Raw genomic sequence first — 57,671 nt, 5'->3', positions numbered from 1 at the left:
TGAATGTAATTTTCAAGCGATTCGGAACGTGCACCCGGTCTTGCTGAGGAAATGGCATCCGCAGCCCCAACCAAGACGGCAATGATCGATGTTGGTTCAACATCACCATGGTGGGAAGCAATTGTGTTAATAACAACTGGGTTTTCATGGTACTTAGTTGCCAATTCAACCCCTAATTCAACGTGAGATCCTTCAACTTCATGATCCACGGCCTTACCAATATCGTGTAATAATCCTGCGCGCTTAGCTAACGCAACATCCTCACCAAGTTCAGCCGCCATCACAGCGGTCAACTTAGCAACTTCAATAGAGTGGTTCAAAACATTTTGACCATAACTGGTTCTGTAGTTCATTCGGCCAATTGTCTTGATCAAATCAGGATTCATGGCTCGAATGCCTAAATCAAAGACGGTTTGCTCACCAATTTCACGGATTTTATCATCCATTTCCTTGCGTGCTTTTTCAACCATTTCTTCAATTCTAGCCGGATGAATCCGACCATCAGCAATCAATTTCTCCAACGCCAACTTAGCAATTTCACGACGAACGGGATCAAACCCACTCAGCACAACTGCTTCCGGCGTATCGTCAATAATGAGGTCAATTCCAGTTAACGTTTCAAGTGTCCGAATGTTACGGCCCTCACGACCAATGATTCGGCCTTTCATGTCATCATTCGGCAATGTAACGACCGTCACCGTATTATCAGAGACGGTGTCTGCAACACTCCGCTGAATGGCAGCAACAATCAGATTCTTAGCTTCCTTATCAGCAGAGATCTTGGCCTCTTCTTCACTTTCTTTAATCAGTACAGCTCGTTCATGAGCCAACTGATCCTTTGTTTCCTGAATAACTAAATCTCGTGCTTCGTCTTGAGACAAAGCCGCCACTCGTTCAACTTCTTGTTGTCGCTTATCGATGAGGTCTGCTGCTTCTTGCTGTTGCTGTTTCAGTGCATCCCGATCACTAGTTAACTTGTCCTCTTTGCGTGTCAATTGCGCTTCACGCTTTTCAAACGTATTATCTTTGCGATCCAGAGCTTCTTCACGTTGCAATAACCGATCTTCTTGCTTTTGAACCTCCGCACGTCGATCCTTTAATTCATTTTCAACGTCCGTTCGGTACTTGTGGTTCTCTTCGCGAGCCTCAAGTAAAGCCTCTTTTTTAGCGGTTTTTGCATCCTGGTGAGCTTTTTTAAGGATGGCTGCGGCAGAATTGTTGGCATTGTCAATATCGCGTTCGTGACGCTTCTTGGCAATGGCAAGTCCACCATACAGACCGGCAATAATAGCGATGAGCACGAGGATTATGGTTACAACGTAAACCATATTTAATTCCCGCCCTTCATCAAAAATGGCTGACCGTTAAGCCAGCCGCAAACTTGTAAGATGTTAAATTGATTATTTACACAGTTTCAGTTTACTGATAAACGAGCAAGCTGTCAATAAACGATGGCTAACGTTTGTCTCCATTAAACTCGTCTTAGGCGCAGCAAACGGTTAAAACTGTAACTAACAGCCAAACAGATTGCACTCAAAATAAAGTTTGTTACAACTAAATTTAACGGATGTTGATATCGAATATAGCCATCAAATCCATACATCACCCGGAATAAACTTCCCAACCAGGTTGATGTGAAGGAAATCGGTTGGCCACCATTTGTACCAGCGTACAAAATGAATGTCAGTAGGCCAAGACCAATAATCGGCGCAGCAATGAATGTAATAATCTTCCACCTAGTTGTCATTAACCCCAACACAGCGCCAACGAGCATACCGAGTGCCAGCGCTAACGTCAACGTACTCAGTGCACGAATCCAAAACCAAAAAATATCAATATTGCCATGCTGAATGAAGTGACCAAATTCTGCGCGACCTGCGCTTTCAAACGTTCGCATCCCTAGTGGCTGTGCTACCAGTAGCCGATATAAAACATTGATAACGGAAATACCGACAGCAATTGTCATCAGGCTCAGCAATTTCCCCGTCCAGTAGGTACGCCGTGAAATACCATTTTGGATGAATAATTCAAATCCCTGATAAACAAGTGCGCCAACTACAAAGAGAAACAAGACCATGATCGACTCTAAAGCATTAGTTGCGAGATACGGTTTGAGTGGTAGCGCTGCTTTAAAGCCACTGGTCATCCATCTGATCAAAAATGGAATAAACCACAAGCCAACGAACGAAGCTAAATAACCCCATCCCAATAATTTTGCATCACGCCGAAGACGAAATTGATAAACTGGTTTAATCTTCATGACTATCCTCCGTTAATGCCACAAACAGATCCTGCAAGCTCAAAGACTGTTTAGCAATTCCCTCTGGTAATGCCGGCGAGCCAATCATCGTTACAATTGCTCTCGTTTCATGCCCAAATGAGCTTTGCGACAGCACTTTAACACTAGGCAAGAACATTGCCATTGCATCGCTTGGCCCGGCTAAACGATACGATCGGGCCATTAGTGCCTCGACAGGCTCAGCCAATTTAATTCGCCCCTGATTAATCACAATCACGTTATTTAGGATCGTTTCAACTTCCTCAATCAAATGGGTCGCAATAATAAAGGTTCGTGGACGATCCGCGTATGTGGTTATCAACTCGCGGTAAAACAGTTCACGATGTCCGGCATCAAGACCAAGCACTGGCTCATCTAACATGATGTAATCTGCCGGTACGCAAAGTGCGATGATGTCCTTAAATATAGTTCGGTAGCCTGTTGATAAGCGACCAAAACTAGTTCGCGTATTTAACCCAAATGCTTTAGCTAAGTATTCAGCATAGTCAACATCGAATTCGCCATACAGTTGCTTCGTAGTCTTAAATAAGTTATTTACTCGTTCACGAGCAGGATAAAGGTTATCTTCGCTGGCCAAAAAAAATCGTTGTAAAACATGATCATTTTCGTGAACTGATTGACCATCAATCGTGATTTCACCACTTGACCGCGGAATTCGATCAGCAATCATATTTAATAAAGTACTTTTACCCGCCCCGTTACGACCCAGTAGGCCATAAATCGTTTCCGGTTCGAACGTTAAATTGGCACTGTGAAGGAGCATTTTACGCCCTGCGTGCTTAGTCAATTTTTTGATTATCAGTGCCATTATCTGCATACCCCCGTTTAATCATCTCTGCCAAAACAGCTTCCGAAAGACCGATTTGCCTAGCGGCGTTAATCAGTGGCTGAATGTTGTCGTCATAAAATTGGGTACGCCGTTTGTCCGTAATCCGCTCACGTGCACCTTCCAATACAAACATGCCAAGTCCGCGACGCTTCTCAATAATCTCGTCGTTAACCAAAATATTCATACCCTTTAACACGGTTGCAGGGTTAATGTGAAATTCCCTGGAAATCTCGGTCGTTGACGGCACTTGTTCCCCGGACTTAAAACCATTCGTTAAAATGGCTTCTTCAATTTGTTCTGCCACTTGTAAATAAAGTGGCGTATTGCCATCAAAGTCAAAGTGCATGTTTTTTCTCCAGCCTTAGCTTTCTTTAATGTGTTAGCAAGATAAGGATACGCGATTGTCCGTTGCTCCGTCAATCAAGCAGTTAACCTAAAATTGGTTTTTTAATCGATTAGCCGTTCATCTGTTCTTTAGGAATCACCAGCCGTTCATAGATTAATGTCGTGATTCCATAATAAACACCGTACAGAATACAGAAAATCAAAATCGACCACCCTGTCATTTCATAGGGATGATACATCAGCGGTTTAAACATCTGTAATCCAAATAGAACATCAACAATGCCCAAAACGCCTGGCAGTGCAAACAGTGTCAAAATTTCACCTCGCACTGCCTGCTTCATCAACGCCCGTCTAGTTCCGATCCGGTTAAGCATATTGTAGCGAACAACATCTTTGTTTGCACCAGACAAGATCTTAAACATCAGGCAACTAGCAAGCATCGCTAAAAAGGCAAAGCCGAGGAAAAATCCCATGAATTGTAAGCCACTAAAGAGAGCATTAAACATTTTATAGGTTTGAAAGCCACCCACTGTCGCCATAGCTGGTGCCGGAAAACGTTGCTGTTGCATTTTTTCTAAACGATCCAAAATTTTTCGTTGGGCTAGAACATTATTTAAGCGAATGATAGTAACCGTGTGAGTAGTTGCCGTGTTTAAATTTGCAAAATCTCTTTGAGTTGCAAACTCACTTTTCTGTTGACCAATCTTCGGGACCAGTCCGGTGAAATCCATATCATCCAAGGCCACCTTCTTAAATTGAGCAATAGATAGTGTCTTGAGTGAACCGTTGTTTAAGGCCTGACGACTTTTCAACATTGGCAAAGGATGATCAATAAATTCTTGTTCGTTATAGTAAACTGTGTTGCCAACAATCTTTTGAGAATAGGTCAATGTGTGCGTGTCGTTCAATTGAGTGACCAGATTGCGTTCCTTTTTGTCCATATCGTTAATTGCCATTGTATAGGCACTAGTCGATCTTGCCATCTGCGGTGCCTGCCGTTGAAAACCCGCGCCGACACTAATTGCCCCTAGCGCTAAAGCAAATAATAACGATACAATGGTCAGAATTCGCGTATAGCTACGAACTCTAAACATAATTTGAGCTAATGTAAAATTATGCAATTTTTTGTTAGCAAAATTTGTTTGCTTCAGCAATTCAACAGCACCGACAATAACTGCACTAAATAGCAAATAGCTACCAAGTGTGATCGTCACTAGTGCTAGTGGAACAGCCAACAGTTGCAACGTCATGATTTTGGCCATAGCAATGTATCCAATTGCCAGTAGCAAAAGTCCTGCCACAATTTCCGTTAATTGCACTAATGGTCGTCTTTTAGGTAGAGAAACCTCATCATCTATGTGTAACAATTTAAGCACTGGCGTTCTAACCAATTTAGCTAAATTGAAGAGGCCAGATACGAGAAACAAACCAACATACAGACAAATTGTGGTCACAATTGCTGGCCAATAAAGAGCATTGAAATGATGCACAGTCAGTCCCAATTGATTAAACAAAATTTGGGATAGTCCCATACTCATACCTATCCCTAAAACAATCCCAACGATGGTGGAAATCACACCAATCAGTAACGTCTCAATAAAAACCAGTTCGCCAATTCGATTCTTTTTAGCACCCAACATCATAAATAAACCATAATCATGTTGTCGCATGCTTAACAAAAAAGAATTTGCATAGGCAATGTACACGATTGTAATCAGAATCAGCAAAATCATTCCAAAGATAAAAACTTGTGAGGCCATGGAAATTTGAGTATTGGATTTAACGAATTCACGATTTGTCGCCAAATTGGCAAACATGTAAAAAACAGCTGCTGAGATAATAAGACCAGTAAGTAAAACTAAGTAATCTTTAAACCGATTTTTAATTCCTGCTAATGATAATTTAGTTAACATGTCATTCCCCCGCTTACTGTTCAAAAGTACCCAATTGGTTCAGAATTTCTTGATAAAAAGTTTGGCGATTATTGTCAGCTTTTTTTAATTCCTGACCAATTTGACCGTCTTGAATGAACAATATCCGGTCACAAAAACTGGCTGAAAATGGATCATGTGTGACCAATAGGACAGAAACATGTTGGTTTTTATTAATATCTGTCATTAAATCTAGTAAATCACGCGCAGACTTTGAATCTAAGGCCCCAGTTGGTTCATCCCCCATAATGATTGCGGGACGATGAACAATCGCTCTGGCTGCCGCTACGCGCTGTTTTTGACCCCCTGACAGTTCTGTAGGATATTTAGATAACAAGTTTTCAATCGACAATGTTGTGGCCACTTCTTTAACCGCTTTTGAAATTTCCACTTTCTTTACCCCTTGAAGTGATAAGGGCAAAGCAATGTTTTCTTTAGCCGTCAAACTCTCTAAAAGATTGAAGTCCTGAAAGATAAAACCGATTTCTTCTGAACGGAAGTCTGACAATGCTTTTCCCTTGAACCCGGTTATATCTTGCCCATTTACCTCCACACTGCCACTCGTCGGCGTGTCAAGTGTGGACAGTAAGTTAAGTAGCGTTGTTTTACCCGACCCTGAGGCTCCCATAATGCCAACAAATTCGCCTTCATCGATCGTAAAATTAATTCCCTTTAAAGCTTCATATTGTTGTTCATTCTTACGCCCATAGGTTTTGTGTAACCCACTAACTGAAACTACTGGTGTTTTTTGCATGATTTTCCTCCGCTACTTATGTGGTTAAGTACTTATGTAACTAACTGTATATGTAGTTAAGACAAAAGTCAACTTTTTTTCGCAAAAAAAGACGCTGATAATATCAGCGTCTTAAAAAAATGATTGATTTAATTAAATTTAAAGCATCTCATTTCTAAGTGCAAAGCCGTCCAACTAAACATCTAGCGTTGTTTCGCTACCCTTTGCTGAAGACTTAGTCGTCTTAGTGGATGATGTTTTTGCTGTCTTAGCGTCTTTCGTACCGTTTTCAGCAGATTCCGCATCCTCATCGTCGGCGTTTCCGTCCATGTTATATGCCTTACGCACTTTATCATAGATTTCTTGCCGCATTGCTTGATGCTCATCGGCCTCTAGATAAGCCTTAACATTTTCCCGGCCTTGACCGATCCGCTCACCATCATAAGAGTACCAAGCACCAGACTTGTCGACAATATCCTTGTCAACCGCCATGTCCAGCAACTCACCTGATTGAGAAATGCCGTGTCCGTACATAATGTCGACTTCCGCAACACGGAATGGTGAAGCTACCTTGTTCTTAACAACCTTAATTCTAGTACGGTTCCCCTTTACTTCAGTGCCATCTTTAATCTGCTCAGCTCGACGTACTTCTAGGCGAATTGTGGCATAAAACTTAAGTGCCCGTCCACCCGGTGTCGTTTCTGGATTACCAAACATCACACCAACTTTTTCACGAATCTGATTGATAAAGATTGCGATGGTCTTGGTTTTGTTAATGGTTCCAGAAAGTTTCCGCAAAGCCTGTGACATCAATCGTGCTTGAAGGCCGACATGAGCATCACCCATTTCACCTTCGATTTCAGCACGAGGAACTAAAGCAGCTACTGAATCAATGACAACAATGTCAATCGCACCGGAGGAAACTAACGCATCCGTAATTTCCAATCCCTGTTCACCAGTGTCTGGCTGAGACAATAATAAATCATCGACTTTGACACCTAAGGCTTCAGCATATTGGGCATCTAACGCGTTTTCAGCATCGATGTACGCTGCTGTACCACCCATCTTTTGAACTTCGGCCACAGCATGTAATGCAATTGTTGTCTTACCTGATGATTCAGGACCATAAACTTCAACGATCCGCCCGCGTGGGTAGCCACCTACGCCCAGTGCATCGTCCAGTTTCAGAGAGCCGGAAGGAATCGTTGAAATTTGAGTGTTTACATTTTCACCCAAACGCATAATGGATCCCTTACCAAAGTTTTTTTCAATTTTCTTTAATGCAGCATCTAAGGCTGCCTGACGTGCATCTGCCAAGGGCAAATCCTCCTTCAATCACATAACCTAATGTCATTATGATACCGAGTAATAGAACAAAAAGCAAGGAAAATCGAACAAAAGTTCGCATCAGTTTTGATCGTTGATGGCGCGACGAACCAGATCCAATCCGTTTAGTACAGATCGCCAACGATTTAATTGGCGGTCATCCGCAAAGTGATATTCATGTGCAACCACTGGTTCGTCACGATACGCTAAGCCAATCCAAACTGTACCAGCAGGATGACCCTCTAACTCATCTGGTCCTGCAACACCGGTGAATGAAATCGCGATATCAGTATGCAACAGTTTCTTAGATTGCTGTGCCATCCAAATAGCTGTCTGCTCGCTAACCACGCCAAACTGATCAATCACAGACTGCGGAACAGCAATCAGCTCATGCTTCGCAGAAGCCGCATACGTTACAAAACCGCCTGGAAAAACAGTTGAAACGCCAGGAACCGATCCAATCGTACTCTGAAATAACCCAGCAGTTAAACTTTCAGCTGCCGTGATACTTAAATGATGCGCAATGAGCTGATTAACAACCACAGTTGCCAAATCGTTATCGTCTCCGTAGCCGTAAAAGTACTGCCCAATGCGATCTTGAACGGTCTTCTCCATTTTATCTAACAGAGCATTAGCAACCTGGTCGTCTTTGGCGTTAGCGGTCAAACGCAACGTGACTTCACCGCTTTTAGCATAGGTGGCTAACGTCGGATTCGTCTGATTATCAATTAAATCATCTAATTGACGTGCCAAATCTGCTTCACCAATTCCAAAATACCTTAAGACTCGGGACTTTAGCCGCTGCTCAATTTGATACGTGTCCCTTAAGATCGGCACGACTGTTCGATCAAACATATCGATTAATTCACGTGGCGGTCCTGGCAGGACTAAAAAGTCTGTCCAGTTTGCCTGATGAATAAAGTCACCAACAGCCATACCATTTTCGTTAGGTAATGAACGACCACCGTCCACATACAACGCCTGCAATCGATCGTTATCACCTAGCGACCGGCCAGTCGTTTTATAATGCGTGACAATCTTATTGAGCGCCTGCTCATCAACCACTAATTTTCGGCCTAAATGCCTTGCAACAACTTGCTTGGTTAAATCATCTCGTGTGGGTCCGAGACCACCCATCACAACAACGAGATCACTTCGCTGCTCCGCCAATGCAATGGCATCATCCAAACGTTCCGGATTGTCACCAATTACCTGTTGATGAAATACATTAATGCCCAGTCCGGCTAGTCCACGGGCCACATAACTCGCATTCGTATTGTCGATCTGTCCTAGTAAAATTTCCGTACCAACGGCGATAATTTCTGCTTGCAAACGATGTTCACTCCTAACATACGCATTTTAGTCACAAATGTTCGTGCAGTTTCAATTATAAAACAGTTTGCACATAACCGTAGCCCTGAAGAATTGAAAAGAGTATTTAAAAAGACACCTTCACAGTTTGCAAAGGTGTCCTAAAAATCGTTATTTATTTAAACCCATCGCTGAAGACACTCCGGTTTTGAACGAAGTAATCAATTCCTGAATAGATAGTGAAGAATAAGCAGACATAAAGCAGAATGCCAGCCATCGGTACATGAATGTTGTTAAAGAACACATTGTTCAAGAACAACAAAATGATCGATAACATTTGTGTGGTTGTTTTGATTTTACCTGGATAAGCCGCAGCCATCACAGTGCCATCGTTTTCAACAATTAACAACCGCAAACCGGTGATTGCAAGTTCACGACACACGATAATCGCAACAACCCAAGCTGGTGCCTTGCCCATCTCAACTAAGATGACAAAAGCAGTCATTACCAGCATTTTATCAGCAAGTGGATCGGCAAACTTACCAAAGTTTGTAACCAAATGCTGTCCGCGAGCAATTCTACCGTCCAAGAAATCAGTTAACGACGCAACAATAAAGATGATCGTGCCAATCAAACTCGTGACCGGAATATTCGTGCCTGCCCACGTAACAACGCCCCAATTAAAGGGAACTGCCATAATAATCAAGAAAACTGGAATCAAAATGATTCGAAAAACCGTTAATTTATTAGGTAAATTCACAATGTGACCTCTGCTTGTACGTTATTTCGCTTTACTGGTAGCTGCCTGTAATTGAATTGTCAGGACACCTGTATTACCAGTACCTTTACTAATGTCAACGTCTTTACCGTTGATTTGGATCTTAGTTGCCGTTCGATTACCAAATGAAACCGCAACCGAAGTTGCGCCGTTAGGCAAGGTGACCGTTTGTGACTTACCGCTTTGCATGGTTCCGACATAAAGTGCAGAACTACCTGCAGGTGTAACCTGCATCCATGATGCGGCATTGTCGGCAGCAATAGTAATCTTGTTCGTCGCAGGGGCATTTTCCAGCCGGTAGGTGCTGTTACCACCCGTCGTAGAAACAGAGACTAACTTAGCCTTGCTGTTTTTCTTCGACTTGTCTGAACTAGAACTGCTACTTGAACTGCTAGAACTTGAACTGCTAGAACTTGAACTACTGGATGAACTGCTAGAACTACTTGAACTGCTCGATTCAGTATCTTTCGAAGAGCTTACCTTAACTGCACTGCTGGAAATCTGACTATTGTTACTGGACTTATTACCATTACGAACCGCAAACACCCAAATGGCACCAAGAATGACTACAACTAACAATGTTACCAATGCAATTGGCAAGATTGATCGTAACCGTTCTAATGTGCCGTTACTTTCGCGCACTTGAGGCGTCTTTTCCCGTGTTGCAGGGGCCTCATCAGCTGGCATAACATGTGTTGCTGCAGCCTGTGGCAACTGATCGTTGTAATCTTTTAATAACTCATCGCCGTTCAAATCAACCGCTTGAGCGTATTGTTTAATAAATGCTCGCACGTAAAAATCGCCTGGCAACTCGTCAAACTTGCCGTCTTCAATGGCAATGAGGTAGCGACGTTGAATTTTTGTACTTTGTTGAACGTCATCAATTGTTAAACCCTTCGCATTACGGGCTTCTTGCAACTTTTGACCAATAGTTGGTGTTTCCTCACTCATAAGATAAAGACTCCATCTTTATAGAATACGTTCATGACACGTTGAATTTAAGTATAGCATAACAGCCTGTTCCTGTTATTGAATTACAAAAACGGTGAATTTTTTTAAGAATTTTCAAGATCTTCCGTATCTTCAGTTGGCAAAACATCAAACACACTGATGCCTTCCGACCTGATTAATGCTTCTGCCAAAGATTGAACATCCGCTAAGGTCAGTGATTCTAACAGTTGTGTCTCATCAAGTAAATTAGCATTATCAAACAGCTTGCCTTCATATGCGTTGGCAATTGCTTCCACTGAATTCAACATCATAATGTGATGGCCGATTGCTTCACGCTTAACCAATTCAAAGTTTTCAATAGCCGGCTGACCGGATAGGTAATCACTAACATGCTCTAACACATTAATAATCGCCTCTGAAAAACCGTTTGGATCATCGGTATCACTGCTGACGGTCAAGAAGTGGAATCCACGTTCCAAGGACAAATCATAGTCAAAACTGTCATCAATAATGCCAGCATCGTAAAGCTTCAGATACGTCTCACTGGTGTCCGCAAACAACATATCTAGCAACAAGGATGCAGCTAAACTATATTTTAATCCATTGCGCCCACTGGGTACGTCATCTAAACCACGAAGCCCCACAATTGACTTCGGCATGGTAACGTTTAGGTGGCGGCTTCGATAAGGAAGAATCTCCGTTTGATCATGATTTTCAATGATCGTTCGGTCAATTGCAGCCGGTTGTTCAAATGTCTTGCTTGTCTGATTTTCCTTAATCCAAGTCATCACCGAATCAGGTTCAAAAGCCCCCACGATAAATAGATTCATATTGCTTGGATGGTAAAACGTTTGATACGTGGACATTAATTGTTCTGCCGTAATCTGACCAATTGAATCGACTGTTCCGGCGATATCAATATGAACGGGTTCCGTCGGATATAAATTACCCACAATGCCCATAAATAGTTGCCAGCTTGGGTCATCATCATACATTTGGATTTCTTGCCCAATAATCCCTTTTTCCTTAGCTACAGTAGCCTCGGTAAAATAAGGATCTTGAACAAAATCCAACAGAATATTTAAATTCTCTTTGAGATGACGACTTGCAGCAAACAAATAACTGGTTCGTGTAAAACTCGTATAGGCATTTGCATCCGCACCATATTGTCCAAACAAATCGAATGCATCGTGATCTGCCTTTTCAAACATCTTGTGTTCCAAAAAATGAGCAACCCCATCTGGAATGGTTACTGCTTCATCAGCCCCACGTGGTGTAAACGTTCGATCCGTCGAACCGAAGTCAGTTGTCATTAAGGCATACGTTTTATGAAAACCTGCCTTTGGCAGCAACTGCACCAATAAACCATTGGGCAAAGTTTCTTCATAAATAGTTTCACCTAACTGCTGATAATCGTGTTTTTCCACAGTTGTCTCCTTATCAATCAGATACTTTTTAAATTGGCAATTTGAGTTTAGGCTGGTTACTTGGTAAGTAAATAACTCGTTGCCAAACTCGTTTGCTGCGCAATCGCGGCAACATCCTGAGCTGTGACAGCATTGATGCCATCAATCCAATCACTTACAGCCATTGGACTAGCCGTTAAGTCGCCCAATAATTCAGAGCCAACTACCAATCGTGGTGCATCCTGAGCCGCCTCACGCTGATTAATCAACGTTTCCTTAACCTGACTCATGCGATCCACGCTAAACTTTCCAGACGCCAGATCAGCCAATTGCTCGCCAATGATCTGTTGCACAGTCACCGCCTGCTCCCCATCGATACCTGCCTGTACCAATAACGTTTGATTAAAGAAATTAATGCCTGAATTAGCATAATAGGCCAAGCTCTTCTTTTCTCGAACATTTGTAAACAGCAATGATAGTGGCGTGCCACCAAACAGTCCGTTAAACACCTGTGCCGCAAAATACTGATTGTCACCATAATGAACCGGCAAATTATAAGCCAGGTCAAGTTTGGCTTGGGTTATCGACTGATGTTCCACTTTTCTAGTGACATTCGAAGGGGTTTCCTGCGGTATTGTAATTTGTCGTGACATCGATGGACGATCCGTTAAATCAAATGAATCAAGCAACGTTGCCACTTCATCAGCATCCACATCGCCCATGACATAAATAAACACTTCATCGTCAGTCAAAATACGCCGATATTCATTATAAACTGACTGTGCTGTTAGGCTCTCGACGTCAACTAACCGGCCTGCACTGGGATAAGCAGCCGCAGTGTCACCAAAATGCAAACGTTGAGCCTGTAAACGCGCGTATAACATCTTATCATCACTGACGGCACGTAACGCGATGGCCAAATTTTCTTTTTGTCGATCAAACGTCTGTTGGTCAAAGCCGGTAATACCGTTTTGCGTGCTAACCAATGGATTTAACATCACTTCGTTGAGAAAATGAAATCCGTCAGCTAATAAATTAGGTTGTCCTTCTAAATAGCGGCCATTGGCCAAAGTCAGTGCGAATTGAAACTGAGCTAAGTTGCCCATTTTAGTAACGTTCGTATTGAAATTTGCACCATACATATTACTCAGTACTGCAGCTAACGCCGTTTGTGTCGGGTACATTGCCGAACTGGTCTCTAATAGATCAGCCAATAATGAACGCGTCGTTAACGTGGCTAATTGAACTGGCGAGCAAAAAGATACCAGCACGCTAACTGTTTTAAATTGTGTGGTTGGGAGAACGGTTAAATGAACACCGTTTGCTAAATCTTGTTTCAATTCCAGCCGCCTCCGTTAAAATAAATTTGTGTAGTCATCATTGCTTTATACTAGCTGAAATGCCCCGTAAAAACAATCCTCTGGACTAGAACCACTATCGAAAAAAATCGTAAAATAAAGTCGTAGGACACAAATTCACAGTCTCCAAATTTGTGTCCTACGACTTTTTAATATTTATTATGACTAAAAAAATAACTGAACGTTGAAAGCCGCGAATAACTTTTAAATACTACTTCGAAATTAACGAATCTGAATCCTGACCGAACCATTTATGGTTAATCTGACTGAGTTGTCCATTCTTAGCCAGTTTAACAAACGCCTGGTTGATTTTTTTCCTTAAGGTGACATCCCCCTTACGTAAGCCAACCGCGTAATCTTCCCCGGCAAAATCGCCGACAATCGTTCGATAGGCAGACGGATTAGGTTCGTGCTTAACGTAATAGCCTGCGTACACTTGATCAATCAGTAACCCCTGAATTCGGTTAACGTTCAGATCAATAAAAGCGTCATTAAATGTGTCATATGTTATCGGCGATCCTTTGATGTATTGTTTCAATAGCTTAGGCTTTTGATTAACTAACGTTTGGGCCGATGATCCGGTTTGCAAACCTAAGATTTTGCCTTTCATATCTGAAAATCGCCGAATATTTTGTTTTCTCTTGGTTACCAAGACCTGACGATTTCTGAGATATGGTCGGGAAAAGGCCACTTTGGCTGCCCGTTGAGGCGTTATGGTATAGCCATTCCAGATTGCATCAATCGTCCCATTACGCAATTCTGTTTCCTTCATGGACCAGTCAATCGTTTGAAAATCTACTTTGAGACCATACTGAGCAAACGTTGCCTTCGCTAGATCCACATCGTAGCCAACCAATTTTCCATTCTTTTCGCGAAAACCCATCGGAACAAAACTATCATCAACACCGATAACGACCGTTCCACGGCGTTTTATATGTTGCCAGGTATCTTGATGATCCGCACGGGTAGCAACGCTCTCACAACCGCTCAAAACTAAAATGCCCATTAGCATGACAACAACTAATGCCGCTAATCGTCGATACCTGCTTATTGTTCGTTTTCGAATCATTATCTTCATCCTCCCCACTATCCCCGGTCAAACTAACATTGGCCTTAGGCATTCAGTGGTTTAACTGTCACAACCTGATCGGCAATTTTTTCCGCAAACTGCTGATCATGGGTGACAACAATCTGGGTAATCCCTCGTTTTTTGAGGTCTAAAATGAGTTGACCGACCGTATCACGAAGCGTTGGGTCCAATGCTGACGTTGGCTCGTCATAACATAAAATAGCTGGTTCCATAGCCAAAGCTCTCGCAATTGCAACACGCTGTTTTTGACCACCAGATAGCTGAAATGGATACTGTTTGATCACTTGAGCTAACCCAAGCGACTCAACCAATGATTCAACTTGTTCATGAGCCTGTTTTGTTGACAGACCAGTTACCATTTTAGGTGCTAACATGATGTTGTCGAGCACACTCAAGTTAGGAAATAAATTAAAGTCTTGAAAAACCACACCAATCTTACGTTCACTTCCACGATCTTCAACTGGGTCAAACGGTTGACCGTCTAAAAGAAAGCTGCCCGAGTCTGGACGTTCTAATCCTGCGATGCACCGTAACAAGGTCGTCTTGCCGGCACCAGAGGGACCGACGATACTAACAATTTGTTGGTCAGGCACAACCATTGAAAAGTCGTTTAAAATTCTGCGCTGTGCAAATGATTTGTTGATATTTTTTAATTCCAGCATAGTTGATCCCTCCTATCGGTAGTAACTGTAGTGTTTCTCTAATCCGCGTAAGGCGTAGGTACAAACCAACGTCAACAAAAGATAAATAATCCCCACTAGGATCAGCGGAACCAATGTAACATCTCTAGCTGAGGCCACATTACCGGCACGCAGTAGATCACCTAATCCAATAACATAAACCAGCGATGAATCTTTGACCAAGTTGATTACTTCATTACCAACAGCAGGGATAACGCTTTTGACAACTTGTGGCAGTACAATCTTTCGTAAGGTTTGGGTATAAGTCAGACCGAGCACTTGGGCACCCTCGTATTGACCATGGTTAATACCGGCAAAACCGCCACGGAAGATTTCAGCAAAATAAGCGGCGTAGTTTAAGATAAAGGCGAACAGTGCTGCGGGATAACGGGCAAACACAATATTAACGTCTGGTAGTCCGTAAAAAACAAACATCAGTTGAAGCAATAGCGGCGTCCCACGCATGAGCCAAACGTAAAAGTTCAGCACCCAACGAATCGGTGAAAACCGTGAACGTAGTCCCATACTAACTAATACACCTAGTGGTAAAGCACCAACCAACGTCCAAAAGAAAATACGAATGGTCATCCATGCCCCACTAAATAATGATGGCAAAATCTGATTGACGTATGTTAACGACATGTTAACCCCTCCTATGATGAACAACTTTTCAAACTAATGACAACACATTGCGTTTGACACAAAAAAATCCCCTAACTAGCCTAATTGCTAGTTAGAGGACGTTGGTTAACGTGGTGCCACCTCATTTTTCTACCGCCTCACGACGATAAACTCACGGAGTTTATAAACAAAAACACGCCCTCTTTAGTCATCTTAGTGACTAAAGAGGGCGTGTTTGCGCGGTTCCACCTCAAGCTTTCAATTACTTCACAGTAACTGACTCAACGAGTTTGTTTATAAACTCCTTGGGGTAACGGACCGACCGGTTTAACCTACTTCATAAATTCAGCCAAACGACTCACAGATGTGTTTCAACAACAGTCAGGGTAACCATCACAGCAGCGATTACTTTCTGGACAAGCCTGTCATTTACTCTTCCGTTCATTGTCATTTCATTCATATTCTTAAGTTAGCAACACTATAGTGTTCTTTATACGCTCTGTCAACCCTATTAAATATGCCACGCATTAAAAAAATTACTGAACACGTGCGCCACGCAAATAAAGTTGTCGTAACGGCACATACAAAATCAATAGAATCACTTCATTTAGGGCCAACGTTGGTGCCAGATCGATTACCATAAAATCAGCAAACGATGTACCAGTGCCACCAATCATTTGTAAAGCCGACCAGCTCAGTAATGGTTGAATGGTAAACCCTAGAAAACCGACCAGCAGTGTCGCAAATAAATTGACAGGCAGCACTTGTCGTAAAGTACGAGCTAACCACACGATCACTGGGAAAATAAATAAGTACACGCCCCAGTAACCGCTGTAAAAGAGGTCAAAAACCACGCCAGCGAAAACTGCAAACCAATATGTTGGCATGTGATATTGATCCTCAAAGAAAGATGCACAAAACAACCACAACGTAGTAATCTCTGGTACAGCCGTCGCCGAACTGCGGAATAAATGACCGGCGAACTGCTGGCTGATCGTTCCATCTAAAAACACGCTTAACAGAAGGCCAATAATAAACGTCCAGCGTAAGCTCGATTCACGCATGTCATCACCCCCATTTATTGTTTTGCGGCAACTGTAACAACGTTAACCGTGCCAAGATTGCCCGCTGGTTTGATGTAAACCTTATTTGCCAAACCATAGTCATCAGAACTGGTCGAAACAATCGTGCCAACAAACAATCCTTTAGGGGTTATCCCACCAAGTCCACTAGTTGTCACTTTATCGCCCTTTTTAATGGCGACTTTGGTCGTAATCTGACCCATTTCTAGCAGATTCTTGTCTTTGTCATAGCCAGTCACGATACCATTAACCGTTTCACCCCCGGCATTAGTGACTTGAATAGCAAACCGATTAGCAGTATCGGTATCATCGGAAATTAGCTCAACCTTACTGTTGGTTTGATTGACTTCAATCACACGGCCAATTAATCCCTTACCGGCAAGCACAGGCATATTTTTCTTAATGCCACTGGTTTTACCTTTGCCAATAACCAATTGGTTCTGCCATGCCGATGGCGTTCTTGCGATAACGCCGGCCGTAATCGGCTGGTAATCAATCAAGCTATTATTTAGCTTAGCTTCGCTACGTAATTCTTTGTTTTCATTTTCAGTTGTTTGCAAACGAACCTTGTCTTGTGCCATTTGATCAACTTGTTGTTTCAACTTCTGATTTTCATCATACGTGCTTAACAACTGAGAAATCGAATTGACTCCGGCACCGACCCCACCAACGGGTACACTTACCACGCGGTCAGCAAAACCGGCCACATCATTCCCGAATTGTTGAATGATTGGTGGTGTATTCCGACGATTACGAACCGTCACCGATAACGTCAATAGTCCCAGGCATGTAATGATTCCCACGGCGATGATGACAAGTCGTCGGTTTGAAAAGAATCTATGCATTGTTACCTCCAAGTCTAAAAACATCACAATCAAAAAATGTGGCACAAACGCGCTGGCGTCGCGGTTATCTAACCACTTTCAACGTCCGTTGACGCGGTCTGGACAAAAACAATGTCATTTTCACACACTGTTTCTGTCGACCAAGACCAATGCTTTTGTGCCACACATTTTCGAATTATTAACGGTTGTTGCGCCGTTTCATGACGTCAATACTCTTCAACGATTCACCAGTACCAATAGCCACACAATCGAGTGGTTCGTTGGCAATGAAGACTGGCACCTTAGTTGCTTCAGAAATAACATCCTGAAGATTCTTCAGTAACGCACCACCACCGGTCAAGACAATTCCATGATCGATAACGTCTGCAGCAATTTCAGGAGAAGTTTCTTCCAATGTTTCCTTAATGGCTGCAATCACTTCAACAATGGTGTCGTGAATTGCCTTAGCAACATCTTCAGCGGTCACATCAATGGTCTTTGGCAGACCGGAAATCAAATCACGGCCTCGAATAGATGCACCATCCATGGTCTCAGAAGCTTCAACCGAAGCAGAACCAATTTGAATCTTCAAATTTTCCGCTGTCGTCTCACCAATCAATAAATTGTACTTTTGACGAACGAAAGCAACAATTGACTCATCGAGTTTGTCGCCAGCCATGCGAATGGACCGACTGGATACAATCCCACCAAGTGAGATTGTGGCAACATCGGTGGTCCCACCACCAATGTCAACAACCATGCTACCAGTTGGATCCATGACAGGAAGACCAGCACCGATTGCGGCTGCAAAAGGTTCCTCAATGACATATGCATCACGGGCACCAGCCACACGAGTAGCATCGATCACTGCCCGCTTTTCAACTTCAGTAATCCCGCTTGGCACACACACCATGATGTATGGCTTTTCAGAAGACCGACCGAGGGCCTTTTGAATGTAATACTTCATCATGGCTACCGTCGTGTCATAATCGGCAATAACCCCGTTTTTCATTGGTCGAATAGCTGAAATGCTACCGGGGGTACGACCCAGCATCTTGCGTGCTTCTTGACCAACTGCAACTACTTCACCTGTATTCGTGTTACGTGCAACGACAGAGGGCTCGCGTACAACGATGCCCTTTCCGTCAATATATACAAGTGTGTTGGCAGTTCCCAAGTCGATGCCGATGTTTTTTTGTCCTAATCCAAACACAGTATTTCTTCCCTTCAAAAGACCCTTGGGCCAAATCATATCGGAAAAAGTATACCATAGAAAAAACAGTGAAAACAGGTCGTTTCCACTGTTATCAAGATTTTTATTCTTCCTTAAACAAACCGAATCAGGACGTAGCCGTATCTTTTTCAGCCAAAATTTCCGGTAATGTCACGGCATTAAAGAGATCGTGCTCGCCAAAGCTGAAATAACTATGACGACCTACAATAAAACAATCTAGTAGCTCAATACCAAGTAGCTGACCGGCCAACCACAGGCGCTGACCAAATTCTTGATCACTTGGTGATGGCTTGGCCAGACCACTTGGATGGTTATGTGCAACGATCACCCTCGCCGCATTAGCGACAATCGCCTGATAAAACACATCACGAGGATGTGCGACACATGCATCCACCGTTCCACGAAAAACTTCGCACCGAGCAACAACCTGATTTTTAACGTTCAGTGCCAGTAGCAATAACGTTTCCTGGCGCAAATCGCTCATTTCATCGCTTAACGCAATCCCGACCGTGCGACTGGATCCTGCTTGAGTGCCAATTGTTAATTTTGTCTGTCCTTCTGTCTTTGTACCAATTTGTTTCATGTTTGCCAACCTCCAAATTATGACGTTGACTTAACATACGCAAATTGAGTCTCAATTGTTCGCCACTTCGTCATTATCTGTAAATAAATGGCGCACATCAGAAATGAAGTATAACGACCCCGTAATAATCAAAACATCATCGGCGGACAGGCCTCCTGCCGTTTGTGCAATTGCCACTTGCCAGTTATCGAACTTGGGCACAGGCTGTTTTAAACTAGCTTCCAGCGCGTCTAAATCGGCCGCATTCCGCTTTGCGTTCGGACCGGCGAAATGGGTCAACACTAAATGCACGTTTGGCAGTGCCGCCAGCGTCGGTAACATCTTTTCATAAGCTTTATCTGCCAAAACAGCAAAAATAATGGTCACACTTTGTTGTCCAAAATGAGTTTTGATTAGCTCAGCAAGCTCATCAACGGCTGGCTCATTATGCGCACCGTCAATCACCACCAAGGGCTGGTCGTTCAATTTTTCAAAACGCCCTGCCCAAAAGGCAGTGTTGAGACCATCACGAATACTCTTGACTGATACTGGCAGTTGTTGTAATTGATGCAATTTTAGATAAGCCGCTAGTGCTGTGGCCGCGTTGTCACTTTGATAACGACCCAGCATGCTAATTGCCAAATCCTTTAAATGTTGATCAAAGCCATCAAAACTAAACCGTTCCTGCCAGCCCTGAGCCGACTGATAGTGAATCTGATAATCGCGATTCATGGCAAACCACGGAGTGCCTGTTTTTGTAGTAACCTCACGAATAACGGACAACGCGCCGTCGTCAGTAATGTTTCCAGTGATCATCGGGACATTAGGCTTCGCGATGCCGGCTTTCTGCCAAGCAATTTTACTAACCGTGTCACCCAACATTTTCATATGGTCCAAACCAATGGTTGTGATAACCGACAATAGCGGTGTGATTACATTGGTAGAGTCAAAGCGACCACCAAGACCAGCTTCTACCAGAACAATATCAGCATGTCCTTCAGCAAAGTAGAGCAGCATCATGGCAGTCAGCGTTTCAAACTCTGTCGGTCCACCCTCAGGCAGTTCTTCGTCTAACTTTGCTTCAACTGGTTGAATGATTTGAACCAGTCGTAGAATATCTGCATCACTGATAGGCTCACCATCCACACTAATTCGCTCATTGAAACGAACCAAATACGGTGACGTGAAACTGCCCACGGTCAGCCCATCTGCCTGTAATAAATTGCGCAAAAAGGTTAGTGTAGATCCCTTTCCGTTTGTGCCGACAATATGGACCATCTGGATATCCGTTTCAGGATGGTTTAACCGCTCCAAAAACAATCTCATGCGATCTAGTGTTGGTGATTTTTTAAACTTTGATCGGCCATGAATATAAGCCACAGCCTCTTCATATGTGTTAACCATGTCAGTGCCCCACTCATTCTCAATTTGTCTACTTGTTATCATACACCAACGACTATGCTAGACATGCGAAAAGCATACAAAAACGCCGTTCTGTTAACTTATTGTCTTGGCTCAAGTTAACAGAACGGCGTCTTTTTTAATTGACTAATTTTCAATCCAATGTTGGTGACAGAGCGTTGATTTAATTACGACTAGCCTTAACTTCTGCCAAACGACTCGTGGCTGCTGTCAGTTTTTGTTGCCAATCAGCTTGCTTACTCCGCTCTTCAGCGACGACTGCTTCTGGCGCATTAGCAACAAAGCGTTCATTACCCAGTTTCTTTTCGGAACGGGTCACTTCATTCTGCAAATTAGCGACTTCTTTTTCGAGACGCGCAACTTCGTCATCCAAGTTAATCAGTTCGGCTAACGGAATGTAAACTTCCGCATCAGAAATGATGGCTGACATGGCCAGTTTTGGTGCCACAACATCTGGTCCAATCTGCAAGTCACTCGGGTGACAGAACCGATCCACAAAATCACGGTTCGTTTCAAACAGTGTCTTCAGTTCTGGGTTATTGGTCTTAATCAGCAGTTCAACGGCACTACTCATCGGTGCGTTGGCTTCACCACGAATATTACGGACTGCAGTAATCAACTCAATTAAGCGGCCCATATCAGTTTCAGCTTTGGCATCATCAAAGTCATCGTGAACAACTGGGTAGTCCGCCACCATGATTGATTCACCCTCATGCGGCATGTCCTGCCACAGCTCCTCCGTTACGAATGGCATCAACGGATGCATCAAACGTAACGTCTGGTCAAGAACATAACCCAAGACATTTTGAGTGTTCTTCTTAGCAGCTTCGTCATCCCCGTTAAGCACTTCCTTGGTCATTTCAATGTACCAGTCACACAGGTCATTCCAAATGAAATTATAAAGTGCACGGCCAACTTCACCAAATTCAAACTTATCAAATAAACGGTGAACATCGGCAACTGTTTGGTTCAACCGGCTCAAAATCCACCGGTCCGCCAAATTCCAGTTTGCTTTGTCTGGCAATACTGGTTTCTCCATGTCGCCTAAATTCATAATGACGTAACGGCTAGCATTCCAAATCTTGTTGATGAAATTCCACGCCGCATCAAGTTTGGTCGTATCATAACGAACATCTTGACCTGGCGTTGAACCGTTAGCCAAGAACCAGCGCATGGCATCGACACCGTACTTATCAATGACATCCATTGGATCGATCCCGTTGCCAAGTGACTTACTCATTTTACGACCTTGATTATCCCGCATCAAACCATGCATCAGCACATTCTTAAACGGCCGTTTGCCAGTAAATTCAACTGATTCAAATATCATTCTGGATACCCAGAAGAAAATAATATCGTAACCAGTAACCAAATCATCAGTCGGGAAATACCGTTTGAAATCTGGATTATCAGTATCTGGCCACCCCATGGTCGTCATTGGCCACAAACCGGAGCTGAACCAAGTATCCAAAACATCTGGATCTTGAGTCCAGTTTTCTTCGTCCTTCGGTGCTTCCATGCCAACATACGTTTCACCAGTTTGCTTATTGTACCAAGCCGGAATCCGGTGACCCCACCATAGTTGACGGGAAATAACCCAGTCATGAACGTTATTCATCCACTGTTCATAGGTATCTTCAAACCGTGAAGGCCAGAATGTGACCTTGTCATCTGTCTTTTGGTGGTTCAATGCTTGTTCTGCCAATGGCTTCATCTTAACAAACCACTGAGTTGAAAGACGGGCTTCAACCTGCACACCGGTCCGTTCTGAGTGACCAACTGAGTGCACGATTGGGTCAATCTTTAGCATCCAGCCACCATCCTGCAAGTCTTGAACAATGGCCTTACGAGCGTCAAAACGATCCATCCCGTTATACTTACCGGCATTTTCGTTTAACGTTGCGTCCTCATTCATGGTATTGATCCGTTTGAGATTATGACGGTTACCTACCAGAAAGTCATTTGGATCATGAGCCGGCGTAATTTTAACCATCCCAGTTCCAAACTCAGGGTCAACGTATTCATCTGCAATAATCGGAATCTCGCGGTCAACTAATGGCACCTTAATGTGTTTGCCAACTAATTCCTTATACCGTTCGTCACTTGGATGGACGGCAACAGCAACGTCACCAAACATTGTTTCAGGACGAGTCGTCGCGATTTCGATGTAATCCTTGCCTTCATACGTCGTGCCATCCGTGAATGGATACTTAACGTGGTAGAAAGCCCCTTTATCGTCCTTGTGGATAACTTCAATATCAGACAATGCTGTGCGGGCTTGTGGATCCCAGTTAATAATGTATTCACCGCGGTAGATCAGACCCTTGTTGTACAGATCAACAAACACCTTACGAACAGCCTTAGAAAGGCCTTCATCAAGTGTAAACCGTTCGCGACTGTAATCCATGGACAGACCTAACTTAGCCCATTGCTTATGGATGGTAGCAGCATATTCGTCCTTCCAGTCCCAAACTTGTTCCACGAACTTTTCGCGACCAAGATCGTAACGAGAAATTCCTTGTTCACGCAAGCGGGCTTCAACCTTTGCTTGCGTGGCAATGCCAGCGTGATCCATACCAGGAACCCACAATGTATCGTAGCCTTCCATTCGTTTGTAACGGACCAGCATATCTTGCAGGGCGGTATCCCAAGCGTGACCTAGATGAAGCTTCCCCGTCACGTTTGGTGGTGGCAAAACAATCGAATAAGGCTTGGCCTTTTTGTCGCCAGATGGCTTAAATAATCCTGCATTCAGCCATTTTTGATAGCGACCATTCTCAACGGCACGTGGATCATATTTAGTCGGTAAATCTTTAGTTGCCATGTAATCATTCCTTTCAACTCATCATAATTTTTAAGTCATGTTATCAACGTGTGGTGAAAGCAACTTGTTATGCCTTCAAACGAAAAAAGCCCTAATTTCCATACAGAAATTAGGACGATTTATCGCGGTACCACCTAAATTGGGTAATGCTACCCCACTCAAGCACGGTTTAACGGACGTGACCCGAATTCACCTACTAACGCTCATCACTCAAGCGGATTCAGCAAACCTGCCAACAAGCTACTTTCGCTACACGTCGTTTACCGGTCTTCCATCAACACCAGCTTGCTATAAAACCACGATTCACTACTCTCTTGTTCAATGCATTATTCGTTTTCAAACATCTTTAATATTTTTTATCATAAACTGTCCATCATTGACCGTCAAGATGGTTTTCCATCTCACAATTAAAGCGGACTATTTTTCAAACTGTTCTAGTGCATCTAAAGCGGCCAAATAATCAGGCTCCTGACCAATGTTAGGAACAACTTGGCGATAGACGACTTTGCCCTCTGCATCCATTACGTAAACGGCTCGCGCAAGCACATCTAAATCGGGAACCAGCAGATTTGTCGCATAACCGAACGATTCTTCCTCATCTGACAACACAGATAAATTTGTCACACCTTCAGCCGCACACCAGTTTTTCTGTTCCAACGGTGTATTCTTCGAAACGGTCACAAAACGAACATTTTGATGATAATCAGCCTGCTGATTAAATTTCTTGGTTTGCACAGAACATACTGGCGTGTTCAAATCTGGTACCACGCTAATGACCAGTGGTTTGCCCAACAATTCAGCCATTTTGACCTTATTGCCATCTTCATCAAATAATTTAAAATGCGGTAGCGCATCCCCAACGGCCAGCGGTTCACCGACCAGCTGTACTTTATTGTCATCTGCAACGATTTCCACAAGAACCACTCCTGTCTATTTAAATTCACTCACAAAGCACCACAAATTACGGTCATAAGGTGTTCGTTGAGCCTTATTCTAAACCATTTCCCCGTTAAGTAAAGGACTGGCACTTTAAATTTCAGTCTCGATTTATAAAGATTAACAAATAGTGCGGACCTGATTTTAGCAATTGTTGTAAAAAGAACTGTGACAAAGCCCGATTTGAGAACGAGCATTAACAAAAACTGACCCATTCCCGAACTTGGGGAATGGATCAGTTTTAGGTTAAGCGGCATTCTCAGGACTTTGGAGCGCGATATTACTCACATTATTCTTCCCAAATAAACTTATGTCTCAACCTCTTTAACACTAAATCAGATTTGAAACAGTTTAATTTGAAGTTTAAACGTCAACTAATAGCAACTGCCTCTGCTAAGGGCGTTAAAGCTGACTACAAATTAACTTCCTTGTCATTAACCGAAACCGTCAGTGGATCACCAGAAATCAGTTTAACGTTTGTCCCGTTTGCATCCACATGAACTTCAATCAGACGACCACGGAACAGTTGACGGAATTCGTAACTCGTCCATTTTTTCGGTAAGAATGGTGCAAAGTGTAGCTCATCATCGCGAACCCGCATGCCAGCGAAACCTTGAACGATTGCTAACCAGCTACCAGTCATTGATGTAATATGCAAACCATCGACCGTATCATTATTGTAGTTGTCTAAATCCAAGCGTGATGTGCGTTCATACATTTCAACAGCCTTATCTTCATAATGCAGATCAGCGGCCAAAATTGAATGGATTGCTGCGGATAGGCTGGATTCATGAACCGTTAATGGCTCGTAGAAATCAAAGTTGGCCTTCTTTTGCGCAGGTGTAAAGTCATCGATAAAGTCCCAAACACCCTGTAGGACATCCCCTTGCTTAATGTAAGGGGACCGCAAGATTTTGTCCCATGACCAGTGTTGATTAATTGGCAATTGGTCAGCAGGAATTGCACTGACTGGTTCGATATCCTTATCAAGGAAGCCGTCGTGTTGAACGAAAATGCCAAGTTTGTCATCGTGTGGCAGATACATCTTATCGACGATATCTTGCCATTGCTTCTTTTCTTCATCACTAACGGCTAAATCAGCCGCCTGCTTAGCGTCAACCTCTTGCAATACCTGTAACGTGTACTTCAACGTCCATTGAGCCAAATAGTTTGTGTACCAGTTGTTGTCGACGTTATTTTCGTATTCATCTGGACCTGTTACACCATGAATCATGTACTGTTGATTACGTTTGGAGAAGTGAACACGGTCAGCCCAGAAGCGGGAAATTTCCGTCAACACCTTACTGCCTTCATGTAAGACATAACTCTTGTCGCCCGTGTAACGCGTGTAGTTGTATATTGCAAACGCAATGTCACCATTACGGTGAATTTCTTCAAACGTAATTTCCCATTCATTGTGTGATTCAATACCGTCAAACGTAACCATTGGGAACAAGGCACCTTTAAGTCCCTGCATCTTTGCATTATGGTACGCACCATCCAATTGTTGATAACGATACATCAACAGATTGCGGGTAACTTTTTGATCCGTTACACCGAGATAAACGGGAACGGCGAACGCTTCCGTGTCCCAGTAGGTAGCACCACCATACTTTTCACCAGTGAAGCCCTTTGGTCCGATATTCAACCGTGAATCTTCACCATAGTACGTTGAGAACAACTGGAACAGGTTAAAGCGAATTCCTTGTTGCGCACCAACGTCCCCTTCAATAGAAACATCACTCTTTGTCCAGCGGTCAGCCCAAACGGCTGTGTGTGCCTGGTAAAGGTCATCAAATGATTGCTTGTTAACGTCTGACGTCAAGTCGTGCATTCCTGCCGTCAAAGCAATTTGGTCATCGTAATCACGTGATGTTACCACAATCACACGTTTTTCCAACTGAGCAGTTTCACCGGCAGCCAATTCACCGCCAAATTCATTCGTAACTTCAGTTGCTGTTTGAACGCCGCTTTCAACAGCTGGCAACGTGCTCTTATTGGTCATTTGCATACCAACAGTAAATTGAGGCGTGCCAAAATTGTTTGGCTTGGTCTTGGTCACCACTTCGCCTTGGTCACTGGTACCGCCAAGATTCAGTACATCCCAGAACCGTTCGTCGTAATTGGCGTCCTCGTTTTGAACGTCAGCATCCAACGATGAGTTTAATTCTAGCTTAACGGCTTGATCGCCCACGTTTTTAACACTAACTCGAATAACTGCTAACTCTTTTTGTGCAGCACTAACAAACCGTTCAAACGTGAAAGCTAACTTAGCTGCACCCTTCGTCACGGTGAATGTCCGGGTCAACAAAGCATGTTGCATGTCCAAATCAAGTTTAAAATGACTCACTTGATCTTTGGCCAAATCAAGCTTTTCGCCATTAATCACCGCATTGACCTTAATGAAGTTAACTGCGTTGATAACTTTACCAAAGTAAGCAGGATAACCATTCTTCCACCAACCAACACGTGTCTTATCTGGGAACCACACACCCCCAAGATAAATACCAGGTAAAGTATCGCCACTGTAATCTTCTTCAAAGAAGCCGCGGAGCCCCATATTACCGTTACCAAGACTGGTCATCGATTCCTGTAGACGCTTGTCCTCTGGATCAAATTTACGAGTTACGACGTTCCATGGCTCAATGTCAAACGTTTGTTTCATAGTTTTATTCGTCCCTTCTCACATATATTGTTCTCTGCTCAGTGCAAACTGGGCTTCGGCATCACTCTAAACGTGCACCCAACTTCTGAATCCTGTACATAAGCCACAAGCCGAAGTATTCGGAAAATCACCGAATTCTCCATCTTGTTTCTTATTGCTCGGATTCACCCGAAGTTAGGCATCACTCTTCTAAAACGTGCACCTGTCGCCCAGGGCTTCGGCATCACTCTTATTCCGCATACGTTTCGTGAACGATACCAACTGAAAGCGCACCAACTAATAATAGAATACCGGAAAGTAAAATCATAACAGGCATGGATGAACCCAAAAGTGGGAACAAACCAAAACTAAGCACACTGGCAACGATCTGTGGCAAACAAATTGAACCGTTGAATAATCCAAGATAGGTCCCCATGTTGGCACCAGAAAGTGCGTTTGTCAGAATTGTGAATGGGAAGGCCATCATTGAAGCCCAAGCAATACCAATTAAAATAAATGAAACAATTAATAACCAGCGATTGTGGATAAAGAATACTGATCCAAAACCAACGGCTCCTAAGGCAAGTCCTAAAGAGTAAGCCTGTTTGTGCAAGTTGTTTGGTACTCGTGCAATAACAAGTGACCATACAACAGCAGCAAGTGATTGAACGGCTGACATTAAACCAAACCAGTTACCAGCGGCCTGATACCCTGCGCTTGCTGGGTTAACTGCCTGCCAAACATTTTTAGAAATCGCACCAGTACCGTAAGTCCATAGATACTGGAAACCCATCCAACAGAAGAATTGGACAACCGTAACAGTCCAGAATACTTTAGGCGCGTGTGCTAATAACTTGAACATGTTTTCGCTCTTCTTGTTAGCATTTTCATCAATGTTATGATACCGCGCGTATGTAGCAGGATCGTATTCCTTCACACGGAAAACCGTGAATAAGCTACAAATGATCAGGATAACCGCACCAACATAGAATGAAATAACAACAGATTGTGGTACAACACCCTTTTTAGCTGTGTTGGCAACACCAAGTGCTGTCAATAAAAATGGAAAGACAGAAGCTAAAACGGCACCTGTGTTAGAAAGAAAACTTTGAACACCGTATGCAAAACCTTTTTGGTCATCGTTGACCATGTCACCAACCATCATTTTGAATGGTTGCATCGCAACGTTACTGGATAAATCCATGAACAAAATGGTAATAGCACCAAACCAAAGTGCTGTCAGTGATGCATAACCAAATCCAAAACTACCAGCATTTGGCAATAACATCATGACAATAACTGCCACAATGGCACCAATTAGCAAGTAAGGAATCCGGCGACCAAGTTTAGGCATCCAGGTCCGGTCTGAGTAATAACCAACTAATGGTTGAACAACTAATCCAGCTAACGGTGGCAGGATAAAGAATGCCCCTAATTTAGTTGGATCTGCCCCAATCGTTTGGAAAATCCGACCCATGTTTGAGCTCTGTAACGAAAAGGCCATTTGGACCCCAAGAAAACCAAAACTGATCATCCAAATAACACTAGCAGGTAATGCCGGTAATTTATGCTTTTTATCGACGCTCTGCGATGACGACTTATTCTCTGCCATGCTGCTTCCTCCATTTCAAAAATAAAACCAATAATTGCAAATGCGTTGTTATTGAGCAACGTTGATTAATCGATATTTATTATGCAACCGCTTACAATAAAATGCAACCGTTTGCACAAAAGTTTTTTAAACTTTTTTACTTACTTGTCTTAATTTATAAAACTGTCTATCAGTCTCACTTTATCAGTCACAAATAAAAGCCATCGCTATCGTAACACCTGCATGCGGCGTCACCATAACGATGGCTTTCAATTTTTTAACGCGTTAATTAATTCAACTGTTCAAACGGCAGAATGATTCGATTCTCGTGACCTGCTTCCGTTGAATGCTTGCGAAAAACCAGTTCAGCCGCAGCAGCACCCAACCGTTCAGGATACAGATCAATTGAATGAAAATTGACGTTTGGTAACGGCAACGAAATCGATCGGTTATAACTGACCAATGGCACCTGTACGTCCGGATGAACCTGCTGCCAACGTTGATAAAACGATAGCCCAATTAGATCATCCGTGGCTAAAATACCATCAATATTAGGATGATTCTCAAGCCATTCGGTTATCGAAGCAATCGGTGCATCAGCGCGTGGCAACTGCGTTTCAACGGTTGGCACACCACGCTTAGTAGCAATCTGTTTAAATCCTTGACGACGATTTTGTTCGTACGGCCAATCTACTGCGGAACTCACAAATACAGGGCGATTAGCGTGAAGCTTATCAATCAAATACGTCGCTCCTGCCTCACCAGCAGCCACATTGTCATTGTCAACATAATCATCATCGTGGCTAACACTTGGTTGACCAACAATGACAAACCGTAGTCCAGCTAACCGCAAATAATCGGCAACAGGATCATCTTCGTGGGAATATAGTAAAACAAAACGTTTAACCTTAGCCTGATCAACCATTGCTGACACATTGGCCAGAACGTCATCAGACGTTTCACCAATCGCAACTGACAGCACATACTGCCGTTGTGTCAGCACCCTATTGATGCCACGCATAGCATCAATAAAGAACGGGTTACCCTGCGTGCTACTTTGACTGGGTGGGAACACGACACCGACCACATTTGCTTCACCACGGGTTAAACTCTTCGCGTTATAGTTGGGGACGTATCCCAAACGTGCCGCTAGCGACTGAATGCGTCGTCTTGTAGCCGCCGAAATCCGTGGATTATCGTTCAAAGCTCGCGATGCCGTTGAAACCGACACCCCCGCTTGATTTGCAATATCCCTGATCGTTATCATGCCTACACCTGACTTTTCAAAATAATCTTTTTTATTATTATAGCAGTTCGGCGAATACGTCTTCTTGTTGATTTAAGAAAGTTTCACCAGGATGAATCTCCGTCATTTTGACACCAGCCAATGCTTCTTCGAGCAACCCTTCGACATCGATCCGCTGTTCAAACTCACGCGTCCGATCCAAGTTTGGCTTTGTCTTAGGTGCTGGTGGAGCAAAAATCGTACAACAATCTTCAAACGGTAACACCGACAGATCAAACGTATCGATCTTCTTGGCAACATCAATGATTTCATTCTTATCCATTGAGACCACCGGACGTAAGATCGGCATGGTCGTCACATCATTAATAGCTAGCATGCTTTCCATCGTTTGAGACGCAACCTGACCAAGAGATTCGCCGTTAAAAATGCCTAGCCCGTGGCGTTTTTCTGCCAAAGCAACGGTCAAACGTAACATCATGCGACGTTGCACCGTCATCAGATAGCCTTCAGGAATCTTCTCCTTGATTTCTTCCTGAATCTTGGTAAATGGCACCTGAATAAACCGAATCTTGCCAGTATAGGCCGTCAACTTAGCCGTTAATTCCATGGCCTTATCCAGTGCCTGTTGACTCGTGTATGGCGGGCTAAAGAAATGCACCATTTCGACTTGCACGCCACGTTTCATCGCTAGGTAAGCCGCAACTGGTGAGTCAATGCCTCCTGACAGCATCATCATCCCTTTACCAGCGGTTCCCACAGGCATTCCCATGGCACCAGCAAACGTTTGACTAGACAGAAAGATCCCGTTATTACGCACTTCAACCCGTAGCGTTAAATCCGGTTGCTTCATCTGGACATGAATATCATCAAAAGCATTTAAAATGACGCCACCAAGGTGGTCGTTCATCTCATACGTGCTCAAACCAAAATGGTGATTAGAACGGCGTGTATCGATTTTAAACGTCATGCCTGGCTTGTATTGCTCTTTAACCATATCAATGGCTTGTTGGTCAACCAGCGCCTGATCCAGATCCACCTTAACGGACGGTGAATAGTTTTCGATCCCAAAAACGTTGCTCAACCGCTTCATCACTAACGCTGAGTCTGCACCATTAAGTGTTAAGTGCATTCTGTCGTGGTCAGGATGCACCTTCACGTCGGGAATGTCATGGAGCACGCCACGAACATTATTACCTAAACGGTCAATAAACGACTTGCGGTTTTTCCCCTTTGTTGATAATTCGCCATAGCGAACCATTATTTCATCATATTGCATTAACGAGCCTCCCTTATTTATCTTCAATTACCTTTTTGTTAAGCAAAATTAGCAGCTAATTACGTGCCTACTATTTGTAACAAAGTCACTCAATCGCCTAGCTATTAATTTTCTTAAACTGTTCATATAGTTGATCGAACACCTGATTAAATGTATCTGCTTCAGCTAACGTATTGTTTTCATCCAAACTTACACGAACAGCACTGGTTGAAATTTGATCTGGCACCTTCATTGCTTTAAGCGTGCTCGAGGCCAAATGCTTCTTGGAAGAACAAGCGCTCGTTGTTGAAATGTAGATATCATGATCCTCAAAAGCATGCACAATCGTTTCGCCACGAACTCCTTCAATAGCAAAGCACAAAATGTGCGGTGCAAAATGATCATTGTCCTGTGAAAACAACGTGACTTTTGGAAAATCTTTGATGTGTTTCAAAATTCGGCTGCGCACTGCCCGTTCATTTGCAACATTGGTCTTTTCATTTGTGAGTAACAGACGTAGTGCACGAGCCATACCCGCGATTGCAGGTAAATTCTCTGTCCCACTACGCAAATTACGTTCTTGACCACCACCGGTCATCAATGGCGCAATTCGTTTACCAGAACGGGCGTAAATAAAGCCGATACCACGAGGTGCATGGAACTTATGACCAGAAAAAGTAATAAAGTCAACACGATCATTAAAAATCAAATCAGAGATACCTTTACCAATGCCCTGTACAGCATCAATGTGAAAGTGAATCGTTGGATAATCCTGTAAAACGGCTGCAATATCCTTTAATGGTTGGATACTGCCAATTTCATTATTAACGGCCATCACAGAGACTAAAATCGTATCTGGTCGAATTGCCGCCTTCACATCGGCTGCACTGACGCGACCCTCTTCATCAACAGGTAAATACGTAATCTCGTAACCAAGTTGTGCCAATTGTTCCATAGAGTTGTGCACTGCTGGGTGTTCCACAGAAGAAGTAATAATGTGGCGACCAAACGCCCGTTTTTCCATTGCGGTACCCTTAACGACCCAGTTGTCACCTTCAGTACCACCACTGGTAAATAAAATTTCACTCAACTTAACGCCTAACAAATCGGCAATCTGTTGACGAGACTGTTCCAGTAAGTTATAGGCTTGTTCACCAAAATTATGCAAAGACGACGGATTGCCCCAAATGGTTTGACTGACTTTGGAGTATGTCTCCAAAACAGATGGTGCCACCTTTGTCGTTGCGCTGTTATCAAAGTAAATCATGTTGTCCCTTCCTCGTTTTAAATTCGGTTCGACTCGAGTTAAAAACTTGAATCAGTATATCACGTTTGCCCGCCCTCATGCGAACATCTGTCCATTCACTCCAGTAATGCTCACCAATCCCTTTTTAAAGAGAATTCAGCTAATTATCTAAGACTTCGCTATGGCAGGCATTACGCAACCTAATGCCATTACACTGACGCAAACATTGCTCAGCGAGTGCGAGTTAACTCCATACAAGACATGTCTTATCCCCATCCGATTATGAATCATCGATCACCTCATTATTCATCGCGAAACGAACGTGTTAATGTCGGCAACCGCACGTTTGTGACTGTTCCTGTTGTAACGAAAAAACGATCGTCCATGCATACTCTGCACAGACAATCGGCATTTTCAATTAACTCTCATGAAACAATTCATCTCATTTGAAGTGGAAAGTCTGGTTACGCTTGTGAAGTCGGCGTTTCCGGCTGATCACCATAGTAACTATCTTCAATTCGTTTGTACGCGCCTGGCTCAATCTTTTCCAGTGCGTTAGCAATTGTCTCTAATGACTCGGAATACTTATAATCGCGATCAAACAGCTGCTGAGCGCGCTGACTGGCCGCAACCATTTCTTCATCCGAATTGCGGTAACGGTTAGCATATTGAAGCAATTGCTCAGCCAGCACTGCGCTGTCACGAACGTCATTACTCTTTTCCGTTAAGGTAGCCAAGTCGGCCTGAATCATCACTAACTGCTTGGTCACGTCTTCCATATTGATCTGAGTTCGGCTCAGAGCACCACCCAGTTTCTCTACTTCATCACTGACAACATAGAAATAATCCAAGTAGTCCTTGGGCAGACCAGGTAGATTCAGACTCTCTAACTGACGTTTGATGGTGTGCATTTGGTTATCAAACTGCTGAAAACGTTGTCGTGCCTTCTGTTCCTGTGCTCCCAATCCTTTGATGCCATCATTGATTTGACGTTGTTGCTGTTCAATTTGCGTCAGGGTTTGTAGCTGATCCAACTGATGCTGTTGAATGTTGGAGTAGCTATCGGTATGCGTTGCTAATGCATTGACATCCGTACGATAGTATTCTTCGATTTTTTCAATTTCCGTTGCCAGCGCCTGCGCGTTGTCGACCTCACCATGATTCAAGACATAGCTTTGTCCAAGTCGATCCAGCTCAACCTGAAGGGCACGATTTTGTTGTTTGGCGTGTGCCAAGAAAGCTTGTAACTCTTCGTTTTGATCATCAACTTCAGGCTTGGCCTTAACTTCTTTTTCAAGGACTGCATATAAATCATCAATTTGAACTTCAATATTGTGATTATCAGCGGTCGTTGTGGCGACATCTAAATCGGCTAAATGTTGATTGGCAGTCTGAATTTCACCTTTAATCCGGTTTACTTGACCGGGAATATCTACATTGCCAAACACAAAATTCTGCGAAGTCATCTGTTGGTAACCGTCAACAATGTCGTTCAGTTGATCATTGAAACCACTCTTTAAGTCACGGTACAGTGGTGGAATGGTATCGATCAAATGATCCAAGTCATCCGTTCCTTCAGTCAACTGATCCAATACTTTTTGGGCAGCAACATGATCGCCCTGTTGAGATAAGTTTGTAAACTCATCAAACTGATCTTCGAGTTCAGCAAGATTGTGTTCTAACTTATCTATACTAGGACCAAAACTTAAATTCTGCGACAAGAGTACCTTCCGCAAATCTTGGTACTTCTTTTCCAATTGATTAACAGCAGCTCGGTGATCACTGTCGACCTTTTTTAATGCCTCGAGGCCACCCTGAACATGCGTCAACTTATCCGTCGCGTCGTCCAGTAAGTCAGTCGCTTGTTGCAATTCATTACGGGTTTTAACAAAGTTAATGCCCCGCGCGTCAACCATTAACTGATTAATAACCTGATCAATTTGTGGTAACGTTTTTGTTTCCACGCCCTGATATTCATCTGTTAACCCATTGAAAGCAGTCAACGACTGGCCCGTCAAGCTCAACTGATGACCGGTCTCAACTTGTTTGTCCACGTGAAGTTGACGTAGATCTTCGCGTCGATCCTTCAGCGCTTGAATTCGCCGACCCGTTATTTTTTGGAACGCAAAGACCGCTCCAAACAAGATAATTGCTAGAATGATGATGCCAATTAAAACTTGAACCATTTTGCACGTCCATCCCCGTTTGCAAGCCATTGATTGCTTGCTTTTTTGAAATAAATCATTAAAATGTACGTCATCAAATTGAAATATCACTAATTGAAACGTAACTAACTAATGAAAAGTATAGCATAGCCAGTTTTTCGCTTTAGATTACGTTTCTGTGACTTTATACTTTTTTAGGTCTTACCCAAGGAGGATCACATGTCTGAAACAACGAAATCCCTATTAAATCAGCAATTAGACGCCCTCTTAACTGACGAGCACGATTTAATTGCAAATTTAGCAAACGCATCTGCTTTATTGAAACAAACGATTCCTGATCTCAACTGGGCCGGGTTCTACCTATACCACCCAGCTGACGATGAACTTCTGTTGGGCCCGTTTCAGGGAAACGTCGCTTGTGTTCATATTAAACCAGGCCGTGGTGTTTGTGGCACAGCGTTGACTACCCAAGAAGTGCAAGTTGTGCCAAATTTTCACGAGTTTGCCGACCACATTGCATGTGATTCTGCCAGCAATGCTGAGCTCGTGATTCCATTAACGAAAAATGACACTAAAATTGGCGTCATGGATTTAGACTCCCCAACATTAAATCGTTTTAGCGATGAAGACGTGACCGAACTAACCGCATTTGCCCAGGTTCTGGTAAGCCATCTTGACATTACCACCTAAATCACGGTATACTATTTCAGTTGTAAAATTTGCAGCAGTAGGTGGTAAGCTCGTCAACAGATTGGTGCCGGCGATTGCCTAGTGCCATCGTTGGTTCAATTAGTACCCGGGGCTGCTCCGGTGAACATTGCAAAACAACCTGCACGAATACCGAGCCTACACTTCGCATATTTTACTCCAAACAAATTATTTGGAGGACATTTAAATGTCACGTTATACAGGTCCTTCCTGGAAATTGTCACGTCGTTTAGGCGTTTCACTTTCAGGAACAGGTAAAGAATTAGCTCGTCGTCCCTACGCCCCTGGTGATCATGGTCAAGGTCGTCGTGGTAAGGTTTCAGAATATGGTACACAATTACGTGAAAAGCAAAAGTTGCGTTTCACCTACGGCATGACTGAACGTCAATTTGCTAACTTGTTCATTAAAGCTGGTAAAATCCGTAAGGGCACGCATGGTACTAACTTCCTCGTTCTGTTGGAACGTCGCTTAGACAACATGGTTTACCGTTTAGGTTTGGCTACTACTCGTCGTCAAGCTCGTCAATTGGTTAACCATGGTCACATCACTGTTGATGGCAAACGTGTTGACATTCCTTCATACGAAGTTAAAGTTGGCCAAGAAATTGCCGTTCGTGACAAGTCAAAGAAATTAGTTATTATCCAAGCCGCTGTTGAAGCCGTTGTTGGTCGCCCAGCTTACGTTGAGTTCGATGCTGACAACTTAAAGGGTTCATTAGTTCGCTTGCCAGAACGTGAAGATCTGGATGCTGATATTGACGAATCATTAATCGTTGAATACTACAACAAGTTGTAATTTTCTTACTTCTTGTTTTCAAAACCGGTGGGCTCGCTCATCGGTTTTTTCTATGCCCTTTTTAACCAGTTACAAGCTCCAAATGCATAGTCACACATAATGATTATGTTATACTAGCCAGTGAGAAATCAACTGGGGAGGTATTGATATGGCTGATAATCATGGCACAGACGGTGATACGAACCAACGCCTTTCAAATGCAATTTATGGTACTCCAAAAATCAACCCAGACGAACAGCGTCATTATCTGGGAACATTTCGTGAACGCGTTGCACTGACCATGACCGTTGCTCAACTTAAGAGTGGCGATTACCTCACTGCGTTCGGCAACGACCTCAGTCAACGAGACGAAGTTAATAATACCGTGTTGATGAACGGAAATTTAGGTCAGGACGTTTTAGGCCCTTACATCCGAGCTACAACAATGCATGCGGTCTCATTTACAATTAAAAATGATCCGGAATATAAAATTGGTGACGATGACTTGGCGTTAGTTGTTACCGCCAAAACTGCCATTGACGTTAATCCTGTCGATATTGCCAAAAAATATGCTGGTCAAACTTCATCTGATAATGAGCAATCCCAGCCAGTAAGAAAAACAAGTTTTTGGCAGCGGTTATTCAATAAATGAAAACTATTACTGAATTCACTTTATAAACGCACTGGCTTCCCTCCCAGGGAACTCAGTGCGTTTATGTCACTAGATCACACACGTAACTGTAACTTACCATTTCTTTTAACCGGAGGAACACCTTGCAACCTTTAGCTTATCGCATGCGTCCTAAACGCATTGAAGATATCGTGGGCCAACAACATCTTGTTGGTCCTGGAAAAATCATTAACCGCATGGTTAAAGCGAAACTGCTTTCTTCCATGATTCTTTATGGTCCACCTGGCACCGGTAAAACAAGTATTGCAAGTGCTATTGCCGGATCAACTAAATATGCTTTCCGAATGCTTAACGCGGCGACTGATGGCAAAAAAGAACTTCAAATTGTCGCCGAAGAAGCTAAAATGAGCGGCACAGTGGTTTTATTACTAGACGAAATTCACCGTTTAGACAAAGTTAAACAGGATTTTCTGCTACCACTTTTAGAAAGCGGCGCCATTATTCTTATCGGGGCGACCACTGAAAATCCGTATATCAACATCAACCCTGCCATTCGTAGCCGTACCCAAATCTTCGAAGTTTATCCCCTCACTCCCGAAGATATTGAAACCGCCATCGACCGCGCACTTGCTGACGAGTCAAATGGTTTGGGCAAGATTAAGGTCAATCTAGATGAAAATGCCCGCCATCACCTTGCCAGCGCCACTAATGGCGATTTGCGTAGCGCGCTTAATGCATTAGAATTAGCAGTTCAATCTACTGATCCTGATGATGATAAAGCTGTCCACATCACACTTCCTATTGTTGAAGAATGTTTGCAGCGCAAAGCCCTGTCTGCTGATAAAGATGGTGACGCCCACTATGATGTCATTTCTGCTTTTCAAAAATCAATTCGCGGTTCAGACACCAATGCGGCTCTACATTACATGAGCCGTTTAATTGCCGCTGGTGACTTGACTATCATCTGCCGTCGACTTCTCGTCATCGCCTATGAAGACATTGGGCTAGCCAATCCTCCCGCCACTGCCCATACTGTGTCAGCCGTCACGGCAGCTCAACAGTTGGGCTTGCCGGAGGGACGAATTCCCCTAGCAGACGCTGTGATTGAGCTTTGTTTGTCTCCCAAATCAGACTCTGGCATCAGCGCAGTCGACAGTGCGCTGGCTGATGTCAACGCCGGCAAAAGCGGTGATATTCCCGCTCACTTAAAAGATGCCCATTATAAAGGTGCCGCTAAGCTGGGCCACGGCGTAAACTATCAATTTCCACATAACTTTCCTAATGACTGGGTAAGGCAGCAGTATTTGCCAGATAATTTGGCGAACGCAACCTATTATCATCCTAAGAACAATGGTCGCTACGAAACTGCGCTGGGTGAACAATATACTCGATTAATGGCAGCTAGTGGACATCCATTATCCGCCAAGAATAAAAAATAATGTTTTTCAAACAGCCAACACTAATAATTGCGTCTTTAAAAAAATCATGCTATGCTCAATATGAATTCTAAGATGTACGCAAGGCTCAACTTACAGTGTTGCCTTACAGTCTTTTTACTTAGGGTGTGACTCTAGTATCGCCTATGATAGGCCTTTTCTCTTGGTAATCAGAAGCCTTAACAGCCACGCCCACCTGCCTTGTCGCGGGTCAACTCTGAAGAGCCGGTTGTCGGCATCACTAGTTTTCATCAAAGTGCATACTTTGGAACGTCAGTCTCCTAGAGGCTGGCGTTTTTCTTTTGCTTGAATCGCCAAATTTTAGATACAATGAAAAAAATTCACCTCTATCGTTTTAGGTCCGAGTCATTTATAATTAACTCTCGCGAGGTAAGAATATGTTAATAAAAATTTTAATCTGCATTTTTGCACTCATTTTCTTTTTCATCAGTGGTTATCTCTGGCTTCACCGCCAAACAGGTTTTTTATTGTTTACACCTGAACGTCATCCACAAATTGGCACATTACTCACTTTTTGGTCCATCGAATTGTTCATCGTCGGACTGCTAGCTATCGCAGGCGTATTTAGTCTTGTTGTGATGGTAATCGCTTTGATTATCGGTTGCCTATCAGGGATGTTACTCGGATTAACGCTCGTCCGTTTTATAAACTAGCAGCCATAGCAGTTAGTGGTCTTTCCTTAACACTCTTCCCAAATTTGTCTCCTTGTTTATTATAAATCGCACGCAAAAACGGATTTTTGAATGAAAATACAGCGCTTTCACTTTTGTTTTCAAGCGGTTTACAGTAGAATAAAGGTAGAAAATAAAGGGGAGTGAATTTCATGGCACAACAATACAAACGGATTTTAGTTCCAATCGATGGTTCACGTGAAGCTGAATTGGCCTTTAAGAAGGCTGTCGCGGTTACACAACGAAATGGTGACGATGCCGAGTTGCACTTACTCCATGTTGTTGATACCCGTGCTTTCCAAAACATCTCAAGTTTTGACACAACCATGGTTGAACAAGTTACTGAAACGGCCAAGAAAACACTCGATAAGTATGCTGCCGAAGCCAAAGAGGCCGGCGTTAAGTGTGAATACTCAATCGAGTATGGCGCACCAAAGTCAATCATTGCACAAGAGGTGCCCAAGGAGCTCAATACTGATTTGATTATGATTGGTGCTACGGGACTGAATGCCGTTGAACGCTTATTAATCGGTTCTGTTACCGAATATGTCACTCGTGCCGCAGTTTGTGATGTCTTAGTTGTTCGGACTGATTTAGCTAACAAGCCTGTCTCAGCCAAGGAAGGCGCTCAAGCCACAAACAAGAAGTAATTTTTATTTAAATCAAAATGAAAAAAGATTCAATCCACGCGTTGTTCCCTGTGGATTGAATCTTTTTCTTATTTTAATTTTATAAAGCCAACGGTGGAATTTGATACTTTGCAACATTATTTGTGATACTCTCAGCCAACCGCTGATTCTTAGATACTAACGCTAACGCATAGGCAATATACATATTTTGTTGTGCGTTCTTACCATCATCCAACTTGAGTTGACTAAGTGCCATTGTTTGATAAATATCTTCAAGTAAAAACAAACTATTATTTTGCTCACTCAGTTTAATCGCCTTCTTGGCAAGTGATAAAGTACGACCATCTTTGCCAATCTCTTGAAAAAACTTAGCTGCTTGTAAATATGAAGATACCTGATCTTGAACAAGATCAGGACTATCTGAATCAAACTCGTCTAAATCGCGAACGGCTTGATTAACAAATAGTTCTGCCTTATCAAACTCACCTTTTTTCGCATAGGCAAGCCCTAATCCCAAACGTGACATCAGTGAATAGATATCCTTACTGCGATTATTGAACTCATTTAACAACATGCCAAAGTTGAAAATAGCCTCATCTGGATTGTCGTGATTCATCAGTTGCAATTGACCACGATAATAATAGTAAGCCTTAATTTCATCATTCTCTTTCAAACTTCGCAGCTTCACACGATCCAAACGGCTTTCTGCGTTGCGGTACTGAGCAGTCCGCACTGCATAGCCGACCTCACGAAAGATTTGGACAGCCTGATCGTCTGTCTCAACGATCACATCATTTAGTTGAATCCCCAAGCGGCTGCACAGCTTTAATAAGATCTGCATGCTCGGAATTTTATTCCGTTTTTCAATCAAACTGATGGTTGCTTGGGTACAAATGTTTTTAGCCAAATCTTTCTGCGATAACCCCCGTGCTTTGCGGTATGCACGAACCCGAGCGCCTAAAATTCTCATCTTTTCTGCCCCATTCATTCTGCTGAACTAGGCGAGACGCAATGCACTTATTTCAATACACACTCATAGGCCAAACGTTGTGCATTTCCGTCAATATAAATATGACCGCAATACTCAAAACCGACTTTTTGAACTACATGTTGCATTACTTGGTTTTGTTTATGCGTATCAACACGAACGGACACAACTCCTTGATCACGCCTCAACGTTGCCATCAGCTTTGTAAACAGCGTCTCAGCGAGATGCTGTCCACGAAAACGATTTGAGACAGCAACGCGATGAATCGCCGCATACTTAGCAGATGGCATTAACCAGCTACCCGCTTCAATTAACCGGTAGTTCGGATCAACCCCAACTATCGCGGCAGCAACAGCAGCAATTTGAGTGTCATTGGCAAGCACATACAAGCGACTCGCCTTAATATCTGCCAACATATCAGCCTGTGCCGGATAACCATCCTGCCACTGGTCAAACCCTTGCTTTGCAATAAACGTCTGGGCACCACGGATAATCACCATTATTTGATCCATGTCTGCCGTCGTTGCCAGTCGCAATTTAAAGTTACCCAAACACAAACGCCTTCTTCCAAAATGATTGTCGCATCAAGATTAAATTACTTTTACCCCGGCGGTAAAAAATTCACGTTTTGTGAAATAATGTACGTTTTACCATCATCGTCAGGCTCATGAAGCCGCGTGTCAGAACGGTTTCCATCTCCATGTCCGCGATAATTTTTGCCGTTATCATCATCGCATGTTTTCTTAAATTCGTCCAGTGGTATGGACCGATAAATATATTTCTTTTTGACGATAGCAATTATCTTCATGATCGTTGATAAAGCCCGCCGCCTGTAGAAAACTGGTGATTGTTTTGGGACCAACTCCCTTAATCCCCCATTCATAAAAAAGTGCGGTTGTTTGTTTAATGAATGTATATTTTGCTAGATTGTTTCTCGCCTTTTCTAATCCAAGCGGTTGTTGACGTTGCAAGGCCCATAATTGTTCCGCCGGTGATACTTCGCCCAACTGCTGCTGTTGCCACTGGCGCGCATTGTGAACTACATTTTCAATCTTTCTTCGATTGCGGATCATAGCTGGATCGGTCAATAGCAGTTGCGTATCTGCTATAGAAAAACCAGCCAGTTGATCAATATCAAAATTTGCTAATCCTTTCTTTAAAGCTGATCGTCGTGACAAAATTAGCGACCACGTCAAACCGGCTTGAAATACTTCTAAGCTTAACAGTTCAAATAATAATTGGTCTTCATACACGGGTACGCCCCATTCGCTATCATGATAATTCATAACCAGTTCATTCCGATCTGCCCATCCACATCGCTGTTGCATGTAAAAACCTCCAATAGTACTCTTTTAGTCAACACAATAAACATACGTAAAAACGGCCCAGTTTGTTTTTTTGTAAATAAAAAACGGAATCCAATTTAACAGGATTCCGTTTTAAAATTATTTTTCAAAAAGATTTGCACAAATAGCACTGCATTTCTAGTTAAACTTCTTCTCACCAACGTGTTCAGTACCTAGTTTAGTAAATGAGTAACTGATGGACTGATTACGTTTGTATTCTGCTAGTCCGTAATCAATGATTTCATCAATCAAACTTGGGTAGTCAATTCCTGAAACACCCCACATTTGTGGATACAAACTAATGTTGGTAAAACCAGGCAACGTGTTTGGTTCACTAAGATAAGGCACACCATCTTTAGACACGAGAAAGTCGATCCGTGCCATCCCCTTAAGTCCAAGGGCAACATAAGCATCCAGTGCCATTTGAGTGATTTCCTGAGTCAAAGATTCCGGCAATACAACGGGCAACTCAAAGACAACACCACTCGCATCGACAAACTTATTATTGTAGTCATAGAAAGTATCTGAATCTGGGACACGAACAGCACCTAATTTTGAAGCCCGTGGTTTTTCATTGCCTAAAATCGAGATTTCAATTTCTTGAGGGCCATCGATTGCCTCTTCGGCCAACACTTTAAAGTCATATTGAAGCGCATCTGCCAAACCAGCATTATATTCATCAGCGTTCGTTACACGATGAATTCCCACTGAAGAGCCTTGATCTGCTGGCTTCAGGAACATGACCCGACCAATTTTGGCGGCAACCGTTTCATAGTCCATTTGATCCTTATTTTCAGGTGTAATGACAACATACTCCGTGTTACGGACGTGTGCTTGTGTCAGAATCCGCTTAGTCATGTCTTTATCAAAGGCCAGTGCGGATGCTAGAACGTTACTCCCAATGTAAGGTTTTTTCAATAATTTGAACAAACCTTGCACAGTCCCATCTTCACCCAAATTACCGTGAATAACAGGATAAAACAAATCGATATCAGACACTTCATTTAGTGCCATGATTGGTGCCAATGGGTTGCTTAAATCAATTTTAGGCATCTCTTCGCTAACAACCAGGTCCTCATCTTCACCATCAAAAATACGATGTGAGGCTTTATTGCCTAGCAAAATGCCATCCTTGGTAAACATAAATAAGCTGACGTCATATTTGTCCTTGTCCATTGCGTCATAAATGTTATGCGCAGAACGCTTTGAAACATCGTGTTCTGACGAGTTACCACCAAATAATAACGCAATGTGCAGCTTTTTATTTTCCATAACGTTGATCATCCTATCTTTTCTTTTTTCCGGTCAGTAAGTGAACCTTAAGTATACCAGAATCAATCAGTGACACCAACTCACTTTGCCCGTTTAGAAAGGATTTTTTTACTCGTTACAGTCCAAGTTTCAAACCCGTTACGAAAGGAAGTCGACTTCGGCATTAATTGCGTTGCTGACCTCTTCTGGATAATCTTCACGCAAAATCATGGCTGATAGTAAGCGTGATCGGTTAAATAGTCGTGTCCACCCAGCTTCATCCTCTGGCTGAGGTGTATTGCTCAAACGTACACGCCATTGACGCCATTCTTGCAAAAAAGCCTGCTCGTATAAATCGTTTAAATTAACGACCGTCGCTAAATAAGCTGCTAACCGCCGACTTTCTCCAAAAATTAGTGGCGTTCCGAGTCGACGATACTTTTCTAAAATTTCAATCATTAGAAAGACTTTATCGGCCCGGGTAAGGACTTGGCTTTCCGCTAGTTCATCCAGTAAGTTACCGATATGTGTATAGGCGTGTGCCCAGCCAGAAGTCCCAACAAACCCGCGTGTATCATTTTCTAAGGCAATGTAGGTAGCTAGCTGATCAACTAACCTCATCGTGGTCTCAGCATCTAGAAAATGGGCGTCAACCCGATCCGCATACGCAAGTAAAGATAGAATCATCACCGCAAATGACCGACCAAAAATAGCTTCATTTTCTGGTTCAGTTATATGATTAAATAAAACACGATCCTGCAAAAGCGTATTGACTGCCAAACGTAGCTGAGAATCCGACAACACATGCTGTTGCAACGCATCATTAAAGAAGAAATAAATTCCCCGATCACGTACATCAACATCAGGTGACCCTAAGTGATTTAATAATTGCATCAACTGATCATCGGTGATCTTATCCAACGTTGTCGCCCGAATTTGCTGATTCAACATCTTTAATAGGTCTTTGATGCCATCAGCATCATCAGGCAAACTAACTGGCGTCTCATCATTACTTGGTAAATTATCCAATACAGCACCAATTTTTGTGTTTAGCGACTGAAAAACGGCGCCAGCCTGTACCTGTTGACGAAGATTCCTTAATTGTGTTCGAACATCATCAACCTGTTTCAATTCATCTGCCATCATTATTCACCCATTTCTTTTTCTGGTTACAATCTTACTGACGTTTAAGTCGATAAGCAACTCATGTCGTTTGAACAATTAACATTTGAGCGCACCGGCATAAATCAACCACACAAATCACTAATTTGCGGTACACTAATCGCAGACAGTTTTTAGAAAGAGAGTTGATTATTTATGAAGCCAATTATTGGAATTGGAACCAACCACTTGGTTCGCCCCAGTCAGCACATGAGTACCAACTATGTTGACTATACACAAAAGAATTACGTTTCCTCACTTGTTAATGCCGGCGCACTGCCCCTACTGTTGCCAATTTCAGACCCAGAGATGGCAGCGGCCTACGTTGAACGTGTGGACGCGATTCTGCTTACGGGCGGTCAAGATGTCAGTCCCCGTCTCTATGGTCAGGACCCGATTCCACAGAATGAATTAAATGATTGGGACCGTGATCAATTTGAACAAGGACTGATTCACGCCGCTATTGCTGCTCACAAACCAATTTTGGGCATTTGCCGTGGCATCCAGCTCATCAACGCGGTTCTGGGTGGAACCGATTATCAAGACATTCCAACGCAGGTACCTAACGCTATTGGTCATAATCAATTTCCAACAGATTGGGCATCACCGGTTCATCGTATTACAACCACAAATGGCAGTTTGCTTCAGCAAATCTATGGCAAACAAGCTTGGGTTAACTCTTTTCATCACCAATCCGTAAGGAAAGTAGCCCCAGGTTTGACTGTCACTGCCACAGCCGCTGATGGCGTTGTGGAAGCCGTCGAAGATTCTGACCGGCATATTTTAGCCGTTCAATTTCATCCTGAAATGATGGCTGCTACCAACCAACAAGCTGCCGCACTGTTTACTGCTTTCGTAAATAGCGTTCGCGATACACTGGCTTAAATTTCATATCATTATGGTTCTAAACAGAAACGTGCCCATGGAGTGTTAATCATCCATGAGCACGTTTTTATTTAATCTCGGAAATTTACTTTGATTCACTCAGTGTTAGTAACCAGGCTTCGTCCCAATCGCCGTTTAAAGCATCGGGGCTTTCCTTTAACGCTGGGTTAACTTCCACAACGGTCCCACTTACTGGACTTGGCATGTCGGAAACAGCCTTTTCGGCTTCAATGCTAGCAAAGGTATCGCCGGCAACTAATTTGCTACCTGCCTTAGGCAAATCGATGTAAGTGACGTTGCCCAATTCGTCTTGCGCGTCCTTGCTTAAGCCCAAGCGAACATTGTCACCATCTTTTTTAGTCCAGAAATACTTGTTTTCATTTTCCACAATCTATTCCTCACTTTATCAACTTATTTGAAGCTAGCTTCACTACTAAACATATAACTCGTGTAATGATAGCGCATCGACATAATTAACCCGACTCCAATCAGATTCCCAATCAAAGCGGATCCCCCCTGACTCACAAACGGCAGTGGAATCCCGGTTAATGGTAGCAGTCCGATGTTCATCCCAATATTTTCAAAAACATGGAATAAAATCATCATGACAACACCAGTTGCAATGTACGCATAAAATTCATTCTTTGTATCAAACGTTACCCTGACCATTTGCCAAATCAAGTAGAAATACAGCATGATCAGTAACAGACCACCAACAAACCCAAAGTTTTCACCAATAACTGAGAAAATCATATCTGATTCCCGAACTGGCACGTAAACGTGAGATACGTTAAATCCGGTACCGAACAGGCCACCTGATCCAATTGCTTTCATGCTCTGCCAGAGTTGATAACCTTGATTAGAGGTGTCCGCCGCCGGATGCCGCCACGTGTCCACACGGGCAAATTGATAGGCCTGGAAACCCAAATGGCCTAACAATGTCCGTCCCCAGTCACTCAGCACCAATGTCAGTGCAACACCACCAACAATGACAACGAGTGCAAAGGTGGGCACAATGATGCGCCAAGTAACCCCTGAAACTAGAACCATACCAGCAAAGATAGCAGCAAACACCAAGTTTGTCCCAAAGTCATTCTGTAACTTCATCAAGACAAAAATCGGCAGCGTCCACAAGAACATTTTACCGATTAACAACCAGTCCGTCTTAACCGTGTGCGTTGGATGATCGTTGTTATGCATTGTGATTACCCGCGCCATCATCAAGATATATGCCGGTTTCATCACTTCAGACGGTTGAAATGTCAACGGCCCGATGGCAAACCAACTACGAGCACCCGTCTGAACATAATACGCACGACTGTAAAACACGAGCACCGCGACCAACAGGAAGATTCCTACGCCATAAGCCAGCGGCGCCAGCTTCCACAACTGTTCGGAATCAAACTGCATTAAAATCACGACCGCGACAGTCCCAATCGCATACCACAAGACCTGTGTAATAACTTGTTTAACGACGCTAACTGACTTCGTATCATGACTGGCAGCGACATAAATCGATGCAATACCGATCAATGCCAGCATAAGTACACAAAAAATAATGCCCCAATCAATGCGTGAATCTAAATCTTTATCTTTGTTTTTGCGGCTAATTGAAGTTCGTCCCTGTTGCACGTGCAGCCTCCTTTAACCATGTAAATTAAACTCAGCCAAGATTGCTTGTAGTGCATCTTCCTGACTATTTGCAACAATCTTTTGACCATTAGCGGTCGTTGCCAGAAACTTTTTATCATTTGGTCGAATATCACCAATGACCTGCTTGTTAACAGAAACTTGTTCGATCGTTTCTCCGTCAACATCAACTTCATCAATCGATACCGGCACTGTTTTATCTTTTTTTGCCATGATGCTCCCCATGAAAGTATGCCGCAACAATTGGATCCATATCTTTAGGATCTGGATTACGGCGAATTGTAAAGAAATCTGGAACCGGATCATATCCGCCGCGAATAAAAGGATTACAACGTAGAATCCGCGCAATTCCCATCACTAAGCCTAGAAAAGCGCCATGCTTTTTTAAAGCCGTCAACATGTAATTTGAACATGTTGGATAATAGCGACAACTTGGCGGAAATAACGGTGAAATAAACCGTTGGTAACCACGAACCAACTTCGTGAGCAACCACTTCATAACTGCCTCCGTTACAACTGTGGACCTTTTTTACCGTTCATTCGCTCTAACAGCTCACCGGCACCTTTAGCCACGTTATCAAGTGGTTGTTCGGAAATCATGACAGGTACTTGGAGCTCGCGAGAAATGAGCTGGTCGATACCTTCTAGTAATGAACCACCGCCTGTCAAAATGATGCCACGGTCAATGATATCTGCAGCCAATTCTGGTTGAATTCGTTCTAGGACGCCATGTGCGGCGTCAATGATTTGCTGCAACGTGTCATGCAATGCAGCCTCAACTTCATTAGCATTGATTTCCACGGCATGAGGCATCCCATCAACGGCATCACGACCACGAACTTCCATACTCTCTGGATGTTCTAGATGAATCGCAGTCCCAATTTTAATCTTAATGTTTTCGGCTGAATGTTCACCAATCGTCAGCCCATGTTCACGTTTGACATAAGCCGCGATATCAGCATTCATTCGGTCACCAGCCATGCGTAATGACGTGCTGGCAACAATATCGCCAAGAGATAAGACCGCAATATCAGAGGTCCCACCACCGATATCAATCACCATGTTACCAGTCGCCTGATAAACATCTAAACCAGCACCAATAGCAGCAACCTTAGGCTCATATTCCAAGTAAACCTTGGCGCCACCAGATTTTTCGGCAGCTTGAATGATGGCCTTTCGTTCAATTTCAGTAATGTTGGTTGGGGCACAAATCATAATGTTAGGACGCGACATAAAGCCCTTCACGTTCAGCTTATTAATGAAGTATGACAGCATTTCCTCCGTAACATCAAAATCGGAAATAACCCCGTCCTTTAATGGGCGAATGGCCCGAATATTGCTGGGCGTGCGGCCAACCATTCGGTAAGCTTCTGAACCCACAGCTAAAACACGCTCAGTTTTGGTATCTACGGCAACGACGGACGGTTCATCAAGAACGATGCCCTTGCCAACAACATAAATCAACACATTGGCCGTGCCTAAATCGATTCCAATATCTTTGGCCATGTTGAACTCCTTTCAATTCGTACAATTTCAATGCACAATTATAGCATATTACCACTTTGTCCGTCAGCAGTTGATCAGTCAAAATCCGCGGAGAAACAGGAATTTGCAAACATTTTTAGGTTTTCGTTAATTTCCGTCTCAGAGCCAAAAATTGTTATGCGCAAATAAATCATCTTAAATTTTTTCTTCACGATGTCTATCAACGTAGAATGTCCTCATTCACCAAAAAATGGGAATGAGGACATTTTGCATTAACCAGTTTCTGTTAACTGTAAATCAATTAGTGTCATGATCCAAGCCAAACCAAGCTAACTAATTAGATTACTTTCAGACTCTTCTTTGAAATAACAGCCTTGAGATCCGTATCGATATCAACACGTTCAATTTCTGCCCCAAGGTTTGCCAATTTTTCATGGAAATCACAATAGCCACGATCCAAGTATTTCAGATTAGTGACCGTCGTATATCCGTTTGCCACTAATCCAGCCAGTACAAGGGCAGCTGCGGCTCGCAAATCGGTTGCGGCTACTTCAGCACCATTAAAGTTTGTTGGCCCCTGAAGTGCTACTGAACGGCCCTCAATGGTAAAGTGAGCATTCATTCGACGAAGTTCGTTTAAGTGATTAAAACGATTTTCAAACACAGTTTCTGTTAACGTGCTGGTGCCGTCAGCCATCAACTGAAGAACCGATACCTGAGGCTGCATATCCGTCGGAAAACCTGGATGCGGAGCAGTTTTAACGTTGGCTGCCATCAACTTGTCAGGTCCAATAATACGCAGGCCGTTCTGTTCCTCGCGAACCTCGACGCCCATTTCTAATAACTTTGAAATTAATGGCTTATTGTGTTCAGGAATTGCATCAGCAATTAAAACGTCACCGTGAGTGATTGCGGCAGCAACCATAAATGTGCCTGCTTCAATTCGGTCCTGAACCACACTGTGTTCGCAGCCATGCAAAGCGGGCACACCCTCGATACGAATTGACTCAGTGCCTGCACCAAAGACTTTAGCGCCCATCTTGTTCAAAACGTTAGCTAAATCAACAATTTCTGGTTCGCGCGCCACATTTTCAATTGTAGTGGTGCCCTCAGCTAAGGTTGCGGCCATCATAATGTTTTCGGTTGCCCCGACACTAGGAAAATCCAAGTAAATGTTAGCGCCAACCAACTTATCCGCACTAGCCTCGATATAACCATCATGCTGTTCAATTTTAGCACCGAGCGCTTCAAAGCCCTTTAAATGCAGATCAATTGGACGACTGCCGATTGCACAGCCACCTGGCATCGCTACACGAGCACGACCGACTCTTGCTAACAAGGGACCCATGACAACAATTGAAGCACGCATTTTCGAAACGTACTCAAACGGTGTTTCAAAACCAACCTTCTTACTGGCATTAAAAGTCACAGACTTAACCCGCCGGTCAAAATCGACACTGACATTGAGAAAACTTAGCACCTTATTCATCATAAACACGTCGGACAGGGCGGGAACGTTAGTTAAAATCAATTCACCCGTTGAGGCTAACAGCGATGCAGCCTGAATTGGCAACACAGCATTTTTAGCGCCCTCGATATGTACGGTTCCCTTCAATGGCTGACCGCCATGAACAATGATTTTTTCCATAAAGATGTTCCTCCAAACTCAATTTCCTAGTGCAACAGTTTTAATTGCTAATAACAACAAGTTTCAATCATGGCTTAAATCCAATGATCGACTGAAATAAGTCAATAAAAAAGGAGCTACAAGTATATCCAATGACGATTGCCAGTAAAACTAGAATTGTCTGTGCCTGGCGTGGATATAATGGCATGATTTTGACAAGTGGTAATGGCTTGATTGCCCATAGTGCAAACCAAATAAAGGCCAGTTGAAACACTATTTTAATTACCACAGGAAAACCATATACAGCCATCTTGCACCTCTTTGATTGATACAACCAATTCTATCATACTCGTTAAATGAGTTCCTTAAAAAAACACCGTAAAAAAGAGACTTACTAAAAACTTAGTAAGCCTCTTGAGTGACACATTTAATTGTCTTTATCGATTACGTTGATGTGATGCAACATTGATTCGATTAATTGCCCTACGCAATGCAACTTCTGCGCGACGTAGTTCATTCGCATCATGTTCTTGTTGGGCGTGTTCAATAGCCTCTTGTGCTCGTTTACGTGCATTTTCCGCACGTGTAACGTCGATTGCATCTTGTTGCTCAGCTGAGTCAGCAACGATGGTCGCAACGTTATTCGAGAACTCAACAAAACCACCATTTACGGCAATTTCATCTTCAGCATCTTGGTCACCCTTCACCCTGATTTCGTCAATCTCCAAAGCGGCAATTAATGGCACGTGATTAGGTAAAATCCCAATTTCTCCGTTTGTTGTTTTAGCAACAAACATGGATGCATGGTCATTATCATAAGACGTTCCATCAGGCGTCACAATCGTAACAGTTAAATGAGGTTCAGCCATTGGTCACGCCTCCTTTAATTATTACCCTGCAATTGCTTTGCCTTTGCCACAGCCTGATCCACAGTTCCGACAAGACGGAATGCTTCTTCAGGAAGATCGTCGTACTTACCATCCAAAATTTCCTTAAAGTCTTCCACCGTATCTTCAACAGAAACGTATTGACCATCAATCCCAGTAAATTGAGACGCAACGGAGAATGGTTGACTTAAGAAGTTTTGAATCCGGCGAGCACGGGCAACAATTGTTTGTTCTTCGTCAGACAATTCATCCATCCCTAAAATAGAGATGATGTCTTGCAATTCATGGTAACGTTGCAAGATTTGCTGAACACGGGTTGCAACATCATAGTGATCCTGACCAACAATTTCTGGTGTCAGCGCTGAAGACGTTGATTCCAATGGGTCCACGGCTGGGTAGATCCCTTGTTGAGTCAGATAACGTTCCAAGTTAGTCGTCGCATCCAAGTGCGCAAAGGTCGTAGCAGGGGCCGGATCCGTGTAGTCATCGGCTGGCACATATACGGCTTGAATCGACGTGATGGAACCCTTTTGGGTAGATGTAATTCGTTCTTGTAATTGCCCCATTTCAGTTGCTAACGTTGGCTGATAACCAACGGCTGAAGGAATCCGCCCAAGAAGAGCAGAAACTTCAGAACCAGCTTGGGTAAACCGGAAGATGTTGTCAATAAATAACAGCACATCCTGGCCTTTAACATCACGGAAGTATTCCGCAATCGTCAAACCAGTTAAAGCAACACGCATACGGGCACCAGGCGGTTCATTCATCTGACCATAAACCATGGCCGTCTGTTTAAGGACACCTGATCCCTTCATTTCAAAGTACATGTCGTTACCTTCACGGGTACGTTCACCAACACCAGTGAACACTGAAATCCCGTTGTGGCCTTGCGCAATGTTGTGAATTAATTCTTGAATCAGAACTGTTTTACCAACACCGGCACCACCGAAAAGTCCGACTTTACCACCACGAACATATGGGGCAAGTAAATCAATAACTTTGATCCCTGTTTCAAGGATCTCAGTACTAGTTGTCAATTGGTCATATGCTGGCGCTTCCCGATGAATCGGGTTACGTTGAGCATCAGGACCGAAGTCCTCACCGCCGTCGATGGGTTCCCCAAGGACATTAAATACCCGGCCCAATGTGTCTTCACCAACAGGAACAGAAATAGAACCACCAGTGTCCTCAACTTCCATCCCACGTTGCAAGCCGTCTGTTCCATCCATCGCGATTGTCCGGACAACTCCGTCACCTAATTCCAAGGTAACTTCGACCGTCAAATCCTTTTGGTTGGGACGCTTAACTAAGAGCGCATTGTTAATGGCAGGTAATGTGCCGTCCAGAGGGAATTCAACGTCAACGACTGGGCCGATAACTTGAACAATTTTACCAGAACTCATGTACGTTTCTTCCTTCCGCTTATTTTTCAACCATAAACTTTCCTTATGGATGCTTCCAATTACTCTAAGGCAGCCTGACCACCAGTAATTTCAGTGATTTCAGTCGTAATCGCACTCTGGCGAGCACGGTTATACTGTAAACTCAGGCTGTCAATGAGGTCATGGGCATTATCAGAAGCAGTCTGCATCGCAGTTGCACTGGACGCATGCTCTGACGTTTTACCATCGAGAATCGCACCGTAAACTAAGCTTTCAGCATACTGCGGCAATACAACTTGTAAAATCTCTTCAGCAGAAGGTTCCAATTCATATTCCGGCGTAATACTGATCGGCGCAGTCTTAGGTTGAACAACTTCATCACCATCAGGTTTCGTATCTTCAATCGTGTCACCAGTAATTGGTAACATGCGTGTCGAACGAAAACGTGATGTGAGTCGATTAACAAAATGACTGTAACAAACATACAGTTCATCAAAAACTTCGTTATTGTACATAGCTGTCACAGTTTTAACGATTTCCCGAACTTCAACAAAAGTTGGTACATCGCTAACACCACGGTATTCATAAGCAACATTCATGCCCCGTTTCTTAAAGAAATCGGCACCCATGCCACCGACGGCCATAATGACATAATCATCAGGCGTCTTGCCATGCTCATTAATAAAATCATTAGTCGACTTGATAATGTTGCTATTGTAACTTCCTACAAGTCCACGGTCAGAGGTCACGACCAACAATCCCGTTTTTTTAACAGGACGTTGTGTCATTAAGCCACTGACAGGTACATCATCATTTTTACTGGTCGAGCTCATATCAACGTTACCCGAATCCAATAAATGTGATGCAGCAAGGTGAGTCACAACACTTTCAACCTTTGATGCATAAACTTGATAACCACTCGTATGACGTTGAATTTGACTCAGCTTTGACGTTGAGACCATTTGCATGGCTGTCGTAATCTGAGACGTCTTTTGCGTCGAACTAATGCGGCGTTTAACTTCGTTCAATGCTGCAGGCATTTGCTCACCTTCCTTTCAACCTACTTTGTACCGTCAGTGGCGGCAGCTTTCGTTGGTTGGAAAGAATCAGCAAATGCTGAAATTGCAGCCTTCATGTCGTCATCAGCGGGCAAGTTACCAGTCGTCTTAATGGTGTCCAACAGGTCTGCATGGTTAGCGTCAAAATTATCGAACAATTCACTCTGGAACCGTGCAATATCAGCCACGTCAACCTTGTCCAAATATCCGTGAGTCAAGGCGTACAGAATCACAACTTGTTTTTCAACAGGAAGTGGTTGATGAAGTGGTTGTTTCAACACTTCAATCGTCCGTTGACCACGGTTCAAGCGGTCTTGGGTTGCTTGATCCAAATCAGAACCAAATTGTGCGAATGATGCCAGTTCAGCGTATGAAGAGAGGTCCAAACGCAATGTCCCAGCAACTTTCTTCATGGCTTTAACCTGTGCGTCACCACCAACACGGGAAACAGAAGTCCCGGCATCAATGGCCGGACGAACACCTGAATAGAACGAATCTGAGTTCAGGAAGATCTGTCCATCAGTGATGGAAATAACGTTAGTTGGAATATAAGCCGAAACATCACCGGCTTGGGTTTCAATGATTGGCAAAGCAGTCATTGAGCCACCGCCCATTTCGTCACTCAACTTCGCAGCACGTTCAAGTAACCGTGAGTGAGTGTAGAAAATATCCCCAGGGTAAGCTTCACGACCTGGTGGCCGACGAAGAATTAAGGAAAGTTCACGATAAGCAACGGCTTGCTTTGATAAGTCATCATAGATGATTAACACATGCTTACCGTTATACATGAATTCTTCACCCATTGCCGCACCGGCATATGGTGCCAAGTACAACATTGGTGCTGGTTCAGAAGGACCAGCAGAAACAACAATCGTGTAATCCATGGCGCCTAACTGACGTAACGTTTCAACCTGTGCACGCACAGTTGATTCCTTCTGGCCAATAGCAACGTAGACACAGATCATGTCCTGATCTTTTTGGTTAACAATTGTATCAATAGCTAATGATGTCTTCCCAGTTTTCCGGTCACCAATGATCAACTCACGCTGACCACGACCAATCGGTACCAAGGCATCAATCGCTTTGATCCCAGTCTGTAATGGTTCACTAACGGACTTCCGTTGCATAACACCCGGGGCCTTAAATTCAACAGGGCGCGTGTGATCTGTTTTCATCTCACCCTTGCCGTCGATAGGTTGACCTAGAGAGTTCACAACACGGCCAATAAGGGCATCACCTACTGGTACTTCCATAATCCGGCCAGTCCGTTTAACGGACGAACCTTCTTGGATACCATCGTAAGCACCCAAAACAACGATTCCGACGTCATCGGATTCAAGGTTTTGGACCATCCCATACACGCCGTTATCGAATTCAAGTAATTCGCCAGCTAATGCATTATCCAGACCATGAGCACGAGCAACCCCGTCACCAACGTAGGTTACTGTTCCCGTTTCTTCAACGGTTAGCTCTTCTTGATAGTTCTCAAGTTGTTGCTTAATCAGAGCGCTGATTTCTTCAGCTTTGATGCTCATGCGGAATTCACCTCTTTGTTTAAAAATTTATCGCGTCAAACTTTGACGGATATGCGCTAGACGGGTACGAATCGAACCGTCAATCACGGTGTTATTACTGTTGACGATCACGCCACCAATAATATCTGGATTAACAATTTGATTTACGTGTACAGTTTTAGCACCGACCCGCTTAGCAATGCTGTCCGCTAGCCGCTGTTTTTGAGTCTCATCGAGACTTACAGCAGTAGTTACGTCAGCATAAACTGTTTGGTTTTGTTCATCATAGAGCCGTTTGAACTCATCAATGATTGCGACCGTATCATCCAACCGGCCGTAGTCGAAAAGCATTTGTAAAAAGTTATGAACTAGTGGACTAGTTGAGCTTAACAAAGGCTTCAAGAGGGCTTCTTTCTCGGGGTTCTGTAAACCAGCACCTGTCAAAACCGTTCCCAAATTAGGCACGGATTGAAAAACGCCTTGGACTTGGATGAGCTCATCATAAACCGGTTCCAGTTGCTGCTTTTCGTTTGCCGCGTCAAACATGGCACGACCATAACGACGAGCAACTTGCGATTTAGCGAGTTTGGTCATCTTTTCCCAACCCTTCGATATAAGAATCAATCAATGCCTTTTGATCGTCGGCATTTAATTGCTTGTGAATGATCTTGGAAGCAATCTCAATAGACAAATCAGCCACGTCTTTACGTGCGCTTACAAGAGCGTCTTGACGTTGTTGTTCAATATCAGAAGTGGCGTTCTCGCGTAACTTCTGGGCATCTGATTGTGCTTGGTTAATAATCTTGTCACGTTGTTGATTACCCGCATCCTTAGCGTCAGCAACAATTGTTGAGGCTTCTTGATGTGAGTTGGCAAGTGCATCACGACGTTGACTTGCTAAACTTTCTGCATCAGAGCGTGACTTTTCAGCAGAATCAATGTCGTTAGCAATTTTCGTGGCCCGGTCATTCATCATTTTCGTAACGGGTTTCCAAGCAAACACCTTAACTAACCACATTAACAATACAAATGCGACCATATAAAACAGCATATCGCCGTAATCAAAACCCTTTTCAGCCGCTAAAACTAATGGTGAAAACATCTATTGGCACCTCCCTTGTCAGAATTAGTACTTCTTTAGTCTTGAAACTACTTGTTCATAACTAAGAAGGCGATAACGATAGAAATGATTGGCATAGCTTCAATTAAACCAACACCAATGAACATCGTTCCACGAAGTTGACCGGATAATTCTGGCTGACGTGCCATACCATCCAAGGTCTTAGAAATAACCATCCCGTCACCGACACCGGCACCGATAGCTGCCGCAGCAGCGGCAATTCCAGCAGCAATTGCTCCCATAATATTGAATCCTCCTAAGAAATTTTTATTCCTCTACCGTAACTTTCCGAGAAATATATACTGTGCTTAAGGTTACAAAAACATAGGCTTGGATTGCCCCGATAAATACCGAGAATCCCTGCCAAACAATCTCAAGTGGTAACGCTACAATAATCGTTGGAAGACCGTGTGAGAAGGCCATTCCGCCAATCAGTTTCAACAACGTCTCACCAGCGAAGATGTTACCGTAAAGCCGCAAAGCCAACGTTAACAAGTTCGTGAATTCTTCGACGAGGTTAATTGGTAGTAATGCTGCAAATGGTTTGAGATAAGAATTTGAAATATAACCACCAAAACCGAACTTAACCACACCCAAGTAGTGAGCCAACGCTAGTGTAACCATAGCCATCGTCAGCGTCACAACTGGATTAGCAGTTGGACTACGAACATAATCAACGCCGTTCACAGAAACCTGTAGGAACAAACCTAACTGGTTAGCGAAGAAAACGAAAAGAAACGCTGTAAACGCAAATAATCCAAGCTGACCGCCATCACGTCCAGGTAATTGACCACGAACAATGCCGTTGGTGAAATCAATTATCCACTCCAAAATATTTTGGCCACCGGTTGGCTTCATCGTAATTTTTCTAGATAGAAAGAAAACGACAAAAAACACGATGGCAAACGCAATTGTAATCGAGATAATGTTGGCGGTGTTAAAAGTCAGCCCCAAAAATTGGAAGGAATCCACTAAATATCACCTCTTTCCGTAACCTTAGTTGTGTTGCAATATTGTGAACCAGCTCGTTACAGTTATGTAAAAATAGCCATAAAATCCGAGCCCCTGCTGTTCAAAATACAGAAATATGATACCACCATTGAAAATCAATCGCAAAAGAATTTCGCATTCTCTAATGTCTGATTATTCCTACTCCGACAAAGATTTTAGCGTTTTGCAACCGTTCTCAATGACTTCGAGAAAATTATTTACATTATTCTCCTTTCATTAACAATTTTTATTAGTGAACACTTTTCTGATTGTGAAAGAATTCTAAAGACTACACAAATGGAAAGTGTTCTTATTATAGTTCAGTCACTTTGAATTAGTGTCTAAATCTTTTTTAGTTTGATTATTTGATTACCGAACACGTTGTTAACAGTACACCAAGGTCGATCAAATTAAAAAAGCTTCCCGACAGCTAATCATGTTATTGTCCCCTTAGAGTAGACAGACGAAATAATAAATCGTCTATCTATTTCTAAGGGGATTTTTGTATGGAAAAACAAGGACGTTCGTATAGTCTTGAACAAAAGCTAGACACTCTTTATCAGTTCAAACACTCAGGCAAAAGCATGAGGGCGTTCACCAAGGACTTTGGAATCGCATTTGTAACACTTAAAAAGTGGCTTGGCCTTGAACAATTAGAAGATTTTAAAGCGCTTGAACCAAGTCATGAATGGAAACGGTATTCGCAAGATACAAAGAATGCCGCAGTTCATGATCGCTTAGTCAATGGACTGTCTCAACTAGATATC

The 57,671-nt window shown here is 43.2% G+C and carries 56 protein-coding genes and 2 other annotated features (1 of these 58 running past the window's edge); of the genes, 8 read left to right on the top strand and 48 right to left on the bottom strand.

Going from position 1 to position 57,671, the window contains the following annotated elements; genetic code table 11:
- From rny to ezrA, 28 genes are all read right to left on the bottom strand, one after another.
- On the bottom strand, positions 1 to 1,328 hold the 5' portion of the coding sequence (gene rny / locus G400_RS0108200; RefSeq protein ID WP_017261194.1) for a ribonuclease Y. The gene continues 235 nt to the left of window position 1, outside the view; only the first 1,328 of its 1,563 coding nucleotides appear in the window; its start codon is at positions 1,326 to 1,328; its stop codon lies beyond the left edge, outside the window.
- A gap of 143 nt (positions 1,329 to 1,471) precedes the next feature.
- Positions 1,472 to 2,260 carry a hypothetical protein gene (locus G400_RS0108195; RefSeq protein ID WP_017261195.1) on the bottom strand — a complete coding sequence of 263 codons (789 nt, stop codon included), beginning with the start codon at positions 2,258 to 2,260 and terminating at the stop codon, positions 1,472 to 1,474.
- Positions 2,250 to 3,107 carry an ATP-binding cassette domain-containing protein gene (locus G400_RS0108190; RefSeq protein ID WP_017261196.1) on the bottom strand — a complete coding sequence of 286 codons (858 nt, stop codon included), beginning with the start codon at positions 3,105 to 3,107 and terminating at the stop codon, positions 2,250 to 2,252. Before G400_RS0108190 ends, G400_RS0108195 begins: the two co-directional genes overlap by 11 nt.
- Positions 3,079 to 3,474: a GntR family transcriptional regulator gene (locus tag G400_RS0108185; RefSeq protein ID WP_017261197.1), complete on the bottom strand. Its 396-nt coding sequence runs from the start codon at positions 3,472 to 3,474 to the stop codon at positions 3,079 to 3,081. Before G400_RS0108185 ends, G400_RS0108190 begins: the two co-directional genes overlap by 29 nt.
- A gap of 109 nt (positions 3,475 to 3,583) precedes the next feature.
- Positions 3,584 to 5,386 carry an FtsX-like permease family protein gene (locus tag G400_RS0108180; RefSeq protein WP_017261198.1) on the bottom strand — a complete coding sequence of 601 codons (1,803 nt, stop codon included), beginning with the start codon at positions 5,384 to 5,386 and terminating at the stop codon, positions 3,584 to 3,586.
- Positions 5,387 to 5,399: 13 nt separating this feature from the next.
- A complete protein-coding gene (locus tag G400_RS0108175; protein WP_017261199.1) occupies positions 5,400 to 6,158 on the bottom strand; it encodes an ABC transporter ATP-binding protein in 759 nt (252 codons plus the stop codon).
- Between the two features lie 174 nt (positions 6,159 to 6,332).
- Positions 6,333 to 7,454: a recombinase RecA gene (recA, locus tag G400_RS0108170; protein WP_017261200.1), complete on the bottom strand. Its 1,122-nt coding sequence runs from the start codon at positions 7,452 to 7,454 to the stop codon at positions 6,333 to 6,335.
- Positions 7,455 to 7,544: 90 nt separating this feature from the next.
- Entirely contained in the window at positions 7,545 to 8,795 is a 1,251-nt protein-coding gene (locus G400_RS0108165; protein WP_017261201.1) for a competence/damage-inducible protein A, read from the bottom strand.
- A gap of 154 nt (positions 8,796 to 8,949) precedes the next feature.
- Positions 8,950 to 9,534, bottom strand: a complete 585-nt coding sequence (gene pgsA, locus G400_RS0108160) for a CDP-diacylglycerol--glycerol-3-phosphate 3-phosphatidyltransferase (RefSeq protein ID WP_017261202.1) — start codon at positions 9,532 to 9,534, stop codon at positions 8,950 to 8,952.
- Between the two features lie 21 nt (positions 9,535 to 9,555).
- Positions 9,556 to 10,503: a helix-turn-helix domain-containing protein gene (locus tag G400_RS14825; protein ID WP_017261203.1), complete on the bottom strand. Its 948-nt coding sequence runs from the start codon at positions 10,501 to 10,503 to the stop codon at positions 9,556 to 9,558.
- Positions 10,504 to 10,607: 104 nt separating this feature from the next.
- Positions 10,608 to 11,930, bottom strand: a complete 1,323-nt coding sequence (gene yfmH, locus G400_RS0108150; RefSeq protein WP_017261204.1) for an EF-P 5-aminopentanol modification-associated protein YfmH — start codon at positions 11,928 to 11,930, stop codon at positions 10,608 to 10,610.
- Positions 11,931 to 11,986: 56 nt separating this feature from the next.
- Positions 11,987 to 13,249 (bottom strand): EF-P 5-aminopentanol modification-associated protein YfmF, encoded by a 1,263-nt coding sequence (gene yfmF / locus G400_RS0108145; RefSeq protein WP_017261205.1) that lies wholly within the window; start codon positions 13,247 to 13,249, stop codon positions 11,987 to 11,989.
- 229 nt (positions 13,250 to 13,478) lie between these two features.
- Entirely contained in the window at positions 13,479 to 14,336 is an 858-nt protein-coding gene (locus G400_RS0108140; RefSeq protein WP_017261206.1) for an amino acid ABC transporter substrate-binding protein, read from the bottom strand.
- A 44-nt stretch (positions 14,337 to 14,380) separates the two neighbouring features.
- The gene (locus tag G400_RS0108135) at positions 14,381 to 15,019 is read right to left on the bottom strand and encodes an amino acid ABC transporter ATP-binding protein (protein WP_017261207.1); all 639 of its coding nucleotides are present in this window, start codon (positions 15,017 to 15,019) and stop codon (positions 14,381 to 14,383) included.
- A gap of 12 nt (positions 15,020 to 15,031) precedes the next feature.
- Entirely contained in the window at positions 15,032 to 15,679 is a 648-nt protein-coding gene (locus G400_RS0108130; protein ID WP_017261208.1) for an amino acid ABC transporter permease, read from the bottom strand.
- 201 nt (positions 15,680 to 15,880) lie between these two features.
- Positions 15,881 to 16,112: a binding site (T-box leader), on the bottom strand.
- Positions 16,113 to 16,194: 82 nt separating this feature from the next.
- Positions 16,195 to 16,722, bottom strand: a complete 528-nt coding sequence (gene mreD / locus G400_RS0108125; RefSeq protein WP_017261209.1) for a rod shape-determining protein MreD — start codon at positions 16,720 to 16,722, stop codon at positions 16,195 to 16,197.
- 14 nt (positions 16,723 to 16,736) lie between these two features.
- Positions 16,737 to 17,585 carry a rod shape-determining protein MreC gene (mreC, locus tag G400_RS0108120; RefSeq protein WP_017261210.1) on the bottom strand — a complete coding sequence of 283 codons (849 nt, stop codon included), beginning with the start codon at positions 17,583 to 17,585 and terminating at the stop codon, positions 16,737 to 16,739.
- Between the two features lie 178 nt (positions 17,586 to 17,763).
- Positions 17,764 to 18,777, bottom strand: a complete 1,014-nt coding sequence (locus tag G400_RS0108115) for a rod shape-determining protein (protein WP_017261211.1) — start codon at positions 18,775 to 18,777, stop codon at positions 17,764 to 17,766.
- Positions 18,778 to 18,904: 127 nt separating this feature from the next.
- Positions 18,905 to 19,381: a JAB domain-containing protein gene (locus tag G400_RS14820; RefSeq protein WP_017261212.1), complete on the bottom strand. Its 477-nt coding sequence runs from the start codon at positions 19,379 to 19,381 to the stop codon at positions 18,905 to 18,907.
- A gap of 51 nt (positions 19,382 to 19,432) precedes the next feature.
- Complete coding sequence (locus G400_RS0108105; RefSeq protein ID WP_017261213.1) at positions 19,433 to 20,764, bottom strand: bifunctional folylpolyglutamate synthase/dihydrofolate synthase; 1,332 nt, start codon at positions 20,762 to 20,764, stop codon at positions 19,433 to 19,435.
- A gap of 181 nt (positions 20,765 to 20,945) precedes the next feature.
- Positions 20,946 to 23,606 (bottom strand): valine--tRNA ligase, encoded by a 2,661-nt coding sequence (locus tag G400_RS0108100; protein WP_017261214.1) that lies wholly within the window; start codon positions 23,604 to 23,606, stop codon positions 20,946 to 20,948.
- Positions 23,607 to 23,713: 107 nt separating this feature from the next.
- Positions 23,714 to 23,937, bottom strand: a binding site (T-box leader).
- Between the two features lie 86 nt (positions 23,938 to 24,023).
- Entirely contained in the window at positions 24,024 to 24,521 is a 498-nt protein-coding gene (gene tpx / locus G400_RS0108095; RefSeq protein WP_017261215.1) for a thiol peroxidase, read from the bottom strand.
- A gap of 433 nt (positions 24,522 to 24,954) precedes the next feature.
- Positions 24,955 to 27,207 carry a glycoside hydrolase family 65 protein gene (locus G400_RS0108090; RefSeq protein ID WP_017261216.1) on the bottom strand — a complete coding sequence of 751 codons (2,253 nt, stop codon included), beginning with the start codon at positions 27,205 to 27,207 and terminating at the stop codon, positions 24,955 to 24,957.
- 229 nt (positions 27,208 to 27,436) lie between these two features.
- Entirely contained in the window at positions 27,437 to 28,798 is a 1,362-nt protein-coding gene (locus G400_RS0108085) for an SLC45 family MFS transporter (protein WP_017261217.1), read from the bottom strand.
- 268 nt (positions 28,799 to 29,066) lie between these two features.
- Positions 29,067 to 30,044 (bottom strand): LacI family DNA-binding transcriptional regulator, encoded by a 978-nt coding sequence (locus G400_RS0108080; protein ID WP_017261218.1) that lies wholly within the window; start codon positions 30,042 to 30,044, stop codon positions 29,067 to 29,069.
- Positions 30,045 to 30,081: 37 nt separating this feature from the next.
- Positions 30,082 to 31,299 carry a tRNA uracil 4-sulfurtransferase ThiI gene (gene thiI / locus G400_RS0108075; protein WP_017261219.1) on the bottom strand — a complete coding sequence of 406 codons (1,218 nt, stop codon included), beginning with the start codon at positions 31,297 to 31,299 and terminating at the stop codon, positions 30,082 to 30,084.
- A gap of 97 nt (positions 31,300 to 31,396) precedes the next feature.
- A complete protein-coding gene (locus G400_RS0108070; protein WP_017261220.1) occupies positions 31,397 to 32,545 on the bottom strand; it encodes a cysteine desulfurase family protein in 1,149 nt (382 codons plus the stop codon).
- A gap of 443 nt (positions 32,546 to 32,988) precedes the next feature.
- Positions 32,989 to 34,710 carry a septation ring formation regulator EzrA gene (gene ezrA / locus G400_RS0108065; RefSeq protein WP_017261221.1) on the bottom strand — a complete coding sequence of 574 codons (1,722 nt, stop codon included), beginning with the start codon at positions 34,708 to 34,710 and terminating at the stop codon, positions 32,989 to 32,991.
- A 198-nt stretch (positions 34,711 to 34,908) separates the two neighbouring features.
- On the opposite strand from ezrA, the gene G400_RS0108060 reads away from it, so the two are divergent.
- The 6 genes from G400_RS0108060 to G400_RS0108035 all read left to right on the top strand — a co-directional run bounded on the left by G400_RS0108060 (position 34,909) and on the right by G400_RS0108035 (position 39,581).
- The gene (locus G400_RS0108060; RefSeq protein WP_017261222.1) at positions 34,909 to 35,379 is read left to right on the top strand and encodes a GAF domain-containing protein; all 471 of its coding nucleotides are present in this window, start codon (positions 34,909 to 34,911) and stop codon (positions 35,377 to 35,379) included.
- Positions 35,380 to 35,584: 205 nt separating this feature from the next.
- Complete coding sequence (rpsD, locus tag G400_RS0108055) at positions 35,585 to 36,193, top strand: 30S ribosomal protein S4 (protein ID WP_017261223.1); 609 nt, start codon at positions 35,585 to 35,587, stop codon at positions 36,191 to 36,193.
- A 148-nt stretch (positions 36,194 to 36,341) separates the two neighbouring features.
- Positions 36,342 to 36,824, top strand: coding sequence for a YueI family protein (locus G400_RS0108050; protein ID WP_017261224.1), 483 nt, complete (start codon positions 36,342 to 36,344; stop codon positions 36,822 to 36,824).
- 143 nt (positions 36,825 to 36,967) lie between these two features.
- Positions 36,968 to 38,242 carry a replication-associated recombination protein A gene (locus tag G400_RS0108045; protein WP_035143785.1) on the top strand — a complete coding sequence of 425 codons (1,275 nt, stop codon included), beginning with the start codon at positions 36,968 to 36,970 and terminating at the stop codon, positions 38,240 to 38,242.
- Positions 38,243 to 38,637: 395 nt separating this feature from the next.
- On the top strand, positions 38,638 to 38,913 hold the full coding sequence (locus tag G400_RS0108040) for a hypothetical protein (RefSeq protein ID WP_017261226.1): 276 nt from the start codon (positions 38,638 to 38,640) through the stop codon (positions 38,911 to 38,913).
- 170 nt (positions 38,914 to 39,083) lie between these two features.
- Complete coding sequence (locus tag G400_RS0108035; RefSeq protein WP_017261227.1) at positions 39,084 to 39,581, top strand: universal stress protein; 498 nt, start codon at positions 39,084 to 39,086, stop codon at positions 39,579 to 39,581.
- A 79-nt stretch (positions 39,582 to 39,660) separates the two neighbouring features.
- On the opposite strand, the gene G400_RS0108030 is transcribed toward G400_RS0108035, so the two are convergent.
- The 5 genes from G400_RS0108030 to G400_RS0108010 all read right to left on the bottom strand — a co-directional run bounded on the left by G400_RS0108030 (position 39,661) and on the right by G400_RS0108010 (position 44,291).
- Positions 39,661 to 40,530, bottom strand: coding sequence for a helix-turn-helix domain-containing protein (locus G400_RS0108030; protein WP_017261228.1), 870 nt, complete (start codon positions 40,528 to 40,530; stop codon positions 39,661 to 39,663).
- Positions 40,531 to 40,577: 47 nt separating this feature from the next.
- Positions 40,578 to 41,099: a GNAT family N-acetyltransferase gene (locus tag G400_RS0108025; RefSeq protein WP_017261229.1), complete on the bottom strand. Its 522-nt coding sequence runs from the start codon at positions 41,097 to 41,099 to the stop codon at positions 40,578 to 40,580.
- Between the two features lie 192 nt (positions 41,100 to 41,291).
- Complete coding sequence (locus G400_RS14815; RefSeq protein ID WP_017261231.1) at positions 41,292 to 41,876, bottom strand: DNA-3-methyladenine glycosylase I; 585 nt, start codon at positions 41,874 to 41,876, stop codon at positions 41,292 to 41,294.
- Between the two features lie 156 nt (positions 41,877 to 42,032).
- Entirely contained in the window at positions 42,033 to 43,166 is a 1,134-nt protein-coding gene (locus G400_RS0108015) for a D-alanine--D-alanine ligase family protein (protein ID WP_017261232.1), read from the bottom strand.
- Between the two features lie 138 nt (positions 43,167 to 43,304).
- On the bottom strand, positions 43,305 to 44,291 hold the full coding sequence (locus tag G400_RS0108010) for a DUF2785 domain-containing protein (protein ID WP_035143778.1): 987 nt from the start codon (positions 44,289 to 44,291) through the stop codon (positions 43,305 to 43,307).
- 171 nt (positions 44,292 to 44,462) lie between these two features.
- Between G400_RS0108010 and G400_RS0108005 the strand changes: the two genes are divergently transcribed.
- Entirely contained in the window at positions 44,463 to 45,191 is a 729-nt protein-coding gene (locus G400_RS0108005; RefSeq protein WP_017261234.1) for a gamma-glutamyl-gamma-aminobutyrate hydrolase family protein, read from the top strand.
- A gap of 85 nt (positions 45,192 to 45,276) precedes the next feature.
- Here the strand turns inward: G400_RS0108005 and G400_RS0108000 are convergent, their stop codons facing one another.
- The 15 genes from G400_RS0108000 to atpB all read right to left on the bottom strand — a co-directional run bounded on the left by G400_RS0108000 (position 45,277) and on the right by atpB (position 56,886).
- Complete coding sequence (locus G400_RS0108000; protein WP_017261235.1) at positions 45,277 to 45,579, bottom strand: glycine cleavage system protein H; 303 nt, start codon at positions 45,577 to 45,579, stop codon at positions 45,277 to 45,279.
- Positions 45,580 to 45,602: 23 nt separating this feature from the next.
- Positions 45,603 to 46,823 (bottom strand): FtsW/RodA/SpoVE family cell cycle protein, encoded by a 1,221-nt coding sequence (locus G400_RS0107995; protein ID WP_017261236.1) that lies wholly within the window; start codon positions 46,821 to 46,823, stop codon positions 45,603 to 45,605.
- Positions 46,824 to 46,835: 12 nt separating this feature from the next.
- On the bottom strand, positions 46,836 to 47,054 hold the full coding sequence (locus tag G400_RS0107990) for a DUF2969 domain-containing protein (RefSeq protein WP_017261237.1): 219 nt from the start codon (positions 47,052 to 47,054) through the stop codon (positions 46,836 to 46,838).
- Complete coding sequence (yidD, locus tag G400_RS0107985) at positions 47,038 to 47,340, bottom strand: membrane protein insertion efficiency factor YidD (RefSeq protein ID WP_017261238.1); 303 nt, start codon at positions 47,338 to 47,340, stop codon at positions 47,038 to 47,040. Before yidD ends, G400_RS0107990 begins: the two co-directional genes overlap by 17 nt.
- Positions 47,341 to 47,351: 11 nt before the next feature.
- The gene (mreB, locus tag G400_RS0107980; RefSeq protein ID WP_017261239.1) at positions 47,352 to 48,347 is read right to left on the bottom strand and encodes a rod shape-determining protein; all 996 of its coding nucleotides are present in this window, start codon (positions 48,345 to 48,347) and stop codon (positions 47,352 to 47,354) included.
- Positions 48,348 to 48,663: 316 nt separating this feature from the next.
- Positions 48,664 to 49,974: a UDP-N-acetylglucosamine 1-carboxyvinyltransferase gene (gene murA / locus G400_RS0107970; protein ID WP_017261241.1), complete on the bottom strand. Its 1,311-nt coding sequence runs from the start codon at positions 49,972 to 49,974 to the stop codon at positions 48,664 to 48,666.
- A 67-nt stretch (positions 49,975 to 50,041) separates the two neighbouring features.
- Positions 50,042 to 50,263, bottom strand: coding sequence for a DUF1146 domain-containing protein (locus G400_RS0107965; RefSeq protein ID WP_017261242.1), 222 nt, complete (start codon positions 50,261 to 50,263; stop codon positions 50,042 to 50,044).
- 127 nt (positions 50,264 to 50,390) lie between these two features.
- The gene (locus tag G400_RS0107960) at positions 50,391 to 50,822 is read right to left on the bottom strand and encodes a F0F1 ATP synthase subunit epsilon (RefSeq protein ID WP_017261243.1); all 432 of its coding nucleotides are present in this window, start codon (positions 50,820 to 50,822) and stop codon (positions 50,391 to 50,393) included.
- Between the two features lie 14 nt (positions 50,823 to 50,836).
- Entirely contained in the window at positions 50,837 to 52,243 is a 1,407-nt protein-coding gene (gene atpD, locus G400_RS0107955) for a F0F1 ATP synthase subunit beta (protein ID WP_017261244.1), read from the bottom strand.
- A gap of 59 nt (positions 52,244 to 52,302) precedes the next feature.
- On the bottom strand, positions 52,303 to 53,262 hold the full coding sequence (locus G400_RS0107950; RefSeq protein ID WP_017261245.1) for a F0F1 ATP synthase subunit gamma: 960 nt from the start codon (positions 53,260 to 53,262) through the stop codon (positions 52,303 to 52,305).
- Between the two features lie 20 nt (positions 53,263 to 53,282).
- Positions 53,283 to 54,815 (bottom strand): F0F1 ATP synthase subunit alpha, encoded by a 1,533-nt coding sequence (gene atpA / locus G400_RS0107945; RefSeq protein ID WP_017261246.1) that lies wholly within the window; start codon positions 54,813 to 54,815, stop codon positions 53,283 to 53,285.
- 27 nt (positions 54,816 to 54,842) lie between these two features.
- Positions 54,843 to 55,388 (bottom strand): ATP synthase F1 subunit delta, encoded by a 546-nt coding sequence (gene atpH / locus G400_RS0107940; protein ID WP_017261247.1) that lies wholly within the window; start codon positions 55,386 to 55,388, stop codon positions 54,843 to 54,845.
- Positions 55,372 to 55,896 (bottom strand): F0F1 ATP synthase subunit B, encoded by a 525-nt coding sequence (gene atpF, locus G400_RS0107935; protein WP_017261248.1) that lies wholly within the window; start codon positions 55,894 to 55,896, stop codon positions 55,372 to 55,374. The genes atpH and atpF overlap by 17 nt, the downstream gene beginning before the upstream one ends.
- A gap of 47 nt (positions 55,897 to 55,943) precedes the next feature.
- Entirely contained in the window at positions 55,944 to 56,156 is a 213-nt protein-coding gene (gene atpE, locus G400_RS0107930; protein WP_017261249.1) for a F0F1 ATP synthase subunit C, read from the bottom strand.
- Positions 56,157 to 56,181: 25 nt separating this feature from the next.
- Entirely contained in the window at positions 56,182 to 56,886 is a 705-nt protein-coding gene (gene atpB / locus G400_RS0107925) for a F0F1 ATP synthase subunit A (RefSeq protein WP_017261250.1), read from the bottom strand.
- A gap of 524 nt (positions 56,887 to 57,410) precedes the next feature.
- Here atpB and G400_RS0107920 point away from each other — a divergent pair.
- The coding region (locus tag G400_RS0107920; protein ID WP_027827218.1) for a hypothetical protein at positions 57,411 to 57,671 on the top strand (261 nt) is incomplete at its 3' end.

Source organism: Furfurilactobacillus rossiae DSM 15814, from assembly GCF_000428925.1.
Lineage (GTDB): Bacteria > Bacillota > Bacilli > Lactobacillales > Lactobacillaceae > Furfurilactobacillus > Furfurilactobacillus rossiae.
This window is presented reverse-complemented; position numbering and strand designations above follow the sequence as displayed.

Bases quoted from the DNA above. Each gene is read 5' to 3' on its own strand.
- mreD (WP_017261209.1), bottom strand. From the start codon at position 16,722: ATGCGTGAATCGAGCTTACGCTGGACGTTTATTATTGGCCTTCTGTTA.
- G400_RS0108005 (WP_017261234.1), top strand. From the start codon at position 44,463: ATGAAGCCAATTATTGGAATTGGAACCAACCACTTGGTTCGCCCCAGT.
- G400_RS0107960 (WP_017261243.1), bottom strand. From the start codon at position 50,822: ATGGCTGAACCTCATTTAACTGTTACGATTGTGACGCCTGATGGAACG.
- G400_RS0108030 (WP_017261228.1), bottom strand. From the start codon at position 40,530: ATGAGAATTTTAGGCGCTCGGGTTCGTGCATACCGCAAAGCACGGGGG.
- ezrA (WP_017261221.1), bottom strand. From the start codon at position 34,710: ATGGTTCAAGTTTTAATTGGCATCATCATTCTAGCAATTATCTTGTTT.
- G400_RS0108015 (WP_017261232.1), bottom strand. From the start codon at position 43,166: ATGGAAAATAAAAAGCTGCACATTGCGTTATTATTTGGTGGTAACTCG.
- atpD (WP_017261244.1), bottom strand. From the start codon at position 52,243: ATGAGTTCTGGTAAAATTGTTCAAGTTATCGGCCCAGTCGTTGACGTT.
- G400_RS0108100 (WP_017261214.1), bottom strand. From the start codon at position 23,606: ATGGCAACTAAAGATTTACCGACTAAATATGATCCACGTGCCGTTGAG.
- G400_RS0108080 (WP_017261218.1), bottom strand. From the start codon at position 30,044: ATGATAACGATCAGGGATATTGCAAATCAAGCGGGGGTGTCGGTTTCA.
- G400_RS0108105 (WP_017261213.1), bottom strand. From the start codon at position 20,764: ATGGTTAACACATATGAAGAGGCTGTGGCTTATATTCATGGCCGATCA.
- atpH (WP_017261247.1), bottom strand. From the start codon at position 55,388: ATGACCAAACTCGCTAAATCGCAAGTTGCTCGTCGTTATGGTCGTGCC.
- G400_RS0108180 (WP_017261198.1), bottom strand. From the start codon at position 5,386: ATGTTAACTAAATTATCATTAGCAGGAATTAAAAATCGGTTTAAAGAT.
- thiI (WP_017261219.1), bottom strand. From the start codon at position 31,299: ATGCAATATGATGAAATAATGGTTCGCTATGGCGAATTATCAACAAAG.
- G400_RS0107965 (WP_017261242.1), bottom strand. From the start codon at position 50,263: ATGGCTGTATATGGTTTTCCTGTGGTAATTAAAATAGTGTTTCAACTG.
- G400_RS0108130 (WP_017261208.1), bottom strand. From the start codon at position 15,679: ATGTCGTTAACATACGTCAATCAGATTTTGCCATCATTATTTAGTGGG.
- G400_RS0108045 (WP_035143785.1), top strand. From the start codon at position 36,968: ATGCGTCCTAAACGCATTGAAGATATCGTGGGCCAACAACATCTTGTT.
- G400_RS0108035 (WP_017261227.1), top strand. From the start codon at position 39,084: ATGGCACAACAATACAAACGGATTTTAGTTCCAATCGATGGTTCACGT.
- atpE (WP_017261249.1), bottom strand. From the start codon at position 56,156: ATGGGAGCAATTGCTGCTGGAATTGCCGCTGCTGCGGCAGCTATCGGT.
- G400_RS0108175 (WP_017261199.1), bottom strand. From the start codon at position 6,158: ATGCAAAAAACACCAGTAGTTTCAGTTAGTGGGTTACACAAAACCTAT.
- G400_RS0108070 (WP_017261220.1), bottom strand. From the start codon at position 32,545: ATGATTTACTTTGATAACAGCGCAACGACAAAGGTGGCACCATCTGTT.
- G400_RS0108135 (WP_017261207.1), bottom strand. From the start codon at position 15,019: ATGCTGGAATTAAAAAATATCAACAAATCATTTGCACAGCGCAGAATT.
- G400_RS0108190 (WP_017261196.1), bottom strand. From the start codon at position 3,107: ATGGCACTGATAATCAAAAAATTGACTAAGCACGCAGGGCGTAAAATG.
- G400_RS0108085 (WP_017261217.1), bottom strand. From the start codon at position 28,798: ATGGCAGAGAATAAGTCGTCATCGCAGAGCGTCGATAAAAAGCATAAA.
- atpF (WP_017261248.1), bottom strand. From the start codon at position 55,896: ATGTTTTCACCATTAGTTTTAGCGGCTGAAAAGGGTTTTGATTACGGC.
- G400_RS0108185 (WP_017261197.1), bottom strand. From the start codon at position 3,474: ATGCACTTTGACTTTGATGGCAATACGCCACTTTATTTACAAGTGGCA.
- G400_RS14815 (WP_017261231.1), bottom strand. From the start codon at position 41,876: ATGCAACAGCGATGTGGATGGGCAGATCGGAATGAACTGGTTATGAAT.
- rpsD (WP_017261223.1), top strand. From the start codon at position 35,585: ATGTCACGTTATACAGGTCCTTCCTGGAAATTGTCACGTCGTTTAGGC.
- mreB (WP_017261239.1), bottom strand. From the start codon at position 48,347: ATGGCCAAAGATATTGGAATCGATTTAGGCACGGCCAATGTGTTGATT.
- G400_RS0108050 (WP_017261224.1), top strand. From the start codon at position 36,342: ATGGCTGATAATCATGGCACAGACGGTGATACGAACCAACGCCTTTCA.
- G400_RS0108140 (WP_017261206.1), bottom strand. From the start codon at position 14,336: ATGATTCGAAAACGAACAATAAGCAGGTATCGACGATTAGCGGCATTA.
- murA (WP_017261241.1), bottom strand. From the start codon at position 49,974: ATGGAAAAAATCATTGTTCATGGCGGTCAGCCATTGAAGGGAACCGTA.
- G400_RS14825 (WP_017261203.1), bottom strand. From the start codon at position 10,503: ATGAGTGAGGAAACACCAACTATTGGTCAAAAGTTGCAAGAAGCCCGT.
- G400_RS0107990 (WP_017261237.1), bottom strand. From the start codon at position 47,054: ATGGCAAAAAAAGATAAAACAGTGCCGGTATCGATTGATGAAGTTGAT.
- G400_RS0108195 (WP_017261195.1), bottom strand. From the start codon at position 2,260: ATGAAGATTAAACCAGTTTATCAATTTCGTCTTCGGCGTGATGCAAAA.
- G400_RS0108040 (WP_017261226.1), top strand. From the start codon at position 38,638: ATGTTAATAAAAATTTTAATCTGCATTTTTGCACTCATTTTCTTTTTC.
- mreC (WP_017261210.1), bottom strand. From the start codon at position 17,585: ATGCATAGATTCTTTTCAAACCGACGACTTGTCATCATCGCCGTGGGA.
- yidD (WP_017261238.1), bottom strand. From the start codon at position 47,340: ATGAAGTGGTTGCTCACGAAGTTGGTTCGTGGTTACCAACGGTTTATT.
- G400_RS0108090 (WP_017261216.1), bottom strand. From the start codon at position 27,207: ATGAAACAAACGTTTGACATTGAGCCATGGAACGTCGTAACTCGTAAA.
- G400_RS14820 (WP_017261212.1), bottom strand. From the start codon at position 19,381: ATGAAACAAATTGGTACAAAGACAGAAGGACAGACAAAATTAACAATT.
- atpA (WP_017261246.1), bottom strand. From the start codon at position 54,815: ATGAGCATCAAAGCTGAAGAAATCAGCGCTCTGATTAAGCAACAACTT.
- G400_RS0108060 (WP_017261222.1), top strand. From the start codon at position 34,909: ATGTCTGAAACAACGAAATCCCTATTAAATCAGCAATTAGACGCCCTC.
- G400_RS0107950 (WP_017261245.1), bottom strand. From the start codon at position 53,262: ATGCCTGCAGCATTGAACGAAGTTAAACGCCGCATTAGTTCGACGCAA.
- G400_RS0108010 (WP_035143778.1), bottom strand. From the start codon at position 44,291: ATGATGGCAGATGAATTGAAACAGGTTGATGATGTTCGAACACAATTA.